We start from the raw sequence: 57,671 nt of genomic DNA, 5'->3' as shown, positions 1-57,671 counted from the left end.
AGCTTATCAAGTCCGGTAAAGCCTACGTCTGCGAGCTGTCGCCTGAGCAGGCGCGCGAGTACCGTGGTTCACTGACCGAGGCGGGCAAGAACAGCCCGTTCCGTGACCGTAGTGTGGAAGACAACCTTGATCAGTTCGCGCGCATGACCGCTGGCGAATTTGCTGATGGCGTTAAGGTTCTGCGTGCCAAGATTGATATGGCCGCGCCCAACATGAACCTGCGTGATCCAATCCTGTACCGTATACGTCACGCACATCACCACCAGACCGGTGACAAGTGGTGCGTTTATCCGAGCTATGACTTCACCCACGGCCAGTCGGATGCAATTGAAGGCGTAACCCACTCGATCTGCACCCTGGAGTTTGAAGATCACCGTCCGCTTTACGAGTGGTGCCTGAACAATCTGCCCGTACCTGCCAAGCCCCGGCAGTACGAGTTTGCTCGTCTGAATCTGAATTACACGGTAACGAGCAAGCGTAAGCTCAAGCAGTTGGTTGATGAAAAGCACGTAGACGGCTGGGATGATCCGCGCATGTCGACCATCAGTGCCTTTCGCCGTCGCGGTTATACGCCTGCGGCTATCCGCGAATTCTGCGAGCGTATCGGCGTGACACGCTCAGACGGCGTGGTAGATATGGGCGTACTCGAGTTCTGCATTCGTGATGACCTGGACGCCAACGCGCCGCGGGCCATGTGCGTGCTCAAGCCGCTGAAAGTCACCATTACCAACTACCCGGAAGACAAGACCGAGCTGCTAAGTCTGCCGCGACACCCGAAGCAGGATATTGGCGTGCGCGAGTTGCCCTTCGAGCGCGAAATTTATATCGACCAGGACGATTACATGGTTGATCCGCCCAAGGGCTACAAGCGTCTGGTTCCGGGCGGCGAAGTCCGCCTGCGTGGCAGCTATGTGATTCGCGCAGATGAGGCGATCACTGATGCCGATGGCAATATCGTTGAGCTGCTGTGCTCTTACGATCCAGATACGCTGGGTAAGAACCCGGAAGGTCGCAAAGTTAAAGGTGTCATCCACTGGGTACCGGCAGCCGCCAGTGTCGAGTGTGAGGTGCGTCTTTATGATCGCCTGTTCAAAACGCCTAATCCTGACAAGGGCGAAGAGGGCGCTGGCTTCCTGGACAACATTAACCCTGAATCGCTAGTTGTGCTTAAAGGCTGCCGCGCCGAGCCATCGCTGGCATCTGCCGGGGCCGATGAGCGCTTCCAGTTCGAGCGCGAAGGTTACTTTTGCCTCGACTCCAAGGATGCTACTGCCGAGCACCTGGTATTCAACCGTACTGTCACCTTGCGCGACTCCTGGGGTAACTGATGGCGCTGACGATCTACAACACGCTGAGCAAGACCAAAGAGACCTTTAAGCCGTTGATCGGCAATCAGGTGCGGATGTACGTGTGTGGCATGACCGTATACGACTTCTGTCACATTGGTCATGCGCGCGTCATGGTGGCGTTTGATGTGGTCTCACGCTGGTTTCGCCACAGCGGCTATGACCTGACCTACATTCGCAACATTACCGACATCGATGACAAGATCATTCGTCGCGCGAACGAGAATGGCGAGACCTTTCAGCAACTGACCGGTCGGATGATCGACGCCATGCATGAAGACGAAGCACGTCTGAACGTACTGCGGCCAGATCAGGAACCCAAGGCCAGCGAGCATATTCAGGGCATGCACAGCATGATCCAAACGCTGATCGACAAGGGTTTCGCTTATGCCCCGGGTAACGGCGATGTTTATTACCGCGTCAGCCGTTTTGCCGATTACGGCAAGCTGTCGCGCAAGAAGACCGAAGACCTGCGCAGCGGTGCGCGGGTTGAAGTCGACGAGGCCAAGGAAGATCCGCTGGATTTCGTGCTCTGGAAAGCCGTCAAACCGGGTGAGCCTAGCTGGGCCTCACCCTGGGGTGAGGGCAGGCCCGGATGGCACATCGAATGCTCGGTGATGTCGACCTGCTGCCTGGGTAACACCTTTGATATTCATGGTGGCGGGCCGGATCTGGTCTTCCCCCACCATGAAAATGAGATTGCCCAAAGTGAAGCGGCAACCGGCGAGCAATACGCCGCGTCCTGGATGCATGCCGGGGCGGTGCGGGTTGATGGCGAAAAGATGTCCAAGTCCCTTGGTAACTTTTTTACCATCCGTGAGGTGCTGGAAAAATATCACCCTGAGGTGGTGCGCTACCTACTGGTATCCAGTCATTACCGCAGTGCGATCAACTATTCCGAAGATAATCTCAAGGAAGCCAAGGGCGCGCTGGAGCGTTTCTATCATGCGCTCAAAGGGCTGCCACAGGCTGAGCCTAAAGGTGGCGACGCGTTTGCCGCGCGCTTTGCTGCAGCCATGGATGATGACTTCAACACCCCTGAGGCCTGTGCCGTGCTGTTCGATATGGTGCGCGAAGTCAATCGTCTCAAAGAGTCGGATCTAGAGGCTGCTGCATCCTTGGCGGCACGTGTGCAACAACTGGCTGAAGTACTGGGCGTCTTGCAGCTCGAGCCCGATGCCTTTCTGCAGGCAGGTGCTGCCGGGAAGATCGACTCAGCCGCAGTGGAGGCACTGATTCAGGCTCGTTTGCAGGCGCGAGCTGACAAGAACTGGGCAGAGTCTGACCGTATTCGCGACGAACTCACCGCGATGGGCGTGGTATTGGAAGACGGTAAGGGCGGTACAACCTGGCGGCTGGCTGAATAGTCATGCCGCATAGCATGACGGACCTCAAGGGGCGTGTAGCCCTGGTGACCGGTGCCGGTAGTCCCGACGGCATCGGTTTTGCCACGGCAAAGATGTTTTACGCGGCCGGTGCCAAGGTGGTGCTGACCTCGACCACCAACCGGATCTTCCAACGCCAGAATGAGCTTGATCCAGAACGGCAGCACAGCCTGGCGTTTGTCGCGGATCTTACCCATCCTGAGCAAGCTGCAGAGCTGATAGATAAGGTTATGGAGCGCTTTGGCCAAGTTGATATTCTGGTCAACAATGCCGGTATGATTCAATCCGGAATTGATGCCCCCGTGGGTGAACTATTCCACAAAATGCCATTTCAGCACTGGCAGCGCGAGATCGACCTTAATCTCAATACCTGCGTGCATATTAGCCAACTGGTACTGCAGCACATGTTGCAGGCTGGCTTTGGGCGCGTGATCAATATTGCTTCGGTCACCGGCCCCCTGGTTACTTTTCCCGGGACGGCAGGCTATAGCGCTGCCAAATCTGCCATGGTGGGTTTAACCCGCTCCATCGCACATGAGGTGGCCGGGCAGGGGATTACGGTTAACGCGATTGCCCCCGGCTGGATTGAAACACCTTCCAGTTTGCCAGCAGAGCTGGACGCGGGCCGACGCACCCCCGTGGGACGGCCTGGCCGGCCTGAAGAGGTGGCTCGGGTAGCGCTTTTTCTTGCCAGTGAGGGATGTAGCTATCTGACCGGACAAATGCTGGTTGTCGATGGCGGTAACTCGCTGCAGGAAATGAAGGGCTGAAAAGCCTTTGGTGCCACGTGTAAAAAGACGCAGATCCGCAGCACAGGTCTGCGTCTTTACCGCCTTGAATACCCTATATCAGAACTGATTTTCTCCTTCACCTCAGGTTAATTATTTGCCTTGAGCTCTGCCTCCTCGCTCGCGTCGCGCTGCGCCACATGATTCTAGGTCAACCTCACTGCGGTACCTGACAGCATCAAGTATCGCGATCAGATTAATGGTTGCCATCAAGCCACTGGACGCATCAGCGGCGTTGAATACCAGGTCAAAAGACACTGTCAGGAAGAGAAAATGCTACCCGCGCAAGGCGACTTGAATAAGCCAGGAAAAGCGCATTTAAAATATAGATTACTACGCCCATCAAAGCCCCAAGCGCAAGTGATGCTCATCGAAGCATTTAGCCAAGGTAGGTGGAGGCAGAAAGACAATGTGCCAGCAACAGGCGAAATTAAACGGCTTGTGTTTCATTTCGCCTGAGCAGAGGATAGGACAGAGCATATAAAGAGTGGTGGCGCGCGCTACCCCCTATAAAAACGATTGCACCAGCTTCCCTCGAGGTGACCTATGACTGCACAACAGCCGGAAGGTTTGAGCATCCAGCCCCGCCGTATCGATTTTGCCCTACCTGACGTCTTGCCCCGTCACTGGCACGGTGAGGATGCGTTCAAAACCCATTTTTTCAATTCAATGTCGATCCTCTTCCCTGATGGTGAACGGTTCTTCATTGATTCCGTGCGTCACTATCGACCGCAAATTCACGACCCAGAGCAACTCGCGCTGATCAAGGGCTTTATTGGGCAAGAAGGTCATCACAGTCGCGAGCATATTGAATATAACCGGCGTCTCAGTGATCTTGGGTATGACGTAGAGAAGCTGACGCGGCCAGTACAGCATCGCATTCGTTATGCCAATAAGCACTTCAGCCCTGAGCGCCGTTTAGCCGCGACCGTCGCCATGGAGCATTTTACCGCCATCATGGCCGACGCTGTGCTCCGTGACCGGGGGTGGTTTGATGGCGCTATTGAGCCGATGCAGCGTATTTGGCGTTGGCACGCGCTGGAAGAAACCGAGCACAAGGCGGTAGCCTTTGATGTTTATATGCAAGTCTGCGGTGATCGCAAGTTACTCCGTGCTGCGATGCGGCAATCCACTTTCTTTTTCCTCAAGGATGTTACCCGAGGCATGTGGCACATGCTCCGACGTGACGGCGAACTCAGCAATATAACCATGTGGCGACAGGGGATGCGCTGGCTGTGGGGCAAGGGGGGCTTTTTCTCCAGTCTCTGGGGCGCTTATCGTGATTTTTACCGTGAGGACTTTCATCCTTGGCAGCACGACAACCAGCGATTGATGCGCCAGTGCCAGCAAGAATTCACTGTTAACGAGACACCTGCATCAATCTGAGGCAAATGGGACTTTTGTCGTATTACAATTTCACTTGGGCTATGATATTCGCCATTTCGCCGATGAGGAGTCTTTATGTCCATCCCTTTGTACATACCCAAAGAGACCCGAGAGCATGAAAAGCGCGTTGCGCTAGTGCCTTCTGTGGCCGCCAAGCTACAGAAGCTAGGGCTCGATATAAGCATAGAGGCCGGCGCCGGCAGCGCCGCACGCATCCCCGATAGCGCCTACACCGAAGCAGGGGTAACCCTGGGGTCAGCCGAGGGCAAACAGCTGTTTTTCCGCGTTCAGCCGCCGACTGTTGAGGAAGTGGCGCAGATGCCCGAAGGCGCTGTGCTATGCAGCTTTATCTATGCCCAACGCGAGCCTGCGGTCGTCAAGGCACTGCAGGAGCGAAAAATCACCTGCTTCGCTATGGAACTTATTCCACGCATCACTCGCGCTCAAGCCATGGACGCACTTTCGTCTCAAGCAGCCCTCGCCGGTTATTACGCTGCCTTGTTAGCGGCCACTCACTTGCATCGCATCTTGCCCATGATGACCACGGCCGTCGGCTCGTTACGTCCCGCGCGGATTCTGGTCATGGGCGCTGGCGTTGCTGGCCTGCAGGCACTGGCGACCGCCAAGCGTTTGGGTGCGATGATCGAAGGCTACGATGTACGCCCTGAAGTCAAAGAGCAGGTGCAGTCTGTAGGTGGCAAGTTCGTCGATACCGGCGTCAATGCAGTGGGTGAGGGCGGCTATGCCCGCGAATTGACCGATGAGGAAAAAGAGCAAGTCGACGCGGTTCTGACTCGCCATATTCAGCAGGCCGATGCGGTTATCACCACGGCGTCCATTCCAGGTAAACCGAGCCCGAAGATTCTCAGTGAAGCTCAGATCATGGGAATGAAGGACGGTTCTGTCATCATCGACCTGGCTGCAGAAGGCGGCGGTAATACCCCGCTGACCAAACCCGGTGAAACCGTGGAAGTGGGGCCTGCGACTATCGTCGCGCCGCTTAACATTGCTAGCCACCTGGCGGAGCACGCCTCTGAACTCTACTCACGTAACCTGCTTAGTCTCGTTACCCTGATGATTGATGAAGGCGAGCTTAAGTTGGACTGGGAAGACGAGGTGCTGGCCAAAAGCGTCCTCACCCACGACGGCGATATTCGCAATGCCGCAGCCCGTGAAGCGGTCGAGAACCAGACACAAGGAGCTCTCTAATGGAAATTACTACCACCATTACCGGCTTTGTTGCCCTCTATATCTTTTTGCTGGCTGCCTTTGCCGGCTATGAAATCATCGGCCGTGTGCCAGCGATTCTGCACACGCCGCTCATGTCCGGCTCCAATTTCGTGCACGGCATTGTTGTCGTCGGCGCTATGTGGGCTCTGCTGAATGCGGGTACTACGCTGGAACAGGTCATCGGCTTTGTTGGTGTACTGCTAGGCGCTGGCAATGCGGCCGGGGGCTATGTGGTTACCGAACGCATGCTGGAAATGTTCAAACCCAGCAGCAAGGCTGCATCTTCAGCAGATGACAAGGAGTAAGCCATGTTTAGCGCTTTTTTGATTGATGCGGCCTACTTTATTGCGGCCTTTCTGTTTCTCTACGGTCTTAAGCGGATGGCCAGCCCGGTTACTGCACGTTCGGGTATTGTTATCGCCGGCGGCGGCATGGTGCTGGCTGTGGCGGCGGCCTTCCTGTACGGCTTTGACGTAAGCCCCCGTGCACAGCCCCATCTGGGTACTAACCTGCTGTTGTTGGTTATCGCTCTGGGTATCGGTGTCTCCTGGGCCTGGTATAGCGGCAAGCGCGTAGCGATGACCGATATGCCACAGATGGTGGCGCTCTATAACGGCATGGGTGGTGGTGCTGCGGCGGCGATTGCGGCGAGCGAGCTGTTCTCCGGTAATGCGTTGGCGCATGGCCCTGTAGTTACCCTGCTAGCGGTGCTGGGCGGCTTGATCGGCGCAGTTGCCTTGTCAGGCTCCTTGATTGCCTGGGCCAAGCTTGACGGTCGCATGAACAAGACCTGGCGGCTACCGAACCAGCAGTACGTGAATCTGGGGCTGTTTTGCGGTGCATTAGCGATCGGTGCAGCGGTTGTGGTCATGGGGCTGATGGAGGTCGCTCAGGCGCCCGTCATTGTGGTTGCGCTCTTCTTCATTATCGCGCTCGCTCTGGGTGTTTTGTTGACGACGCCGATTGGCGGCGCGGATATGCCGGTGGTGATTTCGCTGTACAACGCCTTTACTGGTCTGGCAGTTGCCTTTGAAGGCTTTGTGCTGCAGAACCCGGCAATGATCATTGCGGGCACCGTGGTTGGGTCCGCAGGCACGCTGCTCACGCTGATGATGGCCAAAGCTATGAACCGCCAGGTCAGTAACGTTATTTTCAGTGACTTTGGTTCTGATGATGGCGGAGAAGAGAGTGATATCGAAGGCAGTATGAAGGCCGCCGATGCATCTGATGCAGCTATCGCCATGTTCTATGCCAGTAAGGTCATTATCGTACCCGGTTACGGTCTGGCCGTTGCGCAGGCGCAGCACAAGCTCTATGAGTTTGTGAAGCTGTTGCAGAAGCAGGGCGTTGAGGTCAGCTTTGCCATTCACCCGGTAGCCGGTCGTATGCCTGGGCATATGAATGTGCTGCTGGCCGAGGCAGGCGTACCCTACGACATCATCTATGACCTGGAAGACATCAACGAGGACTTCCCGCAGGCAGACGTTGCTGTTGTGCTGGGGGCGAATGACGTAGTCAACCCGGCAGCGCGCACACGTAAATCCAGCCCGATCTATGGTATGCCTATATTGAACGTTGATCAGGCGCGCCAGGCTTATGTCGTCAAGCGCGGTCAAGGTAAGGGTTACTCCGGCGTAGAGAACGAGCTGTTCTACGCGGAAAATACCTCTATGGTTTACGGCGACGCGCAAAAGGTCATGGTGCAGATGATCGAAGCCGTCAAGTCGCTGGGTTAAGCCCAGGCTTCAAGCCACAAGCAGTAAGTAGTACGCAAATAAAAACCCCGGCGCATGCCGGGGTTTTTAGCTTTTAACGCCTCACTTGCCGCATAGAGCTTGTCGCTTGCGGCTAGGAGCGAAGCGACTACTTGGCGTAATAACCGAAGATAGACTTGATCTCGAGGAAGTCTTCAAAACCGTAATGCCCCCACTCGCGACCGTTGCCAGACTCCTTGTAACCACCAAAAGGAGCCTTGTTATCTAGCGCCGCGCCATTGAGGTGAACCATGCCGGTGCGGATGCGTCGAGCCACCTTACGGGCGTGCTCCAGATCGCCGGAGGATACGTAACCAGACAGCCCGTAGTTGGTATCGTTGGCAATGCGCACAGCGTCGTCTTCGTCTTCGTAGCCAATGATCGACAGCACGGGGCCGAAGATCTCTTCGCGCGCAATGCTCATTTCATTGTTCACGTGGCTGAAGATGGTAGGTTTGACGTAGTAGCCTTTGTCCAGCCCCTCTGGCCGACCGGGACCACCGGCAACTACCTTGGCGCCTTCTTCGATACCAGCCGTGATCAAGTCCTGAATCTTGTTCCACTGGGCTTTGGAGACCACTGGGCCAATCACCGTATCATCCGCGTTTGGATCACCCGCTTTAACCTTGGCAACAACGGCCTGAGCGATAGCGGCAACTTCGTCCATACGCGCGTTAGGTACCAGCATACGGGTAGGGGCGTTACAGGACTGGCCGCTGTTGTTCATGCAGGACATGACGCCATGGGCGACCATTTTCTCGAAATTCACATCATCCAGCAGGATGTTCGCAGACTTTCCGCCCAACTCGAGTGCGACACGCTTGATGGTCTGCGCGCCATTCTGCATGACTTGACGACCCGCGCCAGTAGAACCGGTGAAGGACATCATATCGATATCCGGATGCGCAGACATGGCAGCACCCACGGTAGGGCCGTCACCATTGACCAGGTTGAATACGCCCGGTGGCACGCCAGCTTCATCAAGGATTTCGGCGAGCAGGAGAGCCGATAGCGGTGCTACTTCAGAAGGCTTTAGCACCATGGTGCAGCCAGTAGCCAAGGCCGGTGCAATCTTGCAGGTCAACTGGTTCATTGGCCAGTTCCAGGGCGTGATCAAGCCGCAAACGCCGATCGGTTCTTTCACAACCTGGGTGTTACCGATCTGTTCTTCGAATTCAAATTCTTTCAGCGCGTCCAGAGCTGCCGCAAAGTGGCCAAGGCCGGATGGAGCCTGTGCCATTTTGGCCAGCTTGGCAGGGGCACCCATTTCGATTGAGATGGCGTCTGCCACTTCGCCCATGCGTTTCTTGAATACACCCATTACCCGCTCCAGCAAAGCAATGCGCTCTTCGCGACTAGTGTTGGAGTAGGATTCAAACGCATTTCTGGCGGCAGCGACAGCCAGGTCGACATCTTCCTTGTTACCCAAGGCGATCGCGGCGACGGCTTCTTCGGTGGCGGGGTTAATCACGTCCAGAGTGGTGTCGCCCTTGGGTTCGACCCACTTACCGTTGATATAGAACTGCTTGTGATGGCTCATTCTGATGTAGCTCCTTGTTATAGGGGTGCAAAACGTTCAAACCATAGCATTCTCTCTGCCCATGCTTGAATGCTTTTGTGTTGAATCAGTGTAACTTTTGCCAGGCTATTTCGCTTTCGGTGGTCTTGGCGAGGCTTTATAATGGCTTTTGACCGGCCGGCTTAATACTTGACTGTTTTGCTTGGATATTGCATAGTGATTCGCAGACTTCAACCGCTCGAGAGCGCCTATGCGACTGACCACCAAGGGTCGTTACGCCGTGACAGCCATGCTTGATCTGGCTCTACACGAAGACCAAGGACCTATTACCCTCGCTGATATTTCACTACGCCAGGGTGTCTCTATCTCTTATCTTGAACAGCTGTTTGCCAAGCTTCGCCGCAGCAAGCTGGTCGAGAGTGTGAGAGGTCCTGGTGGTGGTTATCGTTTGTCTGGCGGTCCTGCAGCTATCAGCGTGGCGCAGATAGTCGAGGCAGTTAATGACTCGATGGACGCGACGCGCTGCCTTGGTAAAGGCGATTGCCAGCACGGCGAAGTTTGCCTTACCCATCATTTGTGGTCGGACCTCAGTGCCCGGCTGCGTCAGTTTCTGAACGGCATTACGCTGGCTGACCTAGTCTCCCGCGATGATATCCAGCGTGTTAAAACGCGTCAGGATGGCTGTTCTGTATCAGCTCGACAGGCGGTAAACGAGCTGGAACGCATTATCTAAAGAGGCCGCAGAGCCTTCCATCGATGCATGGCCGCCCCGGCGATGCAATGCCTGAACTTAGAAGTGGCTGCCCGGTTAGTGAGGGCGGCAGGATTGAGGTGATACCGTGACTGAACAAGTCGAAAGCCTGATCAAGAAAGATTACGCGGCCGGATTTCATTCCGCCATCGAATCGGAGACGCTGCCACCAGGTCTGAACGAAGATGTCGTCCGTTTTATTTCTGCCAAAAAAGAAGAGCCTGAGTGGTTGTTGGACTGGCGTCTGAAGGCGTTCCGCGCCTGGCAGGAAATGGAAGAGCCTACCTGGGCCCACGTACACTATCCGGAAATCGACTTCCAGACCATATCCTTTTATTCCGCGCCAAAAAGCATGGATAGCAAGCCGAAAAGCCTCGACGAAGTTGATCCTGAGTTGCTGGCAACCTACGAGAAGCTGGGTATCCCGCTGCATGAGCAGGAAATGCTCGCAGGTGTTGCGGTTGATGCGGTTTTCGATTCGGTGTCGGTCGTTACTACGTTCCGCGAAAAGCTGTACGAGGCAGGTGTTATCTTCTGTCCGATCAGCGAGGCTGTACACAAGTATCCTGATCTGCTGAAAAAGTATCTCGGCAGCGTTGTGCCACAGAAAGACAATTACTATGCCGCGCTCAACTCGGCGGTATTCTCTGATGGCTCTTTCGTCTATATCCCCAAGGGCGTGCGATGCCCAATGGAGCTGTCTACCTACTTCCGCATCAACGAGATGAACACCGGGCAGTTCGAGCGCACGTTGATTGTGGCTGATGAAGGGTCCTACGTCAGTTATCTGGAAGGTTGCACCGCGCCCATGCGTGACGAAAACCAACTGCACGCAGCGGTGGTCGAGCTGGTCGCGCTGGATGATGCGCAGATCAAATACTCTACTGTGCAAAACTGGTATCCGGGCAATGCTGAAGGCAAGGGTGGTATCTATAACTTTGTCACCAAGCGCGGTATTGCACATACCAATGCCAAGATTTCCTGGACGCAGGTCGAAACCGGTTCTGCAGTTACCTGGAAATACCCCAGCTGCATCCTCAAGGGTGACAACAGCGTAGGGGAGTTCTATTCGGTTGCGCTGACCAACAACTTCCAGCAGGCCGACACTGGCACCAAGATGATTCACCTGGGCAAGAATACGCGCTCGACCATTATTGCCAAGGGTATTTCTGCTGGCCGCAGCGACAGCGCATATCGCGGCTTGGTGCGGATCAACCCAGGCGCTGAAGGCGCGCGTAATTACACCCAGTGCGACTCGCTATTAATTGGCGATCGCTGTGGCGCGCACACCTTCCCCTATATCGAAAGCAAGAATCCCACTGGCGTAGTAGAGCATGAAGCTACGACGTCCAAGGTCAGCGACGATCAACTATTCCTGTGTCAGCAGCGCGGTCTGGATGCGGAAAAAGCCGTATCCATGATTGTGAACGGCTTTTGCCGCGAGGTATTCAAAGAGTTGCCGATGGAGTTCGCGGTTGAAGCCGGCAAGCTACTTGAAGTCAGCCTCGAAGGCTCAGTCGGCTAAGGGCTTACGCACCTACATTGTAGTAGCGGAGCAGAGCCGAAGGACTAACAGTTAAAGTAATTTATTAGGCATCAGATATGTTAAAAATCAGTGACTTGTACGGCAAAGTTGAAGAGAAAGATATCCTTAAAGGTCTGTCTATTGACGTCAAGCCCGGCGAGGTTCATGCCATCATGGGGCCGAATGGCTCGGGCAAAAGTACCCTCGGCAACGTCCTTTCCGGGCGTCCGGGCTACGAGGCGACTGCTGGCAGCGTCACCTTCAAGGGCCGTAATCTATTCGATATGGACACTGAAGAGCGTGCCCGTGAAGGGCTGTTTCTCGCCTTTCAGTATCCGGTTGAGATTCCCGGTGTCAGCAACATGGAGTTCCTCAAGGCGGCGGTAGATGCCAAACGCAGACACCATGGTCAGTCTGATCTGTCGTCCGTCGACTTTCTTAAACTGGCTCGCGAGACCTGCAAACGCGTCAACCTGGATGCCAGCTTTCTCAAGCGTGGCGTCAATGAAGGCTTCTCCGGTGGCGAAAAGAAACGCAACGAAATCATGCAAATGATGCTGCTTGAGCCCGATCTTTGTATTCTCGATGAAACCGATTCGGGCCTGGATATCGACGCTCTGCAGGTAGTCGCCGATGGCGTAAACGCCATGCGCGATGGTAATCGCAGCTTTTTGGTAGTGACTCACTACCAGCGCTTGCTGGATTACATCATCCCAGATTATGTTCACGTGCTGGCCGGTGGCCGCATCGTCAAGTCCGGCGACAAGAGCCTGGCACTCGAGCTGGAAGCCAAGGGCTACGGCTGGTTGGAAAACGAGGTTGCCTGAAGACATGACAGATTTTCAACAAAGTGCACTGCAACTCGCTGACAAACAGCAGGCTGCGGCCTGGCTGCAGCCACTGCGCGAGCAGGGCGCGTCCAAGTGGTCGGCGGCAAGCTGGCCGGGGCGCAAGACGGAAGCGTGGAAATACATTTCGCTTGCACCCTTGCAGCAACAGAATGAGCTGCGTTGGGGCGGTGAGGCCGATGACAGCGCCATTGATGCAGTAGAGCAGGTTGAGCTTGACGCGACCTGCCTCGTATTCGTCAATGGGCGCTTCAACGCGGCACGATCCAGTAGCTTGCCCGCAGGCGTCATTCGTTTTGTCGACGCGGACGCCGCCCAGCAAGACCTGATCCAGCAGCATCTTGGCCAAGTCGTGGATAGCGAACGACACCTCTTTGCTGCGTTGAGCGATGCCTGGATCGAGGACGGTATTCTGCTGCACGTCGCGCGTAATCAGAAACTGGAGAAGCCGCTCTACATCCTCAATGTTGCTACCCCGGAAGCCAGTGCGGCTGTTGCCAGCCAGCGCTTACTCGTGGTCCTTGAGGAGGGCAGTGAAGCTGAGGTCATCGAGCACTTTGCCTCGGATGCACGGGAGCAGAACGGTTTCGTCAACAGCCTCACCGAGGTGGTGGTTGGCGCCAACGCCCGCTTGCAGCACTACCGTATCAACCTGGAAGAAGAGAATCTGCTGCATGTCGGTGGTGTACATGTCGACTTGCACCGTGATGCCCGCTTCCATGGCTTTACACTGGCTCAGGGCAGCCGCCTGAAGCGCATCGACTACCAACTGAACATGCGCGGCGAAGGCGCTCACATGGACCTGAATGGTGTCTATCTGCCGCGTAACAAGCAGGTAATTGACTACCACACCAACGTTGAGCACTGCGTTCCACATTGCACCAGCAATGAGGTCTTCCGCGGCATCATTGGCGACTCGGCAAAAGCGGTTTTCAACGGTCGGATTCATATTCATCCGAAGGCCCAGAAAACGCTGGCCGAGCTGAGCAACAAAAACCTGCTGACGTCACGCACCGCAGAGATCAATACCAAGCCAGAACTGGAAATCTATGCTGATGATGTGCGTTGTGCCCACGGTGCAACCATCGCCCAGCTGGATGAAACATCGCTGTTTTATCTGCAAAGCCGCGGTATCTCCGCCGCTGATGCAACCAGCATGCTGAGCTTTGGTTTTATCAATGAATTGCTCAATCAGGTTCCTGAGCAGGCGATTCAGGACTACCTCCGACCGCGTCTGGCGTCCCTGTTCGGTCAGGGTGACGAGGCGCTGGGACGGTTAAGCTATGAGTGATCAGACCAACACTGCGGTCTTTGACGCAGAGCGCGTGCGTGCCGACTTCCCGATTTTACATCAGGACGTCAACGGACATCCGCTGGTGTATCTAGACAATGCGGCAACCACGCAGAAGCCACGCGCCGTCATTCAGGCCATCGTCGATTACTACGAACAAGACAACAGTAACGTTCACCGCGGTGCTCACGCGCTGGCTGATCGGGCAACCGAAAAGTTTGAGGGCGCACGGGTAAAGGTGGCAGGCTTCATTAACGCAGCCGAACCACGGCAGATTATCTGGACCCGCGGTACCACCGAGGGCATTAACCTGGTTGCAAGCAGCTGGGGGCGCGCCAATCTATCGTCTGGAGACCGCATACTGGTGTCGGCGATGGAACATCACTCCAATATCGTGCCGTGGCAGTTAATTGCTGCCGAGAAAGGCGCGGTGGTCGAGTCGATTCCGGTCAATGCAGAGGGTGCGATAGATCTGGCCGCGTTTGAATCCATGCTCGATGATCGGGTAAAAATGGTCGCCTGCGGTCATGTTTCCAATGCGTTTGGTACGGTGAATCCGGTTCAGGATATCGTGCGCCTGGCACAAGGTGTTGGCGCGCTGACCCTGATAGACGGCGCGCAGGCGGTAGGTCATTGGCCTGTTGATGTGCAGGCACTGGACTGCGATTTCTATGTCTTTTCAGCACATAAGCTCTTTGGTCCTACCGGCCTGGGCGTGCTGTATGGCAAGACCGCACTGCTGGAAGCCATGCCGCCGTACCAGAGCGGTGGCGAGATGATCGAGTCAGTCAGCTTTGACGGCACCACCTTTAACCAACTGCCCTATAAGTTTGAGGCGGGCACACCGGATATCGCCGGGGTCATAGGTCTGGGCGCGGCAATCGATTATGTTCAAGGCTTGGACCGCGACGGTGCTGCCAAGCACGAAGCCGCCTTACTTGCCTATGCTGAAGAGCGCGCCAAGGCAACACCTGGTATCCGTCTGGTGGGAACTGCCGCGAATAAGACCAGCGTCATGAGCTTTCTGCTGGAAGGTGCGCATCCCAATGATGTTGGCCTGTTACTGGACCAGCAGGGCGTTGCTGTCCGTACCGGCAATCATTGCGCGCAGCCGATCATGGAGCAGTTTGGTATTCCTGGCACCGTACGTGCGAGTTTTAGTTTCTACAACACCCGAGCAGACGTTGATCGCTTGTTCGAGGCGTTGGACAAGGCAAGGCAATTCCTGGTTTAGGAGTGCATGAAATGAGCGTTGAATCTTTCGACCCAAGCAGTCAGGTAGTAACGGTAAGCCCTGCTGCCTTGGCGCACTTTCGCCGTCAGCTCAGCGCTGCGCAGGGTAAATCTGTGCGGCTGAGCGTCAAGAAAAGCGGCTGTACCGGCTTTATGTACGCAATCGATCTGGTTGAACAGGCGGGTGCCAGTGACCTGCATTACCAACTGGATGAACAAGTTGAGCTGCTGGTCGATAGCGCTAGTCTGCAGGTGCTTTCGGGTACTCAAATCGATCTGGTACGTGAAGGCGTCAACCAGCAAATAAAGTTCATCAACCCCAACGTCAAAGACGAATGCGGGTGTGGTGAAAGCTTCAGTGTTAACTAGGGTAGGGCGCTGATCAGTATGGAAAGACGTATGGTAGTAGCGCAGGCTGATTGTCCTGCGCGGCGCGTACCGGATGGTACGCCGCTGACCATCCCGAAAGACACTTTCGTCACTATCACCCAGTCGCTGGGTGGCAATTATACCGTTACCTATCATGGTCAAATGGTGCGTGTGGATGGCACTGATGCAGCTGCGTTGGGTCTTGAGCCTGAGCTGCTCTCATTCCCGGAACCGACCGATGACAACATCAGTGAAGATCAGGTATGGGAAGCACTTAAAACGGTCTACGACCCCGAGATTCCTGTTGACCTGGTCAACCTCGGTTTGATCTATTCGCTGGCGATTGACCAGGCAAAGAAGGCGGTCACTATCACCATGACCCTCACTGCGCCCGGATGTGGCATGGGACCGGTGCTGGTTGGTGATGTAGAGTACCGTGTGCTTCTGGTGCCAAATGTTGCGACGGTCAACGTGGAGCTGGTTTTTGATCCGCCTTGGCAGCGCGAGATGATGAGCGAGGAAGCTCAACTAGAAACCGGCATGTTTTTCTAAGCATCAGCCGGCCGCTTAGTCAGTTGCCAGCGCCGCAGCCACTGACTGTCTTGATACACGGATACTTCGAAGGCCTCGCATATGAGCCGATTTGGCACTGAGATAACCAGCGACGACATTGTTGATACCCTGTCGTTCTTCGATAACTGGGAAGATCGCTACAAGTACATCATTGACCTGGGCAAAGAACTGCCACCGCTCAATGATGAGAGCCGCAACGAAACCAATCTGGTACGTGGCTGCCAGAGCCAGGTCTGGCTGGTCAGCGAGGCGCGGGACGGGAAACTTTTTTTTGAAGCCGACAGCGATGCCTTTATCGTCAAGGGTTTGTTAGCCGTCGTGCTGGCAGCCTACAACGGTAAAACCCCTGAACAGGTAACCGCGTTTGATGTTGAAGGCTATTTCAGCGCGCTAAACCTGCTCAAGCACCTGAGTGTTACTCGAGGAAATGGGCTCCGAGCGATGGTTAAGCGTATTCAAGATACTGCCGCCGCTAACTAATAAGGCATATTGGCTCTGGTGTAGGGCATAAGTGCCGCTCTGCGACTAGGGTCTTGGCATTTCGTGATTCAATCGCTACTGTTTATCGCCACTTTCGCGGCGTTATAGCGAGGCGATAAAAATACAGATATATCAATTAAGCCGAGCTGCGCGGCTCAACTTATCGCTACTTTGCAGATAGAAACTACAATAATAATAAGTTATTCAAGGTAACGCGCGATGTCAGGTTTTTGGGCAAGGCTGAAAGGAGACTTTCAGCTTTCGATCGTAACGCTGGTCGGGATTTGCTCCGTTTTGGGGGTGACGCCCTATGCGGTTTACCGCCTGCATGAGCGCAATTGGATCGTTGGCTTAACTGATACCTTCCTGGTTTTAGGTTCCGCTTTTGCGGTTGTATACGCTTGGCGTACTGACAATACCGTTGGCCCCGGCCGTTTTCTTGCGATTATCTATTCTATCGGTGGCTTTCTGGTCACCATCAAGCTGGGTATCAACGGGCTGTTCTGGCTATATTGCTTGGTGCTATTCAATTTCTTCGTCGTGCCCCCCGTTCAAAGTCTGCTAGCCACCTTGTCAATTCTCGTAGCAGTCTGTGTCTACGGCTGGCTGTTCCCGAAGGATGTATTTGAAAGCCATTACCAGATGATGTCGTTTGTGGTGACGTACTCACTCGCCAGCCTGTTCGCGTTTGTGTTTGCCTATCGCGGCCGCTTTCAGCGCAAACAGTTAGCGCTGCTTGCCACTCTGGACCCTCTCACTGGCATTGGTAATCGCAGAACGATGGATGACGAACTCGATATCGCGATTGCCGATAGTCGGCGTTACGGCATGAGCTTTGGCCTTTTGGTGCTGGATCTGGATCACTTCAAAAAGGTTAATGATCGCTACGGTCACAACGTGGGCGACCGCGTGCTGATGGACTTTGTTAGCATTATAAAGAACGCCAGCCGGGCGTCCGACCGAGCTTTTCGTTTAGGCGGAGAAGAGTTTGTGCTGCTGCTGCCCAAGGTGGATAAGCATGCTTTGGCCGGTGCCGCAAAGCACATTCAGCGAAGTGTAGCTGAGCAGCTTCGCTCTCCAGGTGGTGCCGTTACCGTATCCATTGGCGGTTGTATCCTGGAGCACCATGACAGCCGCGAGGCCTGGCTGCGCGACGCCGATATTTGTCTCTATCTGGCCAAGGACTCAGGTCGCAACTGCTCTATAATCAGAGGCTTGCATATGAATGAGGCTGATTGACCGGTGGCACCAAGCAGGTTTTTTGTTGTCCTAAGTCCGGTATGTATTGATTAACCCGCCTCAGGGGAGCTTCCTTGCTGCAACAACAGATATCAGGCTAGAGAAAAGTGTCTCTTTCTTGTAAGTTTGTCTTATATGTCTCATTCTGTTGGCGGATTCTATTTTTACCCTTACACCGGGGTTGTTGCTTATCGACAACCAGAGCGAGGTAAGTACTATGGAACATCAATATAGCGATAAAGCCTTTTGGCAAAAGCTGGCAATGTACGCAAAATCCGCTGGCCGCGAGGTTGTAGAGAAAGCACTTTGTCTTTACTACGCAGCACGTCGTCCAGAGACGCCAGGGTGGGCAAAAGCCGTTATCATCAGCGTACTGGCTTACTTCATCGCGCCACTGGATGCCTTACCTGACTTTACGCCATTTGTCGGCTTTACCGATGATCTAGGTGTATTCGCCGGTGCCCTGGCGATGGTTGCCATGTATATCGACGACGACGTCAAGACGAACGCTGCGGCAACTGCAGAGCGATGGTTTGGTATGACGCAAGCGCCCGAGCCTGTCAGCCGATAAGCGGGGAGGCGTGCATGTGACGCCAGGGATATGTGCGCAAAGCGGTGCGAAATAAGCTCCAGTAAAGAAAAAGCCGGATTGGGTTTACGCCCAGTCCGGCTTTTTTATTCACGTGGCAAAAGATTAACGCTTGGCGATAATCCATACGGCGTGAACAATTCCTGGTATATAGCCGCAGATGGTCAGCAACACATTCAACCAGAAGGCGCCGCCAAAGCCTACTTGAAGAAATACGCCCAACGGTGGCAAGAGTATGGCGATAAGAACGCGAATAAGATCCATGGCATTGAGTCCTAGAATTGATTAATGAAAGTCACCTTCTAACTCTGACCACTCTCTCTCACCTTTGTTCATCAGCACACATCAGCTACCAATCACGCCACCGTCTTCACGGGTAATAAGTACGGTAGTCGACCGAGGCCGGGAACGCCCATCACTCGCGGGATAACTGATACCTGGGTGCTGTACATTTACCCACATCGCTGTCTCGTCGGGCGACCAGGTAATACCCGTAATTTCGGCGCCCCAAGGGCCTACCAGAAAACGACGCACTTCTTTGCTGGCGGGATCAGCACAGAGCATCTGGTTGCTGCCAATCTTCTCCATGTAGGGTGCATTTTCATCTGCATCGGTAAGGATCCAGAGACGCCCGGCGCTATCAAAGGCAAGACCGTCCGGCGAAGAAAACAGATCACCGCTGATGTCGCCAATCCGATTGGCCGGGATGCTCTTTTCGGAGTTTTGACGTTCGCCAGCCAGAACAAATATATCCCACTCAAATACGAGCGCTGTTGGGTCTTGATTGGCCTCGCGCCACCGGAGTATTTGTCCGTGCACGTTCTCAGGTCTGGGGTTGGCAGTATCAACCGGGAAGGTTGTGCCGCGCTCGGTATTATTGGTCAGCGTGACATAGGCTTCGCGAGTATGCGGGTGAACCGCCACCCACTCAGGGCGGTCCATAGGCGTAGCCCCCACAGCGTCGGCCGCTCCCCGTGAGTTAAGCAATACGGCCTGCTGGTCGACAAAGCCGTTGTCTGCGGTCAACCCTGCCTCACCAAAGCGTAGGGGAAGCCAGCGGCCGGTGCCATCTGGACTGAAATGCGCAGCGTAGAGTGTGCCTGCATCCAGTATCTGGAGGTTGTGCGCCATGTCATCTGGGCGATATGCCTGATCGGGTACAAATTTATACAGATACTCACCGCGGCTATCGTCACCGGAATAAAAGGCCATTTGGCCATCGTCACCGACAGAACATACCGCACATTCGCGTCCGAGCCGGCCCATGGCGGTGCGCTTGGTCGGACGACTGTCTGGAGCGAAAGGGTCGAGTTCAACTACCCAGCCGAAACGATTGGGCTCATTGACATGGCCCTGGTGGGGCTGGCTGTTGTCAGGCGTGGCGTTAAACCTGGGCTCTACTGCTTCCCATGCATAATAGCGGCTGCTGCCTCCCAGACCGATGCCATAGCGTTTATGCTCTTGGCGTTTGGCGTAATCCTGCTCATCCCGATTGACGAAGTAGTTGTGGAAGTTCTCTTCACACGCCAGGTAGGTTCCCCAAGGGGTGACGCCCATGGAGCAGTTGTTAAGCGTGCCCAATATTTCCGTGCCGGTGGGGTCGCTCTTGGTTTTCATGCGCGCATCGGCAGCCAATGGGCCGCCAACAGCAATTGGGGTAAAACCCGTAATTCGGCGATTGAACGCGGAGTTTTCAATGCGCTGCCAGTTCCCCTGCGCGTCTTTGCGTATTTCAATAACACTCAGGCCATGTGCTGCCATCTCCTTGTGAACCTGATCGGCGGGGCGTCCACGGCTGCCATCTGGTTGATCGGTGAAATTCATTCCGGCGGGATGCAGTGTTGGGTTTACGTATTCATGATTGACCACCAGCAGGCCGCGCTCGTTGGGTTGCTGCGGGAAGGGGAAGAAGTGCATGCCGTCGTTATTGTCACCCGCCTGCAGCATTTGATCCTGCCAGGAGTTCGTACCATCCTCGCGCCAGGCTGCAGCTCCCTTCAGCACGGCATCACCCCAGCTGAAAAACGGTTGTGCGCGATAACCGGCGGGCACGATCACATTATCGAAAGAAGATGAGGTAATTGCAGCAACTGATTGAAAGTTAAAAGGTGATCCGCTTCTCTCTGCGGCGGACAGAGCACTGGAGAACGTACTGAAGACAGCAGGAAATAGGCTGGTGATAGCCAAAGCTGCGCCACCCTTGAGCAGGTTACGACGCCCCTGGCTGACTACCTCAGTGAGGCTAGCCTGCTGGCTTGGGTTAATGATCTCATCGTCGCCTGACTCCAGCGACGCGTGAAAGGACTGATCCTGTTTCATAGTCTGCTCACTGTTCTATACGGTAGCGAAACGTGTTTCTAACACCCGGTACGGCAACGGCTTGTCCGTTGACAACTCGAGGTCGATAAACAAATTCTTTGGCGGCAGCCAGGGAGGGCCGGACGAAAATTCGCTCATCGCAAGCGCCGGGTACCACCTCGGCATTGCTGACTCGTCCATTGGTCTGCACGGTGTACTCAACCGTGCAGTCGCCTTCCAGGCTTTGACTCAGGGCGCGCCTTGGATAATCCGGTGCCGACTTATTGAGCGGTGCATAGGCACTTATCTGAGCTTGTTCTGCAGCAAATGCTCTGGCAGCGGCTTGCTCAGCACGCCGTTGTTCTGCGGCATACTGCTCGGCGGCCAGACGCTCGGCTTGCTCGCGCGCTTCCCTCTGTTGGCGCGCGTGCTCTTCTCGTTCGCGCTCCACTTGCTGTTGTCGTACGCGTTCCTGCTCTTCGCGCTGCTCTGCCTCTTTGCGTGCCAATAGGGCGGGCTCCGGCTGAGGGGGCCGTTGGGGTACAACCTGAGGTTCTGGCGTTCTGACCGGCTCTGGTGGCGGCGCTGGGGGCAGGGCAGCCGTTTCAACGGGGGGAACTACGACCTCAGGCTCAGTAGCAGGCAGTACAACCAGTTGAGTTGTAATGGTTTTGGCCTGAGCCACTGCGGCAGGCGGCTGTGGCTGCCAACCAAGCCAGAGTAACAGCCCCATCAGAGCGTGCAGTGCAACGGTTGCAGTTAACGGCAAGGTCCAGTGGGTTGCGCTAATAACCGCTCGTCTCTCACTAGCGCAGAGCGTTTCAGACTGGGGATTATCGAGTGCCATAGTGGTGCTGCCCCCTCAAGGTGCTTCAGTAATCAAGCCAAGACTGGTTACACCGGCCTGCTGTAGCGCAGCCATACCGGTGACGACCTGGCCATAGCCCACGCCGCTGTCGGCGCGGATCATTACCTGGGTTTCCGGTTTCTCGCGGATGATGGCTGCGAGCTGGTTGGTCAGCTCGCTCAACTCGCCGGCGCTATGCTGGTAGCTATCGGTCTGTACCGTACTGCCCTCATTCCAGTGGTAGTTACCCTCCACGTCGATGGATAGCGTGACGACCGATGGATCGCTCGCCGCCAAGGTCTCGCTAGCGACTTTGGGCAACTCGATCTGCACTCCCTGGGTGAGCATGGGTGCGGTCACCATAAAGATAACCAGCAGCACCAGCATCACGTCGATATAAGGCACTACGTTCATTTCCGCTTTGGGCTTGCGTTTCAGGCGGGCAGGGCGCATCAGTTTTGCCCCGCAGCTCGGTTATATACGCGGCGGTGGAGAATGGCGCTGAATTCCTCGGCAAAGTTGTAGTACTGGCCCAACAAATGCTCGCTGCGCGAACTGAATCTGTTGTAGGCAACAACAGCAGGAATGGCGGCAAACAGGCCGATCGCGGTTGCAATCAAGGCCTCAGCGATGCCGGGCGCGACCGTCGCCAGCGTGGCCTGCTGCACCTGTGACAAACCAATAAATGAGTTCATGATGCCCCAGACGGTGCCAAACAAGCCGACGTAAGGGCTAACCGAGCCAACGGTCGCCAAAAACGGCAGATGCTGCTCTAAACGCTCTTCTTCATGGGCGATGGCAACCCGCATGGCACGCTCTACGCCCTGCATGACAGCCTCCGGCTCGCTGTGATTACGTTGATCCAGCTGCGCAAACTCGCTATATCCGGCGCGAAAGATCTGTTCGACGCCGGCTCGATCCTGACTGTTGCTGTACAGCTGCCCCAGCTCTTTGCCGGACCAGAACTGGTCTTCAAATGCCTTGATGGCGCGCTTTGCCTGGTTGAACAAGGTGCTGCGCTGGGCAATTAGAAACCAGGTAGCAACAGACGCGAGGAGCAAGATCAGCATCACGCCTTTGACCAGCAGACTGGCCTCAAGAACCAGAGACCAGATAGTGTGTGCTTCAGTAGTGGACGACATGGTTACCTCGTTAGCGAGCGCAGCAAGCGCTCGCTCGACATATTGGATGGCAAAAACATTTCTATTTGATTACGGCATGATATTCAGGGCAGGTTCAGTGCCTCGGCGATCTCATGCCAGGCGATCATTTTGAAGTTCTGATTACCTTCAGGCATGCGCTTGCGCCCGTCCTGCACAACTAACATCCCGTTCGGCCATGCACTGCCGAGAGACATTGAGCTGACCTCCAGGCCGTCCGTTTCGGATACGCCGTCGATGCCAGACTCGACATTGATACCTACCCGGAATGCACCGCGCAGTTGGTAGGGAGGCTCTGCATCCAGTACCAGATAGCTGTCATTCCCCTGGCTGGATAGCACAAGGTAAGGCTGCTCTGACTCGTAGATAGCCATGCCTTCAACATCGGCATGGAGGGGGCCGTCTACGCTGATCACCTGACTCATTTCGGTAGCTTGTTGTGGATCGCTGCTCAAACTCCACACCCCAACACCCTCTTCACCAATAAACAGGCGTTCGCGCTGGTCATCAGCCACACAGCCTTCGGGTTGAGTCGCTGTACTGAATTCACGTACCAGGCTGGCGTTAACCTGGCCTTGATCTTCTTCCATCAGATATTGGACAAAGCGACCGTCCTTATCATTGGCAATGGCATAAATGTCACCGTCTTGCCCCTTGGCCATGCAGAGGCCGTAGATTTCATTCAAAGGTACGGGGATGCGGCCCAAGCCGCGAACCTCGGCATCGCCTGACCCGATTGAAAACAGCTCCAGGCTATTGCTGTCGCGATTACTGGCAACCGCCAGGCTGACGGTTTCGCCGTTGAGCGAGAAGCCGTCACGCAGATCAACATTATTGATACGGCCAACCGGCAAATACTGCAGCTGTTGGCCATCAAGATTGTATACGCCGAGTCCACCGCGCTTATCGGTACCCAGAATTCGAGACTGGGACGCATCGCTTGGGTTGACCCAGATAGCCGGATCATCTGCAGCGTCTCCGCTGTGCGGCACTGGCAGGGTTTGCGCCTGAGCAGGTACCTCAACGATGGCTGGTTCCGACTGTGCCGGCTGGCCCGGGGCAAGCTCTGCTTGATAGAGGTGCAGGTTGGCATCATCGGCGATCAGCAGTTCAAGCACTTCACTGGTGCGTGCCGCCAGTCGTTCGGGCTTCTGCAATTCACTGGTTTTCTGTGGTGGCGCTGCCTGCCATCCTTCAGCCGTAGCCGTATAACGATGCAAGTTAGCTTTGCCATCAAGAATCACGACACCGTCTGCACTGGCAGCCAGGCCAGGAGCGTCTTTGGTCAGACCGCCATACGGCTGGACCAGGTCGACGATGGCGCGTTCACCGTTGGTTTCAGGGTTGGCTGGATAAGCCCAAACACCGATGTCTTCTTCGTTGATAAAAAGTTGGCCCAGTTGATCATTGACTGCACATTGCTTGGCGCCAACCGGGAGGTGCAGCGTGCGCATCAGCTTGGGCGTAGCCAGCAGCCGCTCTTCATGAGCAACTAGCCATTGCTGCCCGCTGCCTTCTTCACCAACCAGGAAGAGATACAAATGGCGCTGTTGATCTGCGTAGAAGCAGAGGCTCTCTACCGGGTAGGGTGTAGTCGGCAGCCAGGTGGGGGCCGAATACCCTTGCTGACCAGCGTCCCACGTAACCAGCATGGGTTGATCGCGTACGGTATCCAGCGTGGCCGTAAGCAGCCCCTGGCCGAATGGCCGAGCGTCCAGCCCGGCAAAACGCCCAGCGTAGGCCTGGCCGACCGGCTCGCCGGCACTATCCATTAACCACAACCCGTTCGGTCCCGCTGCCAGGCGGTCGGGTAATTGGTTATTGCCATCGGTGGCTAATAATACCCAGCTCTCAAACTGAGCATCCTGCTTAATGGGTGTCCAGCGCTGAATCTCTAGTTCAGCAATGTCAGGGGTATTCGGGGTTGCCTCAGTTTGGCGGCTAGGCTGATCAAAACAGCCATTCAAAGCAAAGCATACTGGCAAGAGTACGCCAACGATTTTGGTTGCGGCTCGCATACAGAATCTCACATCAAAAAGTGGGAAGGGCGCGCTATACACGCCCTTTGGGATCAGAAGTGGGTCAGTGACAGGCCAACTTTGTAGGTTGGGCCGTATTCTTCGTATTGGGCGTTGAAGCTTCGATCGCCGGTGTAGGCGTAATAGCTCTCGTCGGTAATGTTCTGCGCTTCGACAAAGATCTGCAGCTGCTTGGTCAGGAAGTAGTGAGCACTGATATCGACGAAGAACTGGTCGTCCACATGGGTGTCATAGCGCTTATCAAGCACATTGCCGACTTCGTCCAGGTAGTCCGATTGGTAGTTGGTCGCAACGCGCAGGCTCATGCGGTCATTTTCCCAACCTAGAATCAGGTTACCGCTGGTGTCTGACTGTCCCGGCAGGCTGATGCTGCGGCTGGTCATGTTGCCGGTATCGGGGTTGAACTGCTCGATGTCGGCGTCAGAGCGGGTAAAGGTGCCGTTAGCGCTGAGCAGCAGACCATTCCAGGGTGCTGGTAGCCATTCGAATTGCTGCGAGTAGGCCAGTTCAAGGCCGTATACATCAGCCTTGTCGCCATTGGCATAGGTCTTGGCTTCAGCAAAGGCGGCGTACTCGCCCGTGCCCGCCAGGTCCGCGGAGTAAACAAAGTTCTCGATATTCTTATAGAACACAAAGGCCGATACGGCGCCGGCTTTGCCCATGTAGTGCTCAATGCCAAGATCAAAGTTGCTGGACTCCAGAACATCCAGCTGCGGGTTACCAAATTCCGCCTCATCGCCATCGATTACAAAGCCCGGGAATAGCTGCCCGAATGTGGGACGCACTACCGTATTGGTCCAGGCCGCACGCAACTGACTGCTGTCATTGAGCTGATAAATGGCATGCAGACCAGGGAGCCAGTGATGATAGTCGTTGCGTTCATTGACTGCTTCAAAGGCGCCATCATTGATACCGGTGCCTTTCGCCTTGAGGCGAGTGCCCTCGTAACGCAGGCCAGCGATGATGCGCAGGTCATCAATATCGACGGTGTTCATGATGTAGGCGGCGTTAATATTCTCTTCAATGCTGAAGTCGTTGATGCGCGACTGCTCGGCGTCATAGAAGTCCGCCGGGTTCAGGCCTGCAATCAGCTGCTCCAGAGCACCAGCGTCGACTTCAGGCCCGAGTTTGCCATTGCCGTTGACGAAGTTGGCCAGGTTCAACTGATCGATGGTGAAGCCTGCGTTGGTGAGGTCTTCATAGGCCCATACTTCAAGATCATTGTCCTTGGTCCGGGTGCTGAATTTGGTGCCGAATTTGACCTGGGATGCCAAATCCTGCCAGTAATAGTCACGGGTGAGGTCGATACGAATATTCTGTTCGGTATCCGTGGTCAGCTGCTTCTCACGCTCAATTTCATCAAGAGTAAAATTACCGGCCTGATAAAAGGCGTCGCTGATTTTTACATTGGGCTCGCGGCTACTGTCATAACCTGCATCGGAAAAATCGCTGTTGCCGACAAACTTTGAACCAGGAATATGCAGCGGGCTATCTTCACTTGCTTCGCTGTAGCCATATTGGCTGCTGAGAGTCCAATCCCCTATGCGACGCTCGCCGCCCAAAACAAAGCTTTTAATCTCTTGGGTTTCGGAACGATCCTTAACCTCGCGGGTACCTTCAGCATCGCCGCGTTCGCCTGGCAGTTGAGCATCGGCAAACTCGATCACGTTCGCCTGGCGAGTCTCGGTATCTTTATAACGGCTGTACAGAGTGCGCAGATATAGGTCTGTGTCTTCATCTGGACGGAAATCAAAGTTGAGCCCAGCACCCAAACGCTTGCGGCTGATGTCATAGCGACGCTCTTCTAACTCTTCCAAACGCGCACCGCTGGCGTCGTCAAAATCCCAGGCACCGCCGGTTTCGACGTTATCCGAGCCAAAAGTGCGATCCTCCCAGCTCAAGGCTGCAGCGACAGCGAAGTTATCGATGCCCTGGCCAACGCTGAAGCGGTTGCTGATAGCGCCGGATACCTTGGGGCTGGTCTTGCCGGTGTTGTCGTTGTAGCTGGCTTCGCTCGAGAGGCTGTAAAACGTGCCGGGATGATCAAAGCCGGAGAGACTTTCTACCTCGACTGTGCCGCCCAACGAGTTCGCATCCATATCCGGCGTTAGGGTCTTGACCACCGATAGCGACTGCACCAGCTCACTTGGCAGTACATCCAGGGCTACAGCACGTCGGTCATCTTCCGGCGCTGGCACCAGAGTGCCGTTGATAGTGACCGAGTTTAGATCGGCGCCCAGCCCGCGTACTCTGACAAAACGTCCTTCGCCCTGGTCGCGCTCGACCGAGACGCCTGGAACGCGCTGAAGCGCTTCAGCTGCGTTGTCGTCCGGTAGCTGCCCGATGGCATCCGCGTGCACCACGCTCTCTACACTGTCGGACATCCGCTGGTCCTGCAGCGCCTGCTCCAATTGGGCGCCCTGGCCAATAACGTTAACCACTTCTGGCGTCGCACCGGCGGCAGATGCCTGGGCGCTGAAAGCAATAGAAAGCGCCAAGGCGGAACAGCGAAAGCCGGCGCGATATAATGATTTGCTGACTGACATGAAAAATCCTCTGCTGACAAATGGGCGTTTGCCCTGATGGGAGAGGACCTTAGGTCGGCCTTGTGTCGGTTCTGTGACAGTGAATTTGGCTGGTGCGAATTTGGGGCAAAATAAGGCCTGTTGCGGCTGCAATTGAGCTGATATCACCCCCGAAAGCCATTGATTACCTCCTGTACAGGCCCCGTCTTACGGTTTTGGTCGGCGTATTGAGGCAATTAATCATGAACCTGCGCAAATCAATATGAGCTGAAATGACCCACGCACTGAAACCTGATCGTCATATTGATCTGATGTCCTAAGCCTCATATTGCTCAAGGATGTCTTTTCGATGTACTCCATGCTGACGCTGCATAGATTCAAGTTACTTACCTTGCTGGTAATAGCTAATGCTGGCGCATTGCTCTACCTCAGCTTGGGTGAGCTGAAGCCAATGGAAATCTGGTCCTGGACTGATATAGCAGGCGAGGGTGGTTCAGCTTTACTGGTGCTGGTCTGGGCCTGGTTATTGTTGAAAGGTCGGCCGGCCGGCCGCGTGACTAATCTGCTCTTTTTTGGCCTGGCGTGCCTGTTCTGCTCTTTGTGGATGGATAGTCTGGATGAATTTATCGCACTGCCTGAAACCATGACGCTAGATCATTGGCTGGAATCGGCGCCCATGCCGATTGGCTTTATCCTGCTGACACTGGGTATCTATCACTGGCATTTTGAGCAGTTAGCGATCAGTGCACAGATGATCAATCGCGAGCGGCACTTCCGCGAACATCGACAATTCGACAAGCTGACCCCCTTGGGTGATGCACGGTACTTCCAACGGCAACTGGAGCAAGCCATGCCGGAAGCGCAGGAGCGTGCCGAGCCCTTGTCTCTGGTGATGCTCGATCTGGATGACTTCAGTGCCGTCAATAACAAGCATGGCCTGCGTGAAGGCGATCGCGTATTGCAGCTGGTAAGCCAGCAAATAGTGCTGAACTTGCGTAGCCACGACCTGCTTTGCCGGTTAGCGGGAGATCGGTTCATCATCCTGCTACCTGCTACGCTGGAGGCTCAAGCTCAGGTGCTGGCACAGGAGTTATCGGATTCGCTGGCTCATCTGGCGTTGAAAACCGCAGGGCAAGGCGAGCGGATAACGCTCAAAGCGACAGCGGTTGCCTTGATGGCTCGACAGGAGGATGCCAGCTCTCTGTTAAAACGCCTCAATATTGTGATGGCGCGAGCCAAGCAAGGTCCGCAGCTGGCCAGATCGGGCGCATGAGCAGGGTTAACTGGCTGGACTGCGAGACGCGATTTATTTCCGCCAGAGCACAGCCTGCCTACCTGATTGATCTGGCCCTGTCGCGCGGAATAGAAAGCCATCACCTGCTGAAGGGAACCGGATTGTTCTATGACGACCTGCTCAGCGGCGACCCGCACATCAGCGCGAACCAGTTTCACCGTCTGATCGATAATAGTCGCTTGTTACTGGGAGCGGACGACAGCGGCTTCCTGTATGGGCAGCAGTTACTACCCGGGCATTACGGCGCAGCGAGCAACATGCTGTGGCATGCGGACACACTACTGCAGGCGTTACAGCACCTGCAGCAATACAAGGTGCTACTGAGTCCGCTAAGTGCGCCAGTCCTGCGGATGGATGAACAGTCGGTCTACGTTTATTGGCTGGATAGCTTCAATGCGGGAAAAATCGGCAGTTTCTCATCGAGTCCAGTATGGTAGCGGTGACTGCACTGGCGCGTCAGTTAGGCGGGCCCAATCTGCCCTGGCATTATCACCTGGCTCACTCTGAGCCGGCTTATATCGAGCAATATTGGGTGCACCTGGGGGAACATCTGCGTTTTCAAAGCCCTGTCAGCTTCATGCGAATACCGCGCGAGTTTGTCAGCAAGGCTCTACCGTCTTCAGCCGTAGTGGGGCGCATCGCCGAGCAGGAAGCAGGGCTGCAATTGTCGCAGCTGCCTGCCCCCGATAGCTTCACTGATGCGCTTTATGAGTATTTGGCGACACACATATCTAAGTTGACTGGTATGGAACAGGTCGCCGCAGACTTTGGTATGAGTACCGCAACATTCAAGCGGCGTCTTCAGCGCGAGGGCACCCAGTTCCAGGCCCAGCTGGATCGTGCGCGCACCATTATCGCTCTGGATCTGTATCTCTGCCGGGGTATGACCAATGAGGATGTCGCGGGTTATCTGCAATTCAATGATCGAACCAACTTCAGGCGTTTTCTCAAACGCCTGACAGGCAAATCGCCGAATGACTTGCGCCAATGGTTAAATGGATAGTTATATTTAACAACAACTTGAAGGTGTTACTTCAAGCGTCGCTCGATACCCATCTGCATCAATATCTTGGCTGAAATCTCCTCAACCGAGAAGTGAGTCGAGTTGATGTAGGGGATGTTTTCCTTACGGAAAAGATTCTCTACTTCGCGCACTTCAAACTCACACTGGGCAAAGCTGGAGTAGCGACTGTTAGGGCGACGCTCGTTACGGATACCGGCCAGACGCTCAGCATCAATCGTCAAACCAAAGAGCTTGGCCTTGTTTTCCTTCAGCGCCTTGGGCAGCTGCAGGCTCTCCATATCGTCTTCGGTCAAGGGATAGTTCGCTGCGCGAATGCCGTATTGCAAAGCGAGATAAAGACAGCTTGGTGTCTTACCGCAACGTGACACCCCGACCAGAATGATGTCGGCCTGAGTGTAATGGTGTGTCCTGGCGCCATCGTCGTTATCCATGGCGTAGTGCACCGCGTCAATACGGTCTTTGTAGTGCGTGTTGTGCTGAATCGAGTGGGTTTTGCCTACCGAATAGGACGAGCCGTCGCCCAACTCCTGCTCCAGAGGGGCAAGGAACGTAGAGAAGATATCAATCATGTAGCCGCTGGATTTAGCCAATTCCTGACGTATATCGTTGTTGACCACGGTATCAAAAATGATGGGGCGCTCTGCATCTTTCTCGGCAGCAGCATTGATTTGTTGTACCATGTCTCGCGCTTTTTCAACGGTATCGACATAGGGCCGCAGCAGCTTGGTGAACTGAATGTTCTCAAACTGAGCCAGCAGGCTCTGACCTAGCGTTTCGGCAGTAATGCCGGTGCCATCAGAAATGAAAAAAGCAGTGCGTTTCATTCGCGAAGCCTTAAGATGTCGTATTCCATGAAGAGCGTGATTGTGAGCTCAGGCCCGACACACTCGTAAAACGGCATTGTGGCGCATTTGTTGCGGGCAAACCAGTCGAGCCCGTTGCGGTCGCCGACTAATTCATTGATTGACGGAGAGATCACCTTGTTAGAGTACGTAGTGTCCTTCGAGCAGCTGGGCGTTGACGATGTAGAGCGGGTCGGGGGCAAAAATGCTTCTCTCGGCGAAATGATCAGCAATCTGGCCAATGCCGGTGTTTCGGTTCCCGGCGGCTTTGCCACCACGGCAGACGCCTATCGCGAGTTCCTCGAGCAAAGTGGCCTCAACGACCGCATCAATGCTGTCCTGGACAAGCTCGATGTCGATGATGTGAACGCTCTGGCTCAGGCCGGCGCGCAGATCCGCCAATGGGTGATGGAGGCTGATTTTCCGCCTGCGCTGGACAAGGCCATTCGTGACGAGTTTGCCAAGCTGTCGGACGGCAACCCGAACCTGGCCGTTGCCGTGCGCTCCTCGGCGACAGCAGAGGACCTTCCGGATGCGTCCTTTGCTGGCCAGCAGGAAACCTTCCTGAATATCCGCGGCGTCGATAACGTGATTTACGCCGCCAAGGAAGTATTTGCCTCGCTGTTCAACGACCGCGCTATCTCTTACCGCGTGCATCAGGGCTTTGACCACAAACTGGTCGCTCTGTCTGCTGGCGTACAGCGCATGGTGCGTTCTGAGACCGGTACTGCGGGTGTCATGTTTACGCTCGATACCGAATCAGGCTTCCGCGACGTCGTCTTTATTACTGGCGCCTACGGCCTAGGGGAGACGGTAGTGCAGGGTGCAGTCAACCCTGACGAATTCTATGTGCACAAGCCTACTTTGGCTGCTGGCCGTCCATCGATCCTGCGCCGCAATCTGGGTAGTAAAGCGATCAAGATGGTGTATGGCGATGAAGCCAAGGCTGGCCGCTCAGTTAAAACCGTTGATGTCGACCTGGCTGAGCGCAGTCGGTTTTGCCTGACTGACGAAGAGATCGTTAATTTGTCCAAGCAGGCGGTCATCATTGAGCAGCATTATGGCCGCCCAATGGATATCGAGTGGGCCAAAGACGGCGACGATAACCAGCTCTATATCGTTCAGGCGCGTCCTGAAACAGTGAAGAGCCGCACCACCGCCAATGTCATGGAGCGCTACCTGCTGAAAGAGAAGGGTACCGTTCTGGTTGAAGGTCGTGCCATCGGTCAGCGTATTGGTGCTGGCCCTGTACGCATCGTTAACGATGTATCAGAAATGGACAAGGTTCAGCCTGGCGACGTCTTAGTTTCCGACATGACCGACCCCGACTGGGAACCTGTCATGAAGCGTGCCAGTGCCATCGTGACCAACCGTGGTGGTCGTACCTGTCACGCTGCGATTATCGCTCGTGAGCTAGGCATTCCCGCTGTGGTCGGCTGTGGTAACGCTACAACCGAGCTGAAAGAAGGTCAGGAAGTCACTGTTTCCTGTGCTGAAGGCGATACCGGCCTTATTTATTCTGGTCAGCTGTCGTTCGACATCAAGAAGAACAGCGTTGATGCCATGCCGCCCATTCCGTTCAAGATCATGATGAACGTGGGTAACCCGGATCGCGCCTTCGACTTTGCCAACCTGCCGAATGAAGGTGTGGGCCTGGCGCGTCTGGAGTTCATCATCAATCGCATGATTGGCGTTCACCCCAAGGCGCTGCTGAACTTTGACAGCCTGCCCGCAGACGTCAAGGAAAGCGTGCAAAAGCGCATAGCCGGTTATAACGACCCGGTCGGCTTCTACGTTGACAAGCTGGTTGAAGGTATCAGCACATTGGCTGCAGCCTTTTGGCCGAAAAAGGTCATCGTGCGCATGTCGGACTTCAAGTCCAATGAGTACGCCAATCTGATCGGTGGCCGCCTGTACGAGCCGGAAGAAGAAAACCCGATGCTTGGGTTCCGGGGCGCCTCGCGCTATATCAGCGACTCTTTCCGTGACTGCTTTGAGCTGGAATGTCGCGCGATGAAGCGTGTTCGTGACGAGATGGGCCTTACCAACGTCGAGATCATGATTCCCTTCGTGCGCACCGTCGGCGAAGCCAAGCAAGTAGTAGAGCTGCTGGGCGAGAATGGGTTGAAACGTGGCGAGAATGGCCTGCGCCTGATCATGATGTGCGAACTGCCCGCCAATGCGTTGTTAGCAGATGAGTTCCTTGAACACTTTGACGGTTTCTCTATTGGCTCCAATGACCTGACTCAGCTGACATTGGGCCTGGATCGCGACTCTGGCATCATCGCGCACCTGTTTGACGAGCGGAATGCGGCGGTGAAGAAGTTACTGAGCATGGCTATTTCTGCATGCCGCGATGCAGGCAAGTACATTGGTATTTGCGGTCAAGGACCTTCGGATCATCCTGATCTAGCCCAATGGCTGATGGATCAGGGCATCGAAAGCGTGTCACTGAACCCTGATTCGGTCATGGACACCTGGTTCTTCCTGGCCGAGAATGGCAAGTAAGAGCAACTGCAAATCCAGTCTTCAAGGAGAACGCAATGCATTATGTAACGCCAGATCTATGCGATGCCTACCCGGACGTAGATGTTGTTGAGCCGATTTTCAGTAACTTTGGCGGCCATGACTCCTTTGGCGGTGAGATCGTTACGGTCAAATGCCATGAGGATAACTCTATCGTCAAAGAGCAAGTCGATCAGGATGGCCGCGGAAAAGTCATGGTCGTCGATGGCGGCGGATCTTTTCGCAGAGCCCTACTGGGCGATATGCTGGCTGAAAAAGCGGCTAAAAACGGCTGGGAGGGCATTATCATTTACGGCTGCGTGCGCGACGTAGATGTGTTGGCGCAAACCCCGCTGGGGATTCAGGCGCTGGCTAGTCACCCGATGAAGACTGACAAGCGTGGCATTGGCGATCTCAATGTCACGGTCAGCTTTGCCGGAGTGACCTTTAAGCCTGGTGAATACGTCTATGCAGATAATAACGGCATAATCGTATCGCCTACAGCGTTGAGCATGCCGGAATAAGTAGTAGCTGCGCATGTTGCTGACAAGGGGGAAGACGCGCCAGTCTTCCCCCTTGGCGCATCTGCTGTGCGCTTTTCCCAGGAGGCAACATGTCTGAAGATCCCTTAGAAAGCAGGCTGCGTCATCTGCTGCAAGACGATGGCGAATATCAGGGGGCTGATCGAGAAGATCGCCGCCTGGATCAAGTGCTGCATAAGGCTCACATTCGCGGTGGGGTTTTTGACCTGATCAACCTGTTCACTCGCTGGGGCTGGGTCTTGTCCGAGGGTGGCGCACGTGGAGCGCGCCACCTAAAACCGGTGAAGCGAAGTGTTACTGCAGTCCAACCTGAAGACGATATTTAATAAGAGACCACCATGGAATTTGACGTCTGGAGCCAGAGTTTCGTTGCCGCGATGACCACCTTGTGGAGCAAGGTTGCCTCTTTTGTACCTGACCTCATTGCAGCGTTATTTATTATCCTGCTCGGCTTTGTTATCGCCAAGGTAGTTGATGCGGTGCTGAGCAAAGGCTTGGCCAAGCTGGGATTGGATCGCTTAATGGGCGGCGCCGGTGTCAACAAGATGCTGGCACGCGCGGGCATCACTTCCTCGGTATCGGTGATCATCGGCAAAGTGGTTTACTGGTTTGTCGTTCTCACCTTTATTGTATCGGCCGCAGAATCCCTTGGTCTGGCGCGGGTATCTTCTACCCTGGATGTGTTCACTCTCTATTTGCCCAAAGTGTTTGGCGCGGCGCTAATACTGCTGGCAGGGCTTCTTCTTTCGCACTTGGTGAACGGCGTAGTGCGCGGTGCAGCTGAAAGCATGGGCGTTGATTACGCGAGTGGCTTGGGCCGATTTGTCCAGGGCTTGCTGGTCATCATTACCGTATCGCTTGCCATAGGCCAGCTGCAGATCGAGACGGCCCTGTTGAACATGGTCATCGGCATTGTGCTGATCACCTTTGGTGGTGCCGCAGCGCTCGCGCTCGGCTTGGGTAGCAAGCAAACGGTCAGCCAGATCATTGCCGGTATTTATGTGCGTGAACTGTATGAGGTAGGCGACCGGATCACTGTCGGCGAGCTGGAGGGTAGTATTGAAGAAATTGGCACGGTCAAAACCTCGATATTGACTGACGACGGACAGCTGGTTTCCATTGCCAATAACACCCTGACGTCTGAAAAAGTGTCCCGTTGATCGTGATTACCCCTGTTTTGCAGCAAAGATACCCAAGCCTTGACCAGTCGTAACGAGCCTCGCCGCCGCTATAATCCGGCAACACTGAGTGATGAAGATTTGGTCAACGCTGCAAAAGTTGAACTGCTTCACACTACCATTGCCTATGAAGAGCTTATGCGTCGCTATCAGCGGACGCTTTTTAACGTGTGCGCGCGTTATCTAGGCAACGAAAGGGACGCGGATGACGTCTGCCAAGAGGTAATGCTGAAAGTCTTGCACGGCCTTAAGCAATTCGAAGGAAAGGCTAAGTTCAAAACCTGGCTATATAGCATTACTTACAATGAGTGCATCACTCAGTACCGCAAAGAAAAGCGGAAAAGGCGCCTGCTAGACGCCTTGAGCCTTGATGACCAGGACGAGGCGATCGAGCCAGAGCCCATTGCAGGAGAGGCTCCAGGGCTGAATGCACTGCTTTCTCACGTCAATCCTATTGATAGAGAAATACTGGTTTTGCGTTTTGTTGCGGAACTTGAGTTCCAAGAAATTGCCGATATTATGCGCATGGGATTAAGCGCGACCAAAATGCGCTATAAAAGAGCACTGGAAAAACTGCGTAATCAGATTGACAGTCCTTTTATATAAGGCTTGTATAGTTGTTAGTGTATTTCAGTTATACTACACAAGAGCTTTACGTAAAGTTAACGTCCTAATGGATTTGATGGGGATTCAATAATGAAATTGAAAAACACTGTGGGTATCGTTGTTGGTTCTGTGATTGCTGCCTCCAGCATTCCTGCGATGGCAATGAGCCAGCAGGGTTCTGTGGAAGTAGAAGCTTTCGCGGATCGCTACTTCAGCGACAGCAAATACGACATGAACGACGGCACCCTGGTGGGTGGTAGCCTCGGTTACTTCGTTACTGATGACGTATTGCTTAACATTGGCCTGGGTAAGTACAAAGGTCTGGAAGACGATAGCACCAACACCAACCTCGACGGCAAACTGGCTCAGGTTGAAGCGGTTTATCACTTTGGCAACAGCAATATCCGTCCTTACGTATCCGCTGGCCTGGCTCACCAAGAGCTTGAGCAAGTCGGTACCAGCCAAGACGATCGCACCACTATGGCTATGGCCGGCGTTGGTATCAAAAACTACCTGAACGAAAACTTCTTCGTGAAGGCTGGTCTTGATGCGCTGTATGGCTTTGACCATGGCAACACCGAATGGCAGGCTGGCGTAGGCTTGGGCATCAACTTCGGCTCCAAGAAAGAAGAGCCCGTCGTTGCCGCTGCTCCTGCACCAATGCCACAGCCAGAGCCAGCACCTGAAATGCAGTCAGTTCGCGTAGAACTGGACGTGCTGTTTGACTTTGACAAGGACACTATCCGTCCAGAATACCGTCAAGACATCCAGAGCCTGGCTGAGTTCATGAAGACTTATCCTTCCGTGACTACTACCGTTGAAGGTCACACTGACTCCGTCGGTAGCGATAGCTACAACCAGAACCTGTCTGAGCGTCGCGCCAATGCTGTTCGCGAAGCACTGATCGGTGAAGGCGTTGATGGTTCGCGCGTAAGCTCAGCCGGTTACGGTGAAGCTCGTCCGATTGCTGACAACTCAACTGCTGAAGGCCGTTCAATGAACCGCCGCGTTGAAGCAGAAGTTGAAGCAGAAGTTGAAGTGCGTTAATAACGTACCAGACCAAAAAAACCCGGCTTAGGCCGGGTTTTTTTATGCTTATATCTTGAGGTAACCCGTTACTCTTCCAGTGAGTTCACGCCGGGGAAGCGAACGCGGAAATCTTCCGGCATTGGGCGTACCTTTGAGCTCTCGAAGTGATAAAACACGAAGCCTGACTTTGCCAGCGCAACCTGCTCACCATTACCGGACTTGCTGATACGGAAGATGATGTCGCCACCGTATTTGTTGAGATCCATCAAGCCTACCTCAAAAACCAGTGCGTCTCTTGCAAAGGCCTCACGCAGATAGGTCGTAGCCAGGTCGGTGACGATAATGCCTACGCCTCTCTCGCTGACTTCCTCAATACCAAATTGGTAAAGAAAGCGGGCACGCGCCTCGGAGATCATAGAGATCATCGAATCGTTGGCCAAGTGGTTGGCCGAGTTTATGTCGGTGATACGTACCGTTAGTTGGGTCGTGAAATAAAACTGGTTTTCCGGGAATTCGAGCTGCAGACGTGCCATAACAAAAGCCTAGTTGAGTAGAGCAGAGGAGGTAGATTGGCGCGCATTCTACCTGAGCTAATCAATACGAGATAGAAAAAAGGGGCTACCCGAAGGTAGCCCCTTTTCTACACCAAGGCCTCTCGGCCGGGATACCGGTCAGCTATCAGCCGAACTGGTTCATGGTGTTGTCTTTACCACCCGCTTTCAGAGCAGCTTCACCAGCGAAGTACTCTTTATGGTTGTCGCCGATATCGGAGCCAGCCATATTCTGGTGCTTAACGCAGGCGATGCCCTGGCGAATTTCTTCGCGCTGAACGCCTTTCACGTAAGCCAGCATGCCTTCCTTGTCGAAGTAACCTTTTGCCAGGTTGTCGGTAGACAGCGCAGCAGTGTGGTAAGTCGGCAGGGTGATCAGGTGGTGGAAAATACCTGCTTCACGGGCTGCATCAGCCTGGAAGGTGCGGATGTTTTCGTCAGCAACCTGAGCCAGTTCGGTTTCGTCATACTCAACGCTCATCAGCTTGGCGCGGTCGTATGCAGAAACGTCCTTGCCAGCCTCAGCCATCGCATCGTATGCCTGCTGACGGAAGCTCAGGGTCCAGTTGAAGGACGGGCTGTTGTTGTAAACCAGTTTCGCGTTAGGAACCACTTCGCGGATACGGTTAACCATCTCAGCGATCTGGCCAACGTGCGGCTTCTCGGTTTCGATCCACAGCAGGTCAGCACCGTTCTGCAGGCTGGTGATGCAGTCCAGAACAACGCGGTCAATACCGGTGTCCTTGCGGAACTGGAACAGACCGGAAGCAAGACGCTTGGGCTTGAGCAGCTTGCCGTTGGACTTGATTACAACGTCGCCGTTGTTGATGTCGTCAGCGCTGGTGATGTAGTCGCCGTCGAGGAAAGCGTTGTACTGGTCTCCCAGGTCGCCTGGCTCGTTGGTAACAGCGATCTGCTTGGTCAGGCCAGCACCCAGTGAGTCGGTACGTGCAACGATAACACCGTCGTCAACGCCCAGCTCGAGGAACGCGTAACGAACAGCGTTGATCTTGGCGAGGAAGTCAGAGTGAGGAACGGTGACTTTGCCGTCCTGGTGGCCGCACTGCTTCTCATCGGAAACCTGGTTTTCGATCTGGATGCAGCAAGCACCGGCCTCGATCATCTGCTTGGCCAGCAGGTAGGTCGCTTCGGCGTTACCGAAACCAGCGTCGATGTCAGCGATGATCGGCACAACGTGAGTTTCGTAGTTATCGATCTGAGCCTGGATTTCAGCAGCCTTGGCGTTGTCACCGGCTTTGCGAGCGTCGTCAAGGGCGGTGAACAGCAGATCCAGTTCACGAGCGTCAGCCTGGCGCAGGAAGGTGTAAAGCTCTTCGATCAGCGCAGACACAGAGGTTTTCTCGTGCATGGACTGGTCTGGCAGCGGGCCGAATTCGGAGCGCAGTGCAGCAACCATCCAACCGGACAGGTACAGGTAGCGCTTGTTAGTGGTTTTCAGGTGCTTCTTGATGGAGATCAGCTTCTGCTGACCGATGAAGCCGTGCCAGCAACCCAAAGACTGGGTGTAGACAGAGGAGTCGGCGTCGTATTCAGCCATATCCTTGCGCATGATAGCCGCGGTGTACTTGGCAACATCCAGACCGGTCTTGAAGCGGTTCTGCGCACGCATGCGAGCGACGGATTCTGGGTTGATAGCGCTCCAGCCACTACCTGCTTGTTCTTTCAGCTCGGCAGCTGCTTTGATGTCGTTTTGATAAGCTGACATGGTCCATCCTTCAAAGTTTGCGTTAGGTTCAGCACGATTTGTCGACCCATGCTCCGCTGGCCGCAAAACCACTTAAACAACGTTTGACTAAAAAAGGAGGAGACTGGCGAAATGCTAGAGGAGGGGGGGTGTGGCAAGGTACTTCAAGCAATAAGTCACCAAAAAGACAACGTCTCCGTTATCGCGGACTTAAGCTGCTGAACACCATTACCTACGTTAAATCGCTTCCCCGTCCCTCAGGACAACTTTCGTTCCAGTCGCCACCTCGTCAAACAGCTTTGTGAGCGGTAAAGACACGTGTCGGGCCGTTGGTTTTGGCTTCGACTCGGAGACCTATCTGAGGCCTCTGGCTAGCGGGAGCGAGGCAATAATGAGACCTCAAGGCATATAAGTCAATCAGGTGTAGTGTTTTTTTTAGCGCACTACATAGATGAGGGCACTGACAGACAGCTTAGTTAAGCCGCTCTACCATAAGGCGAATGCTGCCACTGGATTGGCGCTGCGTAGAGATACTGCGGCCTATATCGGCATCATTGCGGCTATCGGAATCATCCAGCCCGCCGACGGTGACCCACTCGCCAAGCCGCGCAGTAACCACCGTGTCGGCGCGCTGGACATCAATCACGCCCTGGTGGTTGCGGTTCAGCCGATCGTTATTGGCGCTCAAGGTAATGGTCGCCATCTCGCCGTTAAGCCGCACTGTTGCGTAAAATCCCTGGGTGACGTTCTGGTACTGGGTTTGCTCAACAATCCGTCCGTAAGCGTCGGTAGTGCGCGTGGTCAAGGGCACGCTCTGCCCGCTCTTAATCAGTACGGGATAGCCTTCGCTAGCGACTACCTGTCTCACGCCGTCATCCGCAGAGCGTGTCTGGCGGTTGATTATTCTGGCTTGATTACCCTTGCTGCCATTACCGATGATGATATCCGCCGGACCAGTGCTTATACGTCCATCGACACGATATCCGCGCTCAACTCCGCTACTGCTGCCACTATTGGACACGCTGATACGCAGACGTGAAGGCTGTTGGTCAATCTGCTCAAGCAAGGCTTTCAGTTCAACGATCCGCGCAGGTTCTGCACGAATCAGCAGTTGATTGCCATACGCAGAAACGCGCTCATCTGAGCGCAGCATGGGCTGCAGAGCAGGAATGACATCCTCTGCCATGTTGTATGATAGCGGGACGATTTCTGTGGTGGGTGTGGCGTTGGCATAGAGCACGACAATAGACAGGCACATCCAGCTGATCAGCTTGATAAACGCACGTGGCTTCATAGTAGAAATCTCCGGATGGCGGGATCACTTTGGCTACTGGCCCAAAGCTCATCGAACTGGCTGGACCAACGCTTGACCTGATCAGGCGTGTACTGACGCACAAAGCCTTCTCGCACACGGCAGTCAGGCAACATGAAAAAACCCTGTGAGTCCGTTGTCATCTGCACATACTTGTTCTTTGTCAGGTCGGGATGTTGGCAGCGAATTTCGCACAGACTTGGAAAGCGATGAACCAGGCTCAGCAGCGTGCGCCCCTGCAGAAACTCCTTGTCCACATACTGCAGAAGTATCTGTATCCTTGTTTTTGGATCGCGCGCTATAAGGCGCTCGCAGGCCTGGATAAAGCCTCGCTGGTTGAACAGCCAGCGGGCCTGTTCAGGGGAGTAGATTCGCAGTCTGCGCCGACACTGATCTACCAGCGTAGTAACCTGTTCGCAAGCAATAGCGCCACTCACCGAGTGCAACTCGGCGTCGCCTTCGGCTAATGGCTGGACAGTCTCGCGATTGAACTCGGGGTTGCTGATATCGAAGCGCCCCGGCGATTGAAACTCGATATCGGCCAGCTCGACCGTGGCCACAGCGCTCAGCTGATCGCTTGCCTGCCAGCACATGTCCTGATGAGCAATCCCCGCGTCTTCATACTCCTCTGAGCAACAAGCAAAGCCAAGCTTGCGATAAAACGCAGCGGCGTGAACCTGGGCCGAGAGAATCAATTCGCGCATTCCGCTAGTCTGAGCGTACTCCATCACATGCCGCATGATAGCGGCGCCCAGGCCCAGACCACGACAGTGCGCCAATACAGCAACGCGACCAATATGGCCGTCGCTTAGCAGTCGAGCCGTCGCAGCAGGTTGAGCCTGGTAGTAGAGCAGGAAATGGGTAGCACTCTCATCCTGTGTATCCCACTCCAGGTCGGCCGGCACTTGTTGCTCGTCGATAAATACCTGCTGGCGAATATCGCGGAGCGCTTTACCATTTACCCAATCTACCGTAGTGATGTGTATCTCATTCATCATCCCCCTCCAATAGGAGATACCCCTTCGCTAGCAGTTGCTCCAATAGCTCGATGGCCTCAGCATTTTCATGCCATTGCTCAAGCGCTTGCGGCGTCAAATAACTCTGATTGCAGATCTGCTGTACTAACGGCAGCAAAGCGCCCGGTACGATGCAATGTTCGCCGCTGGCAAACAGCTGAACCGAACCATCGGCTGCAACGCGATACGCCAGTTTAATACTGGGGTTATGCAGCAAGGCGATGCCAGCATTCAGCCCTTCCAGCAGATCTGCTTCATCATCAATATAGCTTTGTGCCAGTTCAGGATAGCGTGTTTCTGTCATGTGACGCCCGAACCAGGTCGCCAACGCTTCCCTGTTTTGGACCAGCTCAAGAATACTTCGTTGCAGACGATCAACGGATTCTTCATCAATGGCAGCTGGGTCTTGTGGCTGTTTGAGACCCGCGTCACTGTAGCGAGCATCTTCGCTGAGCTCGCTAGCGAGGTAGTCGGTAAAGTGCACCAGAATTTCCTGATGGCTCGGTGCGCGAAAACCGATGGAATAGGTCATGCAGTCGGTCTCGGCAATACCATCATGGGCAAAACCTGGCGGGATATAGAGCATATCGCCGGGCTCAAGCACCCATTCGTCCTGGCACTCAAAATCACGCAAAATACGCAGGTCCGGGTTGTCCTGAAGCGCGCTGGTACTGTTGCAGTGTTGGCCAATACGCCAACGCCGCTTGCCCTCAGCCTGCAGCAGAAACACATCATAATTGTCGAAATGTGGTCCAACGCCACCGCCCGGTGTGGCATAACTGATCATTACATCATCAATGCGCCAACTTGGTAGAAAATGGAAGCGTTTTAACAGCTCGGCAACATCCGGTACAAATTGATCCACTGCCTGTACCAATAGCGTCCAGTCCTGCTCGGGCAACGCCTTGTAGTCATCGTCAGCAAAGGGGCCGCGCCGCAGCTCCCAAGGGTGGCTGCCGTTTTTGATAACGATACGTGACTCTACTTCTTCCTCCAGCGACAGGCCGGCTAGCTCGTCTGGCTCAATGGGGCTGCTGTAGCCTGGAATGGCTTGGCGAATAAGCAGTGGCTTGCGCTGCCAGTACTCACGAAGAAAGCGTTCCACACCAACATCACCGAGTAACGCATCAAATTCTGAACTCATAAGTATCCAATCCTGAAATAGCAAACGCCCGGCAGACCCGGGCGTTGTGGTGCGATGCTGAAGAACGGATCGTTACTTAGAGCCTAGCAGTTGATTTCTGCGTTGGCCTGCTTGCTGATCCGAGCTCAGTTGTCCGCGTTAAAAGTTAAATACGTTTGGCTTGTGCTACTGCACTGCCAATATAGTTGGCTGGCGTCAGGCTCTTCAGCTCCTGCTTGGCTGCATCGGGAATATCCAGACCCTCAACAAAGGCGAGCAGTGCCTCAGGGGTGATTCCCTTACCCCGAGTCAGGTCCTTGAGCTTCTCGTAAGCGTGCTCAACACCAAAGCGACGCATGACAGTCTGAATTGGCTCTGCCAATACCTCCCAGCAGTTATCCAGATCTTCAGCAATACGCTTGGCGTTTAGCTCCAGTTTACTGATGCCCTTGAGTGATGATTCGTAAGCAATAACGCTGTGGGCAAAGCCAACGCCCAAATTACGCAGTACGGTCGAATCTGTCAGGTCACGCTGCCAGCGCGAGATGGGAAGCTTGCTGGCCAGGTGCTGCATGATGGCGTTGGCAATGCCGAGATTGCCCTCAGAGTTTTCGAAGTCAATCGGGTTGACCTTGTGCGGCATGGTAGATGAGCCAATTTCGCCAGCGATGGTCTTCTGCTTGAAGTAGCCGAGGGAAATATAGCCCCAGATGTCACGATCAAAGTCGATCAATATAGTGTTGAAGCGCGCTACCGCGTCGAACAGCTCAGCAATGTAATCGTGCGGCTCGATCTGCGTGGTGTAGGGGTTGAAATCAAGCCCTAGCGTCTCTTCGATGAAATGCTTGGCATTAGCCTCCCAGTCGACATCGGGATAGGCAGAAAAGTGAGCATTATAGTTGCCCACCGCGCCATTGATTTTACCCAGCAAAGGAATACTTTCTATCTGCTTAATCTGCCGCTCCAGGCGGTAAACCACATTCGCCAGTTCTTTGCCCAGTGTAGTGGGGGAGGCCGGCTGACCATGTGTGCGTGAAAGCATAGGCACTGCTGCGTGCTCAACAGCCAGAGCACGAATGCTGTCGGCGATCTGACGCATCAGCGGCAGTAGTACGTCGTCGCGGCCGGCGCGCAGCATCAACGCATGGGACAGGTTGTTTATGTCTTCTGAAGTGCAGGCAAAGTGAATAAACTCACTGACCTTTTCCAGCTCAGGTAGCTGTTTGGCCTGCTCCTTGAGCAGATATTCCACGGCTTTAACATCGTGATTGGTGGTGCGCTCGAATTCTTTCACGCGCTCGGCATGAACCTGCTCAAAGCGTTCCGCCAGCGTATCAAGAAGCTGATTGGCCTCGGCTGAAAAAGGGCCGATCTCGGTCAGGCCAGGGTGAGCTGCCAGGCACTGAAGCCAGCGAACCTCTACCTGGACGCGAAAACGGATCAAGCCGTATTCACTGAAAATTGGGCGCAAATTGGCGGTCTTGCTGCCGTAGCGGCCATCGACGGGAGATACGGCGGTCAGCGAGGAGAGTTGCATAAAAGGGTTCTCGTCAAAAAAAGCTGGCGGAAAAGGCGCAAATCATACACCAATTCACGCGCTTTTGGCCTGCTTCGGCGAGCTGGAGATACTCAGCAGGCTAGCCACGAAGATAAGCCCTGCGCCAGCCCATGACGACACCCCGGGCATTTCGCCCCAGAGGAACCAGGCAAAGCCACCGGAGAAAACGATAGCCAGATAGCTCAACGGCCCTATTTTTCCGGGCGGCGCCAATGCATAGGCCTTGGACATCACCAGTTGGCTGGTAGTCGCAACCAGTCCGACTGCCAGCAACAGCAGCAGTTGGTGCAGGGTCAGCACCTGCCAGGCCCACAGCATAGGTATGGCAGAAAGCAGCGTTGAGAAGGTTGCAAAGTAGAATACGATGCGGCTAGCTGGCTCACTACTGCTCATCGCTCGAATCGACACGAAGGCTGCCGCCGCCAGCAGACTTGCCGCCACTCCGGCTAACGCCTTGGGTTCAAATAGTGACCCGGTGGGCTTGGCCACCAGTAGCACGCCGACAAAACCGACCAGCACTACGCCGATAATTCGCGGCGTAAGGCTCTCGCGTAGCCACCACCAGGCGAGCAAGGGGGTGAATACCGGTGCCGCATAGGTGAACACCATGGCGTCTGCCAGCGGCAGGTGGGCGATTGCGTAAAAGAAGCAATACATTGCTCCTAGGCCATAAAAAGTCCGCAGGAAGTGATGGCGAAGGCGCTGGGTATGGAAGGGCGCAAACCCCTTCAGCAACATCATTGGCAGGAAGAACAGCACGCCTACCAGGTTGCGGAAGAAGACCACCGTTTCATTATTGACCCCGACCGACACCTCTCTAATCAGCACGCCCATGATCGCAAACAGGAGCGCTGATAGTGCCAGTAGCATTGCGCCCTGGCGCGGATTGTCCTGACGGACGAGTTCAACCACGCAGTAGGGCTCGGGTAGCGTCCAGAAGCTTCTTGCGCTGAAATAGCAACTGCCAGCGATGACCGCCGACCTGACGCCACAAGGTTGCGCCGCGAATACCGGCAAGCAGCAACGCGCGTATGCGATTGGCCGTATCGGGTTGTTGCAGGTAGCGCATATCGCCCTGTACCTGAATACGCAGTCGTAACGTACTGAGGGTGTCCTGGTAAGTGGCGCCAAGCGAGGCCATCACGTTGTCATGCAAAATACCGAAATGCTCGACTTGATGTTCAGTCTGGCTGATACGTTGGCCAAGGACCTGCAGCATGTCGCTGCGTTTTGCGAGCTGCCGCTCTAGCGTCAGCAGATTCATAACATAGCGCAAGGCATCACGCTGCAACGCAGCTGTATCGCGTTCCAACATGGCTTCCAGCGCCTGCAAGCCACTGCGAATCTGGTGTGTGCTGCCGCCATAGACACTGAGCACGTCATCGGGCGAGGTAATCAGAATACTGCTCGCCAGACACGCCGTCGGACCTTCTGCTGATTGACCGCTGCGCGCCAGCTTATCTACCTGCAGGGCAGCCTCGAAAATGGCGCCCAAGGCAATGGCCTGATCACGGATATTACTCATGCTGCACGCTCGTCAAAGGCCGGCTCAGCCGTTTCAATAACGCCGCCGCCAAGGCAAACGTCACCCTGATAGAGCACCACTGACTGACCTGGGGTAACCGCCCGTTGCGGTTCATCAAACACAATACGGTACCCGTCTGCTGTTGGCTCCAACAGGCAGTTCTGGTCAGGCTGCCGATAGCGTACTTTAGCCGTGACCCGAATCGAGCCGCGCGCAGCCGGCTCTGGGTTAACCCAGTAAATTGTCGAGCAAGTGAGAGCGCTTGCAAACAGCCAGGGATGATCGTTACCTTGACCGACCACCAGCACGTTATTGCTCAGGTCTTTTTTCAATACATACCATGGCTCATCACTGGCCCCTTGCAAGCCGCCGATCCCCAAACCCTGGCGCTGGCCAATGGTGTGGTACATCAAACCATGATGGCGACCAATAACCTCGCCCTCGGTGGTCTGAATGTCGCCCGGCTGAGCGGGCAGATACTGCTTGAGGAAATCACTGAAGCGGCGCTCGCCAATAAAGCAGATGCCGGTTGAGTCCTTCTTGCGCGCGGTGGCCAACTCATACTTCTCGGCAATACGCCGGACCTCAGGCTTCTGCAGCTCACCGACAGGGAAGAGTGTTCGCGCAATCTGCTCGGCGCCTACTGCGTGCAAGAAATAGCTCTGGTCTTTATTGCCATCAAGACCACGCAGCAACAGCGTTTGATTGTTTCGTTCGGCGCGTCTGACGTAGTGGCCGGTCGCGATCAGGTCGGCGCCGAGGGCGAGGGCGTAATCGAGAAAAGCCTTAAATTTGATTTCGCGATTACACAGGATGTCCGGATTGGGGGTCCGTCCCGCCTTGTACTCTTCAAGAAAATGTTCGAACACATTATCCCAGTATTCAGCAGCAAAGTTCGCCGTGTGCAGCTTGATGCCCAGCTTGTCACTGACCGCCTGGGCGTCAGCCAGATCATCCATGGCGGTGCAATATTCTGTGCCGTCGTCTTCGTCCCAGTTCTTCATGAACAGGCCTTCAACCTGATAGCCCTGCTCCAGCAGCAGCGCCGCAGATACAGAGGAGTCGACCCCGCCGGACATACCGACGATGACGCGAGTTTGATCAGGTGCTTTGGCGGTATAGGTGTTCATGTCAACGAATCAAATCCAGTGAGTAGTGCGGTTTGTTCAGGTAGTCGAGGATGCAATCGAGCACCAGATGGCTACGCAGTTTATGGCGTTCCTGATTGATTTCTTCAAGGGTCATCCAGCGCGCTCTTACAATACCGTCGTCCAATGGCTGACCGGCGTCATACTTTAGTGGCCTGGCAGAGAAGCAGGTACGTTGGTAACTTGTACCATTGGCTGCGGTGAACAAATACAGCCCCGTGATGCTAACGAGCTCGACGCTCCAGGCTGTTTCTTCCCGGGTTTCCCTCACTGCTGCCTGAAGCAGGGTTTCTCCTGACTCCAAATGACCTGCTGGCTGATTAAGCACCAACCGACCATCGCGGTGCTCTTCTACGATCAGAAAGCGGCCGTTGTCTTCAACGATACAGGCAACGGTAAGATGGGGAGTAAAACGCATGGTGGGCCCTCCAATGGTGGCATAGGTTAGCGCAAAGCCGCTGTTGGGTGAACCATCACGCGAATGGATAAAGCAAGACTAGCATTGACAGCAAAAGCGACTAGGATTCTGATAGTCGAAGGCGTGTAGTGTCTTTGTAGTGTTACTACACACCTACCGTTTTTTGCTGTGAATAGGCACTTGAGAGCGTAAGCATCCGGGCCGCAGCAATAGGTTTGAACAAAAATGCGTGACTTTTTGTAGGAAAACTACAACAATACGGCAGCTCAAAATCCGTATTCTTATTCAGTGCCTATGGGTTACCCGCCCGCAGGCTACTAGTTGCAACGACAACATACACGGAGTCAAAAATGGGATACCAAAAGATCCAAGTGCCGGCAAGCGGCGACAAAATTACTGTTAATGCCGACCTTTCCCTGAATGTACCCAACAACCCTGTCATTCCTTATATCGAGGGAGATGGCATCGGTGTTGATATTTCCCCGGTAATGATAAAGGTCGTCGACGCTGCAGTCGAAAAGGCCTATGGCGGCGAGCGCAAGATTTCCTGGATGGAAGTGTTTGCTGGCGAGAAAGCCACCCAGGTTTACGATCAGGATACCTGGCTGCCAAAAGAGACCCTGGAAGCGGTTAAGGATTACGTTGTCTCGATCAAAGGCCCCCTCACTACACCAGTAGGTGGTGGCATCCGTTCGCTGAACGTTGCACTGCGTCAAGAGCTGGATCTGTACGTTTGTCAGCGTCCGGTTCGCTGGTTCACCGGTGTACCTAGCCCGGTCAAGAAGCCCCAGGACGTTGACATGATTATCTTCCGTGAGAACTCCGAAGATATCTACGCGGGCGTTGAATTCAAGGCTGGTACTCCAGAAGCCGAGAAAGTCATCAAGTTCCTGACCGAAGAAATGGGCGCAACCAAGATCCGTTTTACCGACATGTGCGGTATCGGTATCAAGCCGGTTTCCGAGGAAGGCACCAAGCGTCTGTCACGCAAGGCTCTGCAGTACGCTGTAGATAACGATCGTGACTCTGTCACTATCGTGCACAAAGGCAACATCATGAAGTTCACCGAAGGTGCCTTCAAAGAGTGGAGCTATGAAATTGCCCGTGACGAGTTCGGCGCCGAGCTGCTTGATGGCGGTCCCTGGATGCAGTTCAAGAACCCCAAGACCGGCAAGAATATCGTCGTCAAGGACGTGATTGCTGACGCCATGCTGCAACAGATTCTGTTGCGTCCGTCCGAGTACGACGTGATCGCCACCCTGAACCTCAACGGTGACTACCTGTCCGACGCCCTGGCGGCTGAAGTAGGCGGCATTGGCATCGCACCTGGCGCCAACCTGTCCGACTCTATCGCCATGTTTGAAGCGACTCACGGTACGGCACCCAAGTACGCAGGTCAGGACAAGGTAAACCCCGGTTCACTGATCCTGTCTGCAGAGATGATGCTGCGTCACATGGGTTGGGTAGAAGCGGCTGACCTGATCATCAAGGGCACTGAAGGCGCTATCGCCAACAAGACAGTGACCTACGACTTTGAGCGACTGATGGAAGGCGCACAACTGCGCAAGTGCTCCGAGTTCGGCGACGATTTGATCGCGTCCATGTAAAAGCAGTAACGCAGCGAGGAAAGGGGCGAGCCTGCTCGTCCTTTTACCGTGCTGAAAGCAAAACAAAGCCGGCTAACGCCGGCTTTGTTTTGTGCACTGGAATCAGGTCAGGACGCTAGTAGTTCGTCACTGTTTCGGCTGAAACATCTTCATTTTCCAGTTGTTTCTTGCTAGCTTGTTGCTCTGGACATTGAATGTTGACCGCGTGTAGTCCTTTGGGGCCCTGGATGATGTCAAATTGTACCGGTTGCCCGGCCTTCAACGTTTTGTAACCATCCATCTGGATAGCTGAATAGTGTGCAAAAAGGTCTTCTTCCCGTCCATCGGCTACAATGAAACCGTACCCTTTGGCGTTGTTGAACCATTTGACCTTACCGTTCTCCATACTGCATCCCTCTGATAACTGTCACTTCATGTGAATGTGCGTCCTACGGTGCCTAGACTGAGAACAGGTAGGAACTTTAATTCGTGACTGATCAGTCAAGCACTATTACACTTTTTATCACCTAATCGAGGTAAGTCAAGCCAGCCTCAGACAAGCTGTGTGCCAGTACGCACTTTTGCGATGAGCGGCCTATTTACCAATGCAAACAGCCAAGCGACCTATGTTTTCAATGACGAAATTTCAACTAACCTTAATCAAAGGTTCAGGCGCGCCTGAGCACGAGGACGATCACGGCCTTGCGGTCGAGACCAGCAAGCCCGAGCTAAAGCCGCCTTCGCGCTATAAAGTGGTCATGCTGAACGATGACTACACCCCAATGGACTTTGTGGTTGAGGTGCTGGAAGGTTTTTTCTCGCACAACCGCGAAAGTGCTACGCAGATCATGCTGAAGGTGCATACTGAGGGCAGAGCGGTTTGCGGTATCTACACCCGGGATATCGCCGAGACCAAGGCGGCTGAAGTGAATGAGTACGCAAAGGAGTGCCAACACCCGCTGATGTGTCAGATTGAGCGGGAAGCGTAACAAAGCGATTATTATCGCGTGATATGAGGTGGCAAAATGCTCAATAGAGATCTCGAGATCACCCTGAACCTGGCGTTCAAGGAAGCGCGCAACAAACGCCACGAATTTATGACAGTAGAGCATCTACTGTTGGCTTTATTGGATAACCAGGCCGCGATTGACGTGCTTAACGCCTGCGGCTCGGATATGGACCGGTTGCGCCGTGAGCTGACCGAATTCATTGATTCCACCACACCACTGATCCCCAAGCAGGATCATGAACGCGAAACCCAGCCTACTCTGGGTTTTCAGCGCGTACTGCAGCGTGCGGTTTTTCATGTGCAAAGCTCAGGCAAAGGCGAGGTTAGCGGCGCCAATGTGCTGGTCGCTATATTCAGCGAGCAGGAAAGCCAGGCTGTGTTCTTCCTTAAACAGCAACAAATCGCTCGCATTGATATCGTCAATTTCATATCGCATGGCATTTCCAAGGTGCCAGGTGATGCTGAATCAATGGGTGAAGATCAGGAGCCTATGGATGATGAGGGTGGCGAAGGTGCAACCGCCAGCAACCCGCTTGAGTCCTATGCCAGCAACCTGAATGAACAGGCGCGCAAGGGGAGGATTGACCCTCTGGTTGGCCGCGCAACCGAAGTTGAGCGGGTAGCGCAGATTTTGATGCGTCGCCGCAAGAATAATCCGCTGTTGGTCGGTGAGGCGGGCGTGGGTAAAACCGCCATTGCAGAAGGGCTGGCCAAGCGTATCGTCGATGGCGAAGTACCTGACATTCTGTCTGAGGCGGTAGTTTATTCACTGGATCTGGGTTCTTTGCTGGCCGGAACCAAATACCGTGGCGACTTCGAGAAGCGCTTTAAGGCTCTACTCAAAGCACTACGCAAGCGTCCACATGCAATTCTCTTTATCGACGAAATTCATACTATTATCGGTGCCGGTGCCGCATCCGGCGGCGTAATGGATGCGTCGAATTTGCTCAAGCCGTTGCTGTCATCCGGCGAGATTCGCTGTATTGGCTCCACGACTTATCAAGAGTTTCGCGGCATCTTCGAGAAGGATCGTGCCTTGGCACGGCGCTTCCAGAAAGTGGATGTGATCGAGCCTTCGGTGAGCGATACCATTCAGATACTTAAAGGGCTCAAGAGCCGTTTTGAGGATCACCACAGTATTCGTTATACCGATGAAGCACTTAAGGCTGCCGCAGAACTGGCGGACCGGTATATCAATGATCGTCATATGCCCGACAAGGCCATTGACGTCATTGACGAGGCAGGCGCCTATCAGCGCCTGCAGTTGCCAGAAAACCGGCCAGAGTTTATTGATGTAGCTGAAGTTGAGTCCATCGTTGCCAAGATCGCGCGTATTCCGCCAAAGCATGTGTCGTCGAGCGACAAACAGCTGCTGCAGAATCTCGACCGCGATCTCAAGCTGGTGGTTTTTGGTCAGGATACCGCTATCGACGCGCTGTCGACGGCGATCAAGCTGTCCCGAGCGGGCCTGAAGTCGGCCGATAAGCCGGTTGGTTCTTTCCTGTTCGCCGGTCCCACTGGTGTGGGCAAGACCGAGGTAACCCGTCAACTGGCTAAAAGCCTGGGTGTCGAGCTACTGCGTTTCGACATGTCGGAATACATGGAGCGCCACACCGTATCTCGCCTGATTGGCGCACCGCCCGGTTACGTTGGCTTTGATCAGGGCGGTCTGCTGACTGAGGCTGTGACCAAGAACCCGCACTGCGTGTTGCTGCTGGATGAGATCGAGAAGGCGCATCCCGAGGTCTTCAACCTGCTGCTGCAGGTGATGGATCACGGCACCCTGACCGATAATAACGGGCGCAAGGCGGACTTCCGCAATGTGATCATAGTGCTGACCACCAACGCCGGCGCCGAGAGCATGACGCGTGCGTCCATTGGTTTCACGCATCAGGATCACAGCGCAGACGGCACCGAGATCATCAAGAAGTCTTTCACGCCGGAGTTTCGCAATCGTCTGGATGCCATCATCCAGTTTGGCCGCCTGACCCACGACAGCATCAAGTTTGTGGTCGACAAGTTCCTAACCGAGCTTCAGGCACAACTGGAAGACAAGCATGTGTTGCTGGAGGTCGATGAGGAAGCCCGTAACTGGTTGGCTGAGCACGGCTATGATCCGTTGATGGGTGCGCGCCCGATGGCAAGGCTGATCCAGGACAAGATCAAGCGGCCACTGGCTGAGCAAATTCTGTTTGGTGACCTAGCTGAGCATGGCGGTACAGTTCACATTACCTTGCGTGATGGTGAGCTGGAGATAGAAGTGCCGGAAGCTGAGTTGGCCTGAACAGGCCGGTGATTAAAAAGCCCGGGCGGTTATATCGCCCGGGCTTTTTTTGTCTAGAGTGTGAAGTTACTCCAGATCGGCGCATGGTCAGAGGGCTTTTCCATTGCTCGGATAGCGTAATCGATATCGCTTTCCGTGCAGAGGTCCAGCAGGGGACGGCTGGCCATGATCATATCGATTCTCAGCCCACGCTTGGGCGTGTCTTCAAAGCCGCGGCTGCGGTAGTCAAACCAACTGAACTTATCGTTCACCTCGGGGTGCAGATGCCGGAACGTATCGACCATGCCCCAGGCCTTCAGGCGTTGCATCCACTCGCGTTCCTCGGGCAAAAAGCTGCACTTGCCAGTACGTAACCAGCGTTTGGCATTATCGGCTCCGATACCGATATCGGCGTCAGTATCAGAAATATTCACATCCCCCATGATAATAATGCGTTGATCGGCAGTGAAATCCTGCTCAAGGTGTGCCTGCAGGTCAGCGTAGAACTTCTGCTTGGCAGGGAACTTGGTAGGGTGGTCACGGCTCTCACCTTGCGGGAAGTAGCCATTGAACACAAACAGGGGCTTACCGTCAGCGCAGGGTATAGCAGCGCTGATCATTCGTCGTTGCGCCTCGTCATTGTCTTTTGGTAGTCCCTTGCGTACCCACAGCGGCTCTTCTTTACACAGTAGCGCTACACCGTAGTGACCTTTCTGACCGTGAAAGTAAACGTGGTATCCCAGCTTCTCGACCATCTCCAGCGGAAACTGCGGATCGTCTACTTTGGTTTCCTGCAGGCCAATAACATCAGGCGCATGTTGGGTGACAATCTCGCTCAGTTGATGAGGACGCGCTCGCAGGCCGTTGATATTGAAAGAGACTATTTTCATGAGTATTTCCTGAAAGAGGCCGCACGGCGTTCGGCGATGAGACGAGTGCGAAGATGAATGTTTTCAATTAAAACAGCTATAAAGACCCTAATTGGCAATGCCGGGCATGTTAGCATTGCTCCGCTGCAAAGTTCAGGAAGGAGCGCATGGCCCGACCCAATCCACTACTGCTAGGTCTGATATTGCTTGCCCCAACCGCTTGGGCTGACTTGGTGGTTGAGGTCGAGCCCAAGAATCGAGCGGTTAAAGACAATATCGAAGCTTATATCGGCCCGGTCGAGGCGCAGAGTCCTGATGAGCTGCGACGCCTGTTTGAGCATGCTGACAAGCAGGCAACCCGTGCAGCACAGGCTCTAGGGTATTATCACAGCAGCAACTATCTGGCTGTGTCCGGCAGCGAACAAGATCCAACGCTCACCATCAAGGTTGATCTCGGCACGCCAGTACGGATCAACGCAATCGATATTGATATTCAAGGCGAAGGCAGGGGCACCGATGCATTTACGCTTAGCCTGCCCGACGGTCTGGCGCCTGGAAAGCGGCTCAATCATGACAACTACGAAAGCATCAAGTCGCAGATCAGCAACCGAGCGCTGCGATACGGTTATTTTTCCGGGCAGTACCTCAAGCACCAGCTGAGAGTTAATCCAGATGCCAACCAGGCAGATATCGACATTGCCTACCTGACGGGTGAACGTTATAAGCTTGGCGAGGTGAGCTATTCAGAGACACCTTTCAGCAAAGAGCTGCTGGATCGTTTTATCCCCTTCAAACCCGGCGTGCCATACGACGCCGATCTGGTAGGGCAGTTTAATCAGGATCTGCTCTCCAGTGGCTACTTTAGCGGCGTTCAAGTCATCGCTCCGCCGGATAAAGCCACCGGCGGGACCATTCCGGTAGAAGTTGAACTGACAGCAAGAGATCCCAACTCGTTGGGATTTGGTGGCGGATTTTCAACCGACGTTGGCGTGCGAACCAAAGCAACCTGGGATCAGCATTGGCTCAACGCGCAAGGACATAGCCGCGGTGCCAGTGCGGAGCTGTCCGCCCCGAGGCAGCAGATCAGTGCCTTTTATCAGGTACCACTGGATCCGCCATTGACCAGCAACCTGCGTTATTTCGTCGGTTGGCAGAACGAAGATATAGACAATGTCGAGACACGCAGCCTTGCGGTGGGGGCTGAACTGCGCAAGCGCCTTGATAATGGTTGGGAGCGCACGCTTGGTTTGCGGCTGCAAAATGAGGTGTTCTCCCTGGGTGATGACTCAGGTACAAGTAACCTGCTGATCCCCAGTTTGGCGCTGCAACGCACAAGAACCTCAGGCGGTATCGATCCGGCACGCGGTTACAGCATGCTGCTTGATGTCCAGGGAGCGAAGGAAGGTGTTCTTTCTACCGTCGACTTTGCCCGGGTAATGGCTCAGGCCAAAGGGCTGTATACGGTATTTGATCGGCACCGGTTTCTGACTCGCCTGCAATTAGGCGCCGTCGCCACCAATGATTTCAGCAGCATCCCACCCTCTCTGCGTTTCTTCGCCGGTGGCGATCAGAGCGTCAGAGGTTACGCCTATCAAACGCTGTCACCGGTAGACAATACCGGCGATACCGTGGGCGGGCGCTACCTGATGGCCTCAACGCTGGAGTACCAGTATGAGTTCATTGATCGTTGGCGGGCAGCGACCTTTGTCGACTACGGTAATGCCGTGGATTCGCCGACCGATCCACTTAAAACCGCCGTAGGCTTGGGCATTCGCTGGGTGTCGCCTATTGGTCCGTTGCGGGTCGATTTGGCGCGCTCGCTATCTGATCCGCAAGAGGGCTTTCGTATTCACTTCTCCATGGGGCCAGAGCTGTAATGCGCCTTGTATTGAAAGCTTTACTGGGCACAGTACTGGCATTGGTCACTTTGCTGCTATTGGTGTTTTTGCTATTGGGCAGCGAAGGTTTCAACCGCTGGCTGTTCAACAAAGCGCAAGTGCTGGAGCCAAGGTTAGAACTCGCCTTTGTCGGCGGAGACCTCTGGCATGGCTGGCAGTTTGACAAGATCGCTTGGCACGACACCAGCCTGATGCTGGAGGTTGAGCAGCTTGATTTTGCCTGGTCACCGTCATGCTTGCTGGGGATGCGACTGTGCATAGACCGCCTCCACAGTCATAGCATCACCGTTGTTAGCCAGTCCACTGAGGAGGCAAAAACCAACGAGCCGTTCAGCTTGCCTGAGTTTAGCCTGCCGCTAGCTATCGAGCTTGATGACGTTAGTATTGACCGTATTTCGCTTGATGGCGAAAAGACCTTGCTCAGTGACTTGATCCTGCAAGCCAATGCCAAAGGAGATCAACTCGCTATCAGTGAGTTCTCCGGCGTTGGACCTGATCTGAACTGGAAGCTCAGTGGCGCATTGCAAATGCAAGACGATTGGCCGCTTACCCTGGGTGGGCGGATCAACTTGCCGCCGGTAGATTCACGCGAGTGGGCGCTTGATCTGCAGATCGGCGGGGCACTAAAAAAGCAGCTACAGCTGACGATAGATAGCAGTGGTTACCTCTCGGGCCAACTACAAGCCGAGGCTGCAGTGCTGGATACCCAACTGCCAGCTAACCTGCATTGGCAAGGAGATGCATTTCTGGCAGCGCAGACGCTACCAGCGGGCTTGACGCTGAATGACTTGGTGCTGGACGCAGACGGTGATCTCAAAGATGGATACGCGATAAAGGGCAGTGCCAGCTTGCCAGGGCAGGGCGGCAAGGTGAAGCTGGCGCTCTCGGCGCTGGCCGAGACGACCGGCGTCCGTAATGCCGATCTGCTGTTGATTGTGGCTGATGAGCCAGCCCGTAAACTGCACCTGAAAGCCGATGCAAATTGGGAGAGCACACTGTCTGCGAGCGCGCAGCTCAGTCTGCAGCAAGCCTTTCCTTGGCAGTGGTTGTATCCGCAAGACCTGGGCGATGTAACCTTGCAGCAGTTGGACATGCAAGCCAGTCTGCAGGGCCAGCAGATAAACAGCGACCTCAAGGCTCGCCTGACCGGCGTCGCCGGTCAGAGTATCGATATTGATCTCAGCGCCACAGGCGATCAGCAGGCGTTGACTATCGCCCCGCTGAAGCTCAGCACCGATGCCGGTAGTGCGTCCGGCACGGTGGATTTAACCTTGAGTCCGGCGATCGCCTGGAATGGCGAGTTTCAGTTGCAAGACCTGAACCCGGGTATCTTTGTGGCGCAACTTCCTGGCAAGCTCAATGGGCAATTAACCAGCGAAGGCAGTCTCGAGGCAGACATACTGCAGCTACAGGCCCGTTGGGATATCGATGGCAGCCTGCGTCAACAGCCATTGGCAACACAAGGCCAAGTCGACAAACGCCAATCCGTATGGCAAATCAGCGACCTGCTGCTGCGCCAGGGTGACAACCGCATTAGCGGGGAAGGGCAGTGGGGCAACCAGGTCAGCGGCTATCTGGATATTCAGCTGGACCGGCTCGCCACGCTCTGGCCAGAGCTGCGAGGCTCATTGCAAGGCCGTGCCACCTTCAGCGGAACGGAAAAAACCCCGGGTATTGAGCTCAGCTTGGCTGGTGACGACGCAGGTTATGCAGATACACGCGTAGACGCTCTGACCCTGGCTGGACGTGTTCGTGTTTCTGAAGATTTGCCCCTTAGCCTGCAATTGAAGGCGGCAGGGCTGCGCAGCGGTAACAGTGACTTCGGCACCCTTGAGCTTGAACTTGATGGCAACCGAGCCAACCACAGCCTGACCCTGGATTTGACTGAGGGGCTGGTCGACGCCACAGCGCGCCTCCGCGGCAGCCTTAATGCCAGACAGTGGCAAGGGCAACTGACGCAAAGCGCCATTGCTTACCAGCAATTCGATTGGACGCTACAAAATAGCGCGGACCTGCGCTATGTAATGGCTTCAGGACGCCTGCAACTGAGCGAGCACTGCTGGTCGCATGCCAAATCACAACTATGTTTCAACGGGCAGCAAACGCTGATGCCTGAGCGCAACCTTGCCATGACGCTACAGGACTTTGATCTTGCTTCGCTTAAGCCCTGGATGCCTGAGGATATAGACTGGCAGGCCTTGCTGAATGCCAGGATAGAGTTCAGCCAGGCAGTCGGCAAGGCTCCCATCGCCGATGTCAGCATCCGCAGCGCGGACGGTCTTATTCAGGTTACTGAAGAAGAGCAAAGCGTCGACTTTCCTTATCAGTTGCTCGAATTAACCACTCGTTTACAGGCGAGGACAGCCAATGCTGATTTGGTACTTAAAAGTGACAGCATTGGCCAACTCAACATCCAGGCCCAGGTGCAGGAGCCAGGCGGCAAACAAGCCCTCACTGGCGCTTATCAAATAACCGGGTTAAAGCTTGATGTTCTGCGCCCCTTTATTGCTCAAGTACAACGGCTGGAAGGACAGTTGAACGGGCAGGGTGAGCTGGGTGGTGTACTGCGTGAGCCTATCGTCAACGGCCAATTACGCCTGACAAATGGACATGTGAGCGGCCCATCGCTACCCATTAGTCTGGAGCAGCTCACTGCTGATATACGAGTTCAGGGGCAGAGCGCAAGCATTGACGGCAACTGGAGCAGTGGCGAAAAAGGTACTGGGAAACTGGTGGGTGAGGTTGGTTGGGCGCCCCTCGATGTTAACCTTGAGCTCATTGGCAGCTCGCTGCCCGTCACGGTAGAGCCCTATGCCCACTTATTGGTAAGCCCTGAGCTACAGCTGGGATTACGGCAAAATGCGTTACATGTGAGCGGCAAGGTCGCCATACCTGAAGGCGATATAACGGTGCGCGAGTTACCGGCACAGGCGGTGAGAGTTTCGGACGACACTGTAATCGTCGGCCAGCAAGTTGCAGAGAAAACCGAGTCGCCGCTGGAGGTTACCGCTCGGATTCAGTTGGTAATAGGTGACCAACTGCGGCTTTCTGCATTTGGGCTGACCGGGCGCCTGAAGGGCCAGCTGGCCGTGCGCGAAAACATGACCGCCAATGGCGATCTACGCATACTCGATGGCCGTATCAAGCGGCTGGGACAGGATCTGACCTTAAGACGGGCGATCCTGCTATTTTCTGGTCCAATCAGCCAGCCGTACATGAATATTGAAGCGATCCGCAAGGTAGATGAGGTGGTTGCCGGCTTGCGCCTCACTGGCAACGCCAACAGCCCCAGCACAACCGTTTTTTCTGAGCCGCCCATGTCACAGCAGGAGGCGATGTCGTATCTGGTTCTGGGGCGTCCGCTAGGCCAGGAGGGTGACAGCAATATGGTAGGTCAGGCCGCTCTGGCGCTGGGGCTCGCAGGTACGGCGCCGATCACCCAGAAGATCGGTGACACCTTGGGATTGGAGGATTTCGCCGTTGAGTCCGAAGGTT

Annotated in this window: 50 protein-coding genes and 1 pseudogene (2 of these 51 cut by a window edge); 30 read left to right on the top strand and 21 right to left on the bottom strand. The window is 54.7% G+C overall.

All coding sequences use genetic code 11. From position 1 onward, the window contains the following. The 7 genes from H4J77_RS09395 to H4J77_RS09365 all read left to right on the top strand — a co-directional run. Positions 1-1,328, top strand: partial view of a glutamine--tRNA ligase/YqeY domain fusion protein gene (locus tag H4J77_RS09395; RefSeq protein ID WP_123889315.1) — the 3' portion only. It extends 340 nt beyond the left edge of the window; only the last 1,328 of its 1,668 coding nucleotides appear in the window; the start codon falls outside the window, past its left edge; the stop codon is at positions 1,326-1,328. Beyond that, on the top strand, positions 1,328-2,713 hold the full coding sequence (gene cysS, locus H4J77_RS09390) for a cysteine--tRNA ligase (RefSeq protein WP_182248066.1): 1,386 nt from the start codon (positions 1,328-1,330) through the stop codon (positions 2,711-2,713). Before H4J77_RS09395 ends, cysS begins: the two co-directional genes overlap by 1 nt. Before the next feature lie 2 nt (positions 2,714-2,715). Next, a complete protein-coding gene (locus H4J77_RS09385) occupies positions 2,716-3,501 on the top strand; it encodes an SDR family NAD(P)-dependent oxidoreductase (protein WP_220469309.1) in 786 nt (261 codons plus the stop codon). 564 nt (positions 3,502-4,065) lie between these two features. Then, on the top strand, positions 4,066-4,905 hold the full coding sequence (locus H4J77_RS09380; RefSeq protein WP_182248063.1) for a metal-dependent hydrolase: 840 nt from the start codon (positions 4,066-4,068) through the stop codon (positions 4,903-4,905). 75 nt (positions 4,906-4,980) lie between these two features. Then, the gene (locus H4J77_RS09375) at positions 4,981-6,114 is read left to right on the top strand and encodes an NAD(P) transhydrogenase subunit alpha (RefSeq protein WP_123889312.1); all 1,134 of its coding nucleotides are present in this window, start codon (positions 4,981-4,983) and stop codon (positions 6,112-6,114) included. Beyond that, positions 6,114-6,440: an NAD(P) transhydrogenase subunit alpha gene (locus H4J77_RS09370; RefSeq protein WP_177412322.1), complete on the top strand. Its 327-nt coding sequence runs from the start codon at positions 6,114-6,116 to the stop codon at positions 6,438-6,440. The genes H4J77_RS09375 and H4J77_RS09370 overlap by 1 nt, the downstream gene beginning before the upstream one ends. Positions 6,441-6,443: 3 nt before the next feature. Then, positions 6,444-7,871 carry an NAD(P)(+) transhydrogenase (Re/Si-specific) subunit beta gene (locus H4J77_RS09365; RefSeq protein WP_182248061.1) on the top strand — a complete coding sequence of 476 codons (1,428 nt, stop codon included), beginning with the start codon at positions 6,444-6,446 and terminating at the stop codon, positions 7,869-7,871. Between the two features lie 127 nt (positions 7,872-7,998). On the opposite strand, the gene H4J77_RS09360 is transcribed toward H4J77_RS09365, so the two are convergent. Then, positions 7,999-9,429, bottom strand: coding sequence for an aldehyde dehydrogenase family protein (locus tag H4J77_RS09360; RefSeq protein ID WP_123889310.1), 1,431 nt, complete (start codon positions 9,427-9,429; stop codon positions 7,999-8,001). A gap of 229 nt (positions 9,430-9,658) precedes the next feature. Between H4J77_RS09360 and H4J77_RS09355 the strand changes: the two genes are divergently transcribed. From H4J77_RS09355 to H4J77_RS09310, 10 genes are all read left to right on the top strand, one after another. Continuing rightward, the gene (locus H4J77_RS09355) at positions 9,659-10,141 is read left to right on the top strand and encodes a Fe-S cluster assembly transcription factor (protein WP_123889309.1); all 483 of its coding nucleotides are present in this window, start codon (positions 9,659-9,661) and stop codon (positions 10,139-10,141) included. 106 nt (positions 10,142-10,247) lie between these two features. Then, positions 10,248-11,684, top strand: a complete 1,437-nt coding sequence (gene sufB, locus H4J77_RS09350; protein ID WP_123889308.1) for a Fe-S cluster assembly protein SufB — start codon at positions 10,248-10,250, stop codon at positions 11,682-11,684. Between the two features lie 77 nt (positions 11,685-11,761). Further along, on the top strand, positions 11,762-12,511 hold the full coding sequence (sufC, locus tag H4J77_RS09345) for a Fe-S cluster assembly ATPase SufC (protein ID WP_182248059.1): 750 nt from the start codon (positions 11,762-11,764) through the stop codon (positions 12,509-12,511). A gap of 4 nt (positions 12,512-12,515) precedes the next feature. Continuing rightward, positions 12,516-13,823, top strand: a complete 1,308-nt coding sequence (sufD, locus tag H4J77_RS09340; RefSeq protein WP_182248057.1) for a Fe-S cluster assembly protein SufD — start codon at positions 12,516-12,518, stop codon at positions 13,821-13,823. After that, positions 13,816-15,057: an aminotransferase class V-fold PLP-dependent enzyme gene (locus H4J77_RS09335; protein ID WP_182248055.1), complete on the top strand. Its 1,242-nt coding sequence runs from the start codon at positions 13,816-13,818 to the stop codon at positions 15,055-15,057. The genes sufD and H4J77_RS09335 overlap by 8 nt, the downstream gene beginning before the upstream one ends. An 11-nt stretch (positions 15,058-15,068) precedes the next feature. Further along, the gene (locus tag H4J77_RS09330) at positions 15,069-15,425 is read left to right on the top strand and encodes an iron-sulfur cluster assembly accessory protein (RefSeq protein WP_123889304.1); all 357 of its coding nucleotides are present in this window, start codon (positions 15,069-15,071) and stop codon (positions 15,423-15,425) included. Positions 15,426-15,443: 18 nt separating this feature from the next. Beyond that, positions 15,444-15,977: a putative Fe-S cluster assembly protein SufT gene (gene sufT, locus H4J77_RS09325; protein WP_177412320.1), complete on the top strand. Its 534-nt coding sequence runs from the start codon at positions 15,444-15,446 to the stop codon at positions 15,975-15,977. 81 nt (positions 15,978-16,058) lie between these two features. Then, on the top strand, positions 16,059-16,478 hold the full coding sequence (locus H4J77_RS09320) for a SufE family protein (protein ID WP_123889303.1): 420 nt from the start codon (positions 16,059-16,061) through the stop codon (positions 16,476-16,478). Between the two features lie 219 nt (positions 16,479-16,697). Further along, positions 16,698-17,717: a GGDEF domain-containing protein gene (locus H4J77_RS09315; protein WP_123889302.1), complete on the top strand. Its 1,020-nt coding sequence runs from the start codon at positions 16,698-16,700 to the stop codon at positions 17,715-17,717. A 217-nt stretch (positions 17,718-17,934) separates the two neighbouring features. Further along, positions 17,935-18,288, top strand: a complete 354-nt coding sequence (locus tag H4J77_RS09310; RefSeq protein WP_182248053.1) for a YkvA family protein — start codon at positions 17,935-17,937, stop codon at positions 18,286-18,288. A 123-nt stretch (positions 18,289-18,411) separates the two neighbouring features. Here H4J77_RS09310 and H4J77_RS09305 read toward each other — a convergent pair whose 3' ends face one another. The 7 genes from H4J77_RS09305 to H4J77_RS09275 all read right to left on the bottom strand — a co-directional run bounded on the left by H4J77_RS09305 (position 18,412) and on the right by H4J77_RS09275 (position 27,196). Next, positions 18,412-18,570, bottom strand: a complete 159-nt coding sequence (locus H4J77_RS09305) for a YqaE/Pmp3 family membrane protein (protein WP_123889300.1) — start codon at positions 18,568-18,570, stop codon at positions 18,412-18,414. 81 nt (positions 18,571-18,651) lie between these two features. Then, complete coding sequence (locus H4J77_RS09300) at positions 18,652-20,625, bottom strand: PhoX family phosphatase (RefSeq protein ID WP_182248051.1); 1,974 nt, start codon at positions 20,623-20,625, stop codon at positions 18,652-18,654. Between the two features lie 7 nt (positions 20,626-20,632). After that, positions 20,633-21,451: an energy transducer TonB gene (locus H4J77_RS09295; RefSeq protein WP_182248049.1), complete on the bottom strand. Its 819-nt coding sequence runs from the start codon at positions 21,449-21,451 to the stop codon at positions 20,633-20,635. Positions 21,452-21,466: 15 nt separating this feature from the next. Further along, the gene (tolR, locus tag H4J77_RS09290; RefSeq protein WP_123889298.1) at positions 21,467-21,904 is read right to left on the bottom strand and encodes a protein TolR; all 438 of its coding nucleotides are present in this window, start codon (positions 21,902-21,904) and stop codon (positions 21,467-21,469) included. Then, positions 21,904-22,593, bottom strand: coding sequence for a protein TolQ (gene tolQ, locus H4J77_RS09285; protein ID WP_123889297.1), 690 nt, complete (start codon positions 22,591-22,593; stop codon positions 21,904-21,906). Before tolQ ends, tolR begins: the two co-directional genes overlap by 1 nt. 83 nt (positions 22,594-22,676) lie before the next feature. Then, positions 22,677-24,629 carry a phytase gene (locus H4J77_RS09280; protein ID WP_182248047.1) on the bottom strand — a complete coding sequence of 651 codons (1,953 nt, stop codon included), beginning with the start codon at positions 24,627-24,629 and terminating at the stop codon, positions 22,677-22,679. 53 nt (positions 24,630-24,682) lie between these two features. Further along, the gene (locus tag H4J77_RS09275; RefSeq protein WP_182248046.1) at positions 24,683-27,196 is read right to left on the bottom strand and encodes a TonB-dependent receptor; all 2,514 of its coding nucleotides are present in this window, start codon (positions 27,194-27,196) and stop codon (positions 24,683-24,685) included. A 328-nt stretch (positions 27,197-27,524) separates the two neighbouring features. On the opposite strand from H4J77_RS09275, the gene H4J77_RS09270 reads away from it, so the two are divergent. Next, positions 27,525-28,448 carry a GGDEF domain-containing protein gene (locus H4J77_RS09270; RefSeq protein WP_182248045.1) on the top strand — a complete coding sequence of 308 codons (924 nt, stop codon included), beginning with the start codon at positions 27,525-27,527 and terminating at the stop codon, positions 28,446-28,448. Continuing rightward, positions 28,445-29,472 (top strand): annotated as a pseudogene (locus H4J77_RS09265) (AraC family transcriptional regulator ligand-binding domain-containing protein). Before H4J77_RS09270 ends, H4J77_RS09265 begins: the two are co-directional and overlap by 4 nt. Before the next feature lie 26 nt (positions 29,473-29,498). Here H4J77_RS09265 and H4J77_RS09260 read toward each other — a convergent pair. Then, positions 29,499-30,317: a pyruvate, water dikinase regulatory protein gene (locus H4J77_RS09260; RefSeq protein ID WP_123889292.1), complete on the bottom strand. Its 819-nt coding sequence runs from the start codon at positions 30,315-30,317 to the stop codon at positions 29,499-29,501. 156 nt (positions 30,318-30,473) lie between these two features. Here H4J77_RS09260 and ppsA point away from each other — a divergent pair, with 156 nt between their 5' ends. From ppsA to H4J77_RS09230, 6 genes are all read left to right on the top strand, one after another. Continuing rightward, the gene (gene ppsA / locus H4J77_RS09255) at positions 30,474-32,843 is read left to right on the top strand and encodes a phosphoenolpyruvate synthase (protein ID WP_182248044.1); all 2,370 of its coding nucleotides are present in this window, start codon (positions 30,474-30,476) and stop codon (positions 32,841-32,843) included. Positions 32,844-32,878: 35 nt separating this feature from the next. Then, positions 32,879-33,364 (top strand): ribonuclease E activity regulator RraA, encoded by a 486-nt coding sequence (rraA, locus tag H4J77_RS09250; RefSeq protein ID WP_182248043.1) that lies wholly within the window; start codon positions 32,879-32,881, stop codon positions 33,362-33,364. Between the two features lie 89 nt (positions 33,365-33,453). Continuing rightward, positions 33,454-33,708 (top strand): CrfX protein, encoded by a 255-nt coding sequence (locus H4J77_RS09245; RefSeq protein WP_182248042.1) that lies wholly within the window; start codon positions 33,454-33,456, stop codon positions 33,706-33,708. A 12-nt stretch (positions 33,709-33,720) separates the two neighbouring features. Continuing rightward, positions 33,721-34,542: a mechanosensitive ion channel family protein gene (locus H4J77_RS09240; RefSeq protein WP_123889288.1), complete on the top strand. Its 822-nt coding sequence runs from the start codon at positions 33,721-33,723 to the stop codon at positions 34,540-34,542. Between the two features lie 39 nt (positions 34,543-34,581). Continuing rightward, positions 34,582-35,166, top strand: coding sequence for an RNA polymerase sigma factor SigX (gene sigX / locus H4J77_RS09235; RefSeq protein ID WP_123889287.1), 585 nt, complete (start codon positions 34,582-34,584; stop codon positions 35,164-35,166). A 90-nt stretch (positions 35,167-35,256) separates the two neighbouring features. Beyond that, positions 35,257-36,213, top strand: coding sequence for an OmpA family protein (locus H4J77_RS09230; protein WP_123889286.1), 957 nt, complete (start codon positions 35,257-35,259; stop codon positions 36,211-36,213). A 68-nt stretch (positions 36,214-36,281) separates the two neighbouring features. Here H4J77_RS09230 and H4J77_RS09225 read toward each other — a convergent pair whose 3' ends face one another. The 10 genes from H4J77_RS09225 to H4J77_RS09180 form a co-directional block, all read right to left on the bottom strand. Further along, entirely contained in the window at positions 36,282-36,728 is a 447-nt protein-coding gene (locus tag H4J77_RS09225; RefSeq protein ID WP_123889285.1) for a thioesterase family protein, read from the bottom strand. Positions 36,729-36,873: 145 nt separating this feature from the next. Then, positions 36,874-38,472: an isocitrate lyase gene (locus tag H4J77_RS09220; RefSeq protein WP_123889284.1), complete on the bottom strand. Its 1,599-nt coding sequence runs from the start codon at positions 38,470-38,472 to the stop codon at positions 36,874-36,876. Positions 38,473-38,923: 451 nt separating this feature from the next. Then, positions 38,924-39,745 (bottom strand): secretin N-terminal domain-containing protein, encoded by an 822-nt coding sequence (locus H4J77_RS09215; RefSeq protein ID WP_182248041.1) that lies wholly within the window; start codon positions 39,743-39,745, stop codon positions 38,924-38,926. Beyond that, a complete protein-coding gene (locus H4J77_RS20190; RefSeq protein ID WP_182248039.1) occupies positions 39,742-40,758 on the bottom strand; it encodes a GNAT family N-acetyltransferase in 1,017 nt (338 codons plus the stop codon). Before H4J77_RS20190 ends, H4J77_RS09215 begins: the two co-directional genes overlap by 4 nt. Beyond that, the gene (locus H4J77_RS09205; RefSeq protein WP_182248037.1) at positions 40,751-41,923 is read right to left on the bottom strand and encodes a cupin domain-containing protein; all 1,173 of its coding nucleotides are present in this window, start codon (positions 41,921-41,923) and stop codon (positions 40,751-40,753) included. Before H4J77_RS09205 ends, H4J77_RS20190 begins: the two co-directional genes overlap by 8 nt. Before the next feature lie 145 nt (positions 41,924-42,068). Continuing rightward, on the bottom strand, positions 42,069-43,439 hold the full coding sequence (gene purB / locus H4J77_RS09200; protein ID WP_182248035.1) for an adenylosuccinate lyase: 1,371 nt from the start codon (positions 43,437-43,439) through the stop codon (positions 42,069-42,071). Positions 43,440-43,493: 54 nt separating this feature from the next. Continuing rightward, a complete protein-coding gene (locus H4J77_RS09195; protein WP_182248073.1) occupies positions 43,494-44,330 on the bottom strand; it encodes a DMT family transporter in 837 nt (278 codons plus the stop codon). A gap of 34 nt (positions 44,331-44,364) precedes the next feature. Further along, on the bottom strand, positions 44,365-44,985 hold the full coding sequence (hflD, locus tag H4J77_RS09190; RefSeq protein ID WP_182248033.1) for a high frequency lysogenization protein HflD: 621 nt from the start codon (positions 44,983-44,985) through the stop codon (positions 44,365-44,367). Continuing rightward, the gene (gene mnmA / locus H4J77_RS09185; RefSeq protein ID WP_182248031.1) at positions 44,982-46,115 is read right to left on the bottom strand and encodes a tRNA 2-thiouridine(34) synthase MnmA; all 1,134 of its coding nucleotides are present in this window, start codon (positions 46,113-46,115) and stop codon (positions 44,982-44,984) included. The genes hflD and mnmA overlap by 4 nt, the downstream gene beginning before the upstream one ends. A gap of 1 nt (position 46,116) precedes the next feature. Further along, entirely contained in the window at positions 46,117-46,551 is a 435-nt protein-coding gene (locus H4J77_RS09180) for an NUDIX hydrolase (RefSeq protein WP_182248029.1), read from the bottom strand. Positions 46,552-46,901: 350 nt separating this feature from the next. Here H4J77_RS09180 and icd point away from each other — a divergent pair, with 350 nt between their 5' ends. Continuing rightward, the gene (gene icd, locus H4J77_RS09175) at positions 46,902-48,158 is read left to right on the top strand and encodes an NADP-dependent isocitrate dehydrogenase (protein ID WP_123889276.1); all 1,257 of its coding nucleotides are present in this window, start codon (positions 46,902-46,904) and stop codon (positions 48,156-48,158) included. Between the two features lie 115 nt (positions 48,159-48,273). Here the strand turns inward: icd and cspD are convergent, their stop codons facing one another. Beyond that, a complete protein-coding gene (gene cspD, locus H4J77_RS09170) occupies positions 48,274-48,543 on the bottom strand; it encodes a cold shock domain-containing protein CspD (RefSeq protein WP_123889275.1) in 270 nt (89 codons plus the stop codon). A gap of 229 nt (positions 48,544-48,772) precedes the next feature. Here cspD and clpS point away from each other — a divergent pair, with 229 nt between their 5' ends. Together clpS and clpA are read left to right on the top strand one after the other, a co-directional pair. Further along, positions 48,773-49,126 carry an ATP-dependent Clp protease adapter ClpS gene (gene clpS / locus H4J77_RS09165; protein WP_404940762.1) on the top strand — a complete coding sequence of 118 codons (354 nt, stop codon included), beginning with the start codon at positions 48,773-48,775 and terminating at the stop codon, positions 49,124-49,126. Positions 49,127-49,162: 36 nt separating this feature from the next. Then, entirely contained in the window at positions 49,163-51,430 is a 2,268-nt protein-coding gene (clpA, locus tag H4J77_RS09160; RefSeq protein WP_123889273.1) for an ATP-dependent Clp protease ATP-binding subunit ClpA, read from the top strand. 53 nt (positions 51,431-51,483) lie between these two features. Here the strand turns inward: clpA and xthA are convergent, their stop codons facing one another. Beyond that, the gene (xthA, locus tag H4J77_RS09155) at positions 51,484-52,299 is read right to left on the bottom strand and encodes an exodeoxyribonuclease III (protein ID WP_123889272.1); all 816 of its coding nucleotides are present in this window, start codon (positions 52,297-52,299) and stop codon (positions 51,484-51,486) included. A gap of 146 nt (positions 52,300-52,445) precedes the next feature. On the opposite strand from xthA, the gene H4J77_RS09150 reads away from it, so the two are divergent. Further along, a complete protein-coding gene (locus H4J77_RS09150) occupies positions 52,446-54,155 on the top strand; it encodes an autotransporter assembly complex family protein (RefSeq protein WP_220469308.1) in 1,710 nt (569 codons plus the stop codon). After that, on the top strand, positions 54,155-57,671 hold the 5' portion of the coding sequence (locus H4J77_RS09145) for a translocation/assembly module TamB domain-containing protein (protein WP_182248025.1). It continues 188 nt past the right edge of the window; 3,517 of the gene's 3,705 nt are visible here — the first part of the coding sequence; the start codon lies at positions 54,155-54,157; the stop codon falls past the right edge of the window. Before H4J77_RS09150 ends, H4J77_RS09145 begins: the two co-directional genes overlap by 1 nt.

It is taken from the genome of Pseudomonas sp. 5Ae-yellow (assembly GCF_014077575.1).
Taxonomy (GTDB): domain Bacteria; phylum Pseudomonadota; class Gammaproteobacteria; order Pseudomonadales; family Pseudomonadaceae; genus Halopseudomonas; species Halopseudomonas neustonica.
Note: the sequence above shows the minus strand (reverse complement) of the source record. Positions and strands in the feature narration are given on the sequence as shown.

Bases quoted from the DNA above. Each gene is read 5' to 3' on its own strand.
- H4J77_RS09310 (WP_182248053.1), top strand. From the start codon at position 17,935: ATGGAACATCAATATAGCGATAAAGCCTTTTGGCAAAAGCTGGCAATG.
- H4J77_RS09195 (WP_182248073.1), bottom strand. From the start codon at position 44,330: ATGCTACTGGCACTATCAGCGCTCCTGTTTGCGATCATGGGCGTGCTG.
- H4J77_RS09295 (WP_182248049.1), bottom strand. From the start codon at position 21,451: ATGGCACTCGATAATCCCCAGTCTGAAACGCTCTGCGCTAGTGAGAGA.
- H4J77_RS09370 (WP_177412322.1), top strand. From the start codon at position 6,114: ATGGAAATTACTACCACCATTACCGGCTTTGTTGCCCTCTATATCTTT.
- purB (WP_182248035.1), bottom strand. From the start codon at position 43,439: ATGCAACTCTCCTCGCTGACCGCCGTATCTCCCGTCGATGGCCGCTAC.
- H4J77_RS09275 (WP_182248046.1), bottom strand. From the start codon at position 27,196: ATGTCAGTCAGCAAATCATTATATCGCGCCGGCTTTCGCTGTTCCGCC.
- H4J77_RS09225 (WP_123889285.1), bottom strand. From the start codon at position 36,728: ATGGCACGTCTGCAGCTCGAATTCCCGGAAAACCAGTTTTATTTCACG.
- H4J77_RS09280 (WP_182248047.1), bottom strand. From the start codon at position 24,629: ATGCGAGCCGCAACCAAAATCGTTGGCGTACTCTTGCCAGTATGCTTT.
- H4J77_RS09270 (WP_182248045.1), top strand. From the start codon at position 27,525: ATGTACTCCATGCTGACGCTGCATAGATTCAAGTTACTTACCTTGCTG.
- H4J77_RS09215 (WP_182248041.1), bottom strand. From the start codon at position 39,745: ATGAAGCCACGTGCGTTTATCAAGCTGATCAGCTGGATGTGCCTGTCT.
- H4J77_RS09380 (WP_182248063.1), top strand. From the start codon at position 4,066: ATGACTGCACAACAGCCGGAAGGTTTGAGCATCCAGCCCCGCCGTATC.
- H4J77_RS09315 (WP_123889302.1), top strand. From the start codon at position 16,698: ATGTCAGGTTTTTGGGCAAGGCTGAAAGGAGACTTTCAGCTTTCGATC.
- mnmA (WP_182248031.1), bottom strand. From the start codon at position 46,115: ATGAACACCTATACCGCCAAAGCACCTGATCAAACTCGCGTCATCGTC.
- H4J77_RS20190 (WP_182248039.1), bottom strand. From the start codon at position 40,758: ATGAATGAGATACACATCACTACGGTAGATTGGGTAAATGGTAAAGCG.
- H4J77_RS09330 (WP_123889304.1), top strand. From the start codon at position 15,069: ATGAGCGTTGAATCTTTCGACCCAAGCAGTCAGGTAGTAACGGTAAGC.
- H4J77_RS09375 (WP_123889312.1), top strand. From the start codon at position 4,981: ATGTCCATCCCTTTGTACATACCCAAAGAGACCCGAGAGCATGAAAAG.
- H4J77_RS09205 (WP_182248037.1), bottom strand. From the start codon at position 41,923: ATGAGTTCAGAATTTGATGCGTTACTCGGTGATGTTGGTGTGGAACGC.
- clpA (WP_123889273.1), top strand. From the start codon at position 49,163: ATGCTCAATAGAGATCTCGAGATCACCCTGAACCTGGCGTTCAAGGAA.
- clpS (WP_404940762.1), top strand. From the start codon at position 48,773: ATGACGAAATTTCAACTAACCTTAATCAAAGGTTCAGGCGCGCCTGAG.
- H4J77_RS09230 (WP_123889286.1), top strand. From the start codon at position 35,257: ATGAAATTGAAAAACACTGTGGGTATCGTTGTTGGTTCTGTGATTGCT.
- cysS (WP_182248066.1), top strand. From the start codon at position 1,328: ATGGCGCTGACGATCTACAACACGCTGAGCAAGACCAAAGAGACCTTT.
- H4J77_RS09320 (WP_123889303.1), top strand. From the start codon at position 16,059: ATGAGCCGATTTGGCACTGAGATAACCAGCGACGACATTGTTGATACC.
- H4J77_RS09335 (WP_182248055.1), top strand. From the start codon at position 13,816: ATGAGTGATCAGACCAACACTGCGGTCTTTGACGCAGAGCGCGTGCGT.
- sufC (WP_182248059.1), top strand. From the start codon at position 11,762: ATGTTAAAAATCAGTGACTTGTACGGCAAAGTTGAAGAGAAAGATATC.
- sufD (WP_182248057.1), top strand. From the start codon at position 12,516: ATGACAGATTTTCAACAAAGTGCACTGCAACTCGCTGACAAACAGCAG.
- H4J77_RS09150 (WP_220469308.1), top strand. From the start codon at position 52,446: ATGGCCCGACCCAATCCACTACTGCTAGGTCTGATATTGCTTGCCCCA.
- H4J77_RS09220 (WP_123889284.1), bottom strand. From the start codon at position 38,472: ATGTCAGCTTATCAAAACGACATCAAAGCAGCTGCCGAGCTGAAAGAA.
- H4J77_RS09245 (WP_182248042.1), top strand. From the start codon at position 33,454: ATGTCTGAAGATCCCTTAGAAAGCAGGCTGCGTCATCTGCTGCAAGAC.
- H4J77_RS09305 (WP_123889300.1), bottom strand. From the start codon at position 18,570: ATGGATCTTATTCGCGTTCTTATCGCCATACTCTTGCCACCGTTGGGC.
- tolR (WP_123889298.1), bottom strand. From the start codon at position 21,904: ATGCGCCCTGCCCGCCTGAAACGCAAGCCCAAAGCGGAAATGAACGTA.
- H4J77_RS09180 (WP_182248029.1), bottom strand. From the start codon at position 46,551: ATGCGTTTTACTCCCCATCTTACCGTTGCCTGTATCGTTGAAGACAAC.
- H4J77_RS09365 (WP_182248061.1), top strand. From the start codon at position 6,444: ATGTTTAGCGCTTTTTTGATTGATGCGGCCTACTTTATTGCGGCCTTT.
- sufT (WP_177412320.1), top strand. From the start codon at position 15,444: ATGGAAAGACGTATGGTAGTAGCGCAGGCTGATTGTCCTGCGCGGCGC.
- H4J77_RS09260 (WP_123889292.1), bottom strand. From the start codon at position 30,317: ATGAAACGCACTGCTTTTTTCATTTCTGATGGCACCGGCATTACTGCC.
- icd (WP_123889276.1), top strand. From the start codon at position 46,902: ATGGGATACCAAAAGATCCAAGTGCCGGCAAGCGGCGACAAAATTACT.
- H4J77_RS09300 (WP_182248051.1), bottom strand. From the start codon at position 20,625: ATGAAACAGGATCAGTCCTTTCACGCGTCGCTGGAGTCAGGCGACGAT.
- tolQ (WP_123889297.1), bottom strand. From the start codon at position 22,593: ATGTCGTCCACTACTGAAGCACACACTATCTGGTCTCTGGTTCTTGAG.
- H4J77_RS09360 (WP_123889310.1), bottom strand. From the start codon at position 9,429: ATGAGCCATCACAAGCAGTTCTATATCAACGGTAAGTGGGTCGAACCC.
- H4J77_RS09385 (WP_220469309.1), top strand. From the start codon at position 2,716: ATGCCGCATAGCATGACGGACCTCAAGGGGCGTGTAGCCCTGGTGACC.
- xthA (WP_123889272.1), bottom strand. From the start codon at position 52,299: ATGAAAATAGTCTCTTTCAATATCAACGGCCTGCGAGCGCGTCCTCAT.
- hflD (WP_182248033.1), bottom strand. From the start codon at position 44,985: ATGAGTAATATCCGTGATCAGGCCATTGCCTTGGGCGCCATTTTCGAG.
- rraA (WP_182248043.1), top strand. From the start codon at position 32,879: ATGCATTATGTAACGCCAGATCTATGCGATGCCTACCCGGACGTAGAT.
- cspD (WP_123889275.1), bottom strand. From the start codon at position 48,543: ATGGAGAACGGTAAGGTCAAATGGTTCAACAACGCCAAAGGGTACGGT.
- H4J77_RS09355 (WP_123889309.1), top strand. From the start codon at position 9,659: ATGCGACTGACCACCAAGGGTCGTTACGCCGTGACAGCCATGCTTGAT.
- H4J77_RS09240 (WP_123889288.1), top strand. From the start codon at position 33,721: ATGGAATTTGACGTCTGGAGCCAGAGTTTCGTTGCCGCGATGACCACC.